62 protein-coding genes (2 of these 62 cut by a window edge) are annotated in these 57,362 nt (G+C 39.1%); 33 read left to right on the top strand and 29 right to left on the bottom strand.

Annotated elements, in window-relative coordinates; translation table 11 throughout:
* The 4 genes from uppS to ACFFIP_RS10490 all read right to left on the bottom strand — a co-directional run.
* A protein-coding gene (gene uppS, locus ACFFIP_RS10505) for an undecaprenyl pyrophosphate synthase (RefSeq protein ID WP_382387583.1) crosses the window boundary here: on the bottom strand, nt 1-168 show its beginning. Its footprint begins 576 nt before the window's first position; only the first 168 of its 744 coding nucleotides appear in the window; the start codon lies at nt 166-168; its stop codon lies beyond the left edge, outside the window.
* Nucleotides 169-248: 80 nt separating this feature from the next.
* Entirely contained in the window at nt 249-995 is a 747-nt protein-coding gene (gene porG, locus ACFFIP_RS10500; RefSeq protein WP_382387582.1) for a type IX secretion system protein PorG, read from the bottom strand.
* A gap of 201 nt (nt 996-1,196) precedes the next feature.
* Nucleotides 1,197-2,072: an NAD kinase gene (locus ACFFIP_RS10495; protein WP_382387580.1), complete on the bottom strand. Its 876-nt coding sequence runs from the start codon at nt 2,070-2,072 to the stop codon at nt 1,197-1,199.
* 10 nt (nt 2,073-2,082) lie between these two features.
* The gene (locus ACFFIP_RS10490; protein ID WP_382387579.1) at nt 2,083-2,748 is read right to left on the bottom strand and encodes a CBS domain-containing protein; all 666 of its coding nucleotides are present in this window, start codon (nt 2,746-2,748) and stop codon (nt 2,083-2,085) included.
* 149 nt (nt 2,749-2,897) lie between these two features.
* On the opposite strand from ACFFIP_RS10490, the gene dnaE reads away from it, so the two are divergent.
* Entirely contained in the window at nt 2,898-7,184 is a 4,287-nt protein-coding gene (dnaE, locus tag ACFFIP_RS10485; RefSeq protein WP_382387578.1) for a DNA polymerase III subunit alpha, read from the top strand.
* A 103-nt stretch (nt 7,185-7,287) separates the two neighbouring features.
* Complete coding sequence (gene trxA / locus ACFFIP_RS10480) at nt 7,288-7,608, top strand: thioredoxin (RefSeq protein WP_382387577.1); 321 nt, start codon at nt 7,288-7,290, stop codon at nt 7,606-7,608.
* A 101-nt stretch (nt 7,609-7,709) separates the two neighbouring features.
* On the opposite strand, the gene ACFFIP_RS10475 is transcribed toward trxA, so the two are convergent.
* From ACFFIP_RS10475 to ACFFIP_RS10440, 8 genes are all read right to left on the bottom strand, one after another.
* Entirely contained in the window at nt 7,710-8,333 is a 624-nt protein-coding gene (locus tag ACFFIP_RS10475) for a 3-keto-disaccharide hydrolase (protein WP_382387576.1), read from the bottom strand.
* A gap of 117 nt (nt 8,334-8,450) precedes the next feature.
* Nucleotides 8,451-9,014: a DUF502 domain-containing protein gene (locus ACFFIP_RS10470; RefSeq protein WP_382387575.1), complete on the bottom strand. Its 564-nt coding sequence runs from the start codon at nt 9,012-9,014 to the stop codon at nt 8,451-8,453.
* A gap of 230 nt (nt 9,015-9,244) precedes the next feature.
* The gene (locus ACFFIP_RS10465; RefSeq protein WP_382387574.1) at nt 9,245-10,021 is read right to left on the bottom strand and encodes a Rossmann-like and DUF2520 domain-containing protein; all 777 of its coding nucleotides are present in this window, start codon (nt 10,019-10,021) and stop codon (nt 9,245-9,247) included.
* A gap of 148 nt (nt 10,022-10,169) precedes the next feature.
* The gene (gene ccsA / locus ACFFIP_RS10460) at nt 10,170-12,701 is read right to left on the bottom strand and encodes a cytochrome c biogenesis protein CcsA (protein WP_382387573.1); all 2,532 of its coding nucleotides are present in this window, start codon (nt 12,699-12,701) and stop codon (nt 10,170-10,172) included.
* A 30-nt stretch (nt 12,702-12,731) separates the two neighbouring features.
* On the bottom strand, nt 12,732-13,148 hold the full coding sequence (locus ACFFIP_RS10455) for a cytochrome c maturation protein CcmE domain-containing protein (RefSeq protein ID WP_382387572.1): 417 nt from the start codon (nt 13,146-13,148) through the stop codon (nt 12,732-12,734).
* Nucleotides 13,149-13,205: 57 nt separating this feature from the next.
* Nucleotides 13,206-13,451 (bottom strand): CcmD family protein, encoded by a 246-nt coding sequence (locus ACFFIP_RS10450; RefSeq protein ID WP_382387571.1) that lies wholly within the window; start codon nt 13,449-13,451, stop codon nt 13,206-13,208.
* Between the two features lie 48 nt (nt 13,452-13,499).
* Nucleotides 13,500-14,180, bottom strand: a complete 681-nt coding sequence (ccsA, locus tag ACFFIP_RS10445; protein ID WP_382387570.1) for a cytochrome c biogenesis protein CcsA — start codon at nt 14,178-14,180, stop codon at nt 13,500-13,502.
* A gap of 317 nt (nt 14,181-14,497) precedes the next feature.
* On the bottom strand, nt 14,498-15,163 hold the full coding sequence (locus ACFFIP_RS10440) for a heme exporter protein CcmB (RefSeq protein ID WP_382387568.1): 666 nt from the start codon (nt 15,161-15,163) through the stop codon (nt 14,498-14,500).
* 387 nt (nt 15,164-15,550) lie between these two features.
* Between ACFFIP_RS10440 and ACFFIP_RS10435 the strand changes: the two genes are divergently transcribed.
* From ACFFIP_RS10435 to ACFFIP_RS10365, 15 genes are all read left to right on the top strand, one after another.
* Nucleotides 15,551-15,910, top strand: a complete 360-nt coding sequence (locus ACFFIP_RS10435; protein WP_382387567.1) for a DUF2200 domain-containing protein — start codon at nt 15,551-15,553, stop codon at nt 15,908-15,910.
* Between the two features lie 282 nt (nt 15,911-16,192).
* Nucleotides 16,193-18,076, top strand: a complete 1,884-nt coding sequence (htpG, locus tag ACFFIP_RS10430; RefSeq protein ID WP_382387566.1) for a molecular chaperone HtpG — start codon at nt 16,193-16,195, stop codon at nt 18,074-18,076.
* A gap of 335 nt (nt 18,077-18,411) precedes the next feature.
* Nucleotides 18,412-18,753 (top strand): BF3164 family lipoprotein, encoded by a 342-nt coding sequence (locus tag ACFFIP_RS10425; RefSeq protein WP_382387564.1) that lies wholly within the window; start codon nt 18,412-18,414, stop codon nt 18,751-18,753.
* A gap of 595 nt (nt 18,754-19,348) precedes the next feature.
* Nucleotides 19,349-20,497 carry a DUF4934 domain-containing protein gene (locus ACFFIP_RS10420; RefSeq protein WP_382387563.1) on the top strand — a complete coding sequence of 383 codons (1,149 nt, stop codon included), beginning with the start codon at nt 19,349-19,351 and terminating at the stop codon, nt 20,495-20,497.
* 537 nt (nt 20,498-21,034) lie between these two features.
* The gene (locus tag ACFFIP_RS10415; protein WP_382387562.1) at nt 21,035-21,292 is read left to right on the top strand and encodes a hypothetical protein; all 258 of its coding nucleotides are present in this window, start codon (nt 21,035-21,037) and stop codon (nt 21,290-21,292) included.
* Between the two features lie 53 nt (nt 21,293-21,345).
* Nucleotides 21,346-22,509 carry a DUF4934 domain-containing protein gene (locus ACFFIP_RS10410; protein ID WP_382387561.1) on the top strand — a complete coding sequence of 388 codons (1,164 nt, stop codon included), beginning with the start codon at nt 21,346-21,348 and terminating at the stop codon, nt 22,507-22,509.
* On the top strand, nt 22,499-23,257 hold the full coding sequence (locus tag ACFFIP_RS10405) for a formylglycine-generating enzyme family protein (RefSeq protein WP_382387559.1): 759 nt from the start codon (nt 22,499-22,501) through the stop codon (nt 23,255-23,257). The genes ACFFIP_RS10410 and ACFFIP_RS10405 overlap by 11 nt, the downstream gene beginning before the upstream one ends.
* Before the next feature lie 372 nt (nt 23,258-23,629).
* On the top strand, nt 23,630-23,842 hold the full coding sequence (locus tag ACFFIP_RS10400) for a hypothetical protein (RefSeq protein ID WP_382387558.1): 213 nt from the start codon (nt 23,630-23,632) through the stop codon (nt 23,840-23,842).
* Nucleotides 23,843-23,950: 108 nt separating this feature from the next.
* Nucleotides 23,951-25,132 (top strand): hypothetical protein, encoded by a 1,182-nt coding sequence (locus tag ACFFIP_RS10395; RefSeq protein ID WP_382387557.1) that lies wholly within the window; start codon nt 23,951-23,953, stop codon nt 25,130-25,132.
* Entirely contained in the window at nt 25,074-25,472 is a 399-nt protein-coding gene (locus ACFFIP_RS10390; protein ID WP_382387556.1) for a hypothetical protein, read from the top strand. The genes ACFFIP_RS10395 and ACFFIP_RS10390 overlap by 59 nt, the downstream gene beginning before the upstream one ends.
* 670 nt (nt 25,473-26,142) lie before the next feature.
* Nucleotides 26,143-26,382: a hypothetical protein gene (locus tag ACFFIP_RS10385; RefSeq protein ID WP_382387555.1), complete on the top strand. Its 240-nt coding sequence runs from the start codon at nt 26,143-26,145 to the stop codon at nt 26,380-26,382.
* 5 nt (nt 26,383-26,387) lie between these two features.
* Nucleotides 26,388-27,545, top strand: coding sequence for a hypothetical protein (locus tag ACFFIP_RS10380; RefSeq protein WP_382387554.1), 1,158 nt, complete (start codon nt 26,388-26,390; stop codon nt 27,543-27,545).
* Nucleotides 27,546-27,935: 390 nt separating this feature from the next.
* Entirely contained in the window at nt 27,936-28,892 is a 957-nt protein-coding gene (locus ACFFIP_RS10375) for a hypothetical protein (RefSeq protein WP_382387553.1), read from the top strand.
* A gap of 184 nt (nt 28,893-29,076) precedes the next feature.
* Nucleotides 29,077-29,802 carry a hypothetical protein gene (locus ACFFIP_RS10370; protein WP_382387552.1) on the top strand — a complete coding sequence of 242 codons (726 nt, stop codon included), beginning with the start codon at nt 29,077-29,079 and terminating at the stop codon, nt 29,800-29,802.
* 13 nt (nt 29,803-29,815) lie between these two features.
* Nucleotides 29,816-30,088 (top strand): hypothetical protein, encoded by a 273-nt coding sequence (locus ACFFIP_RS10365; RefSeq protein ID WP_382387551.1) that lies wholly within the window; start codon nt 29,816-29,818, stop codon nt 30,086-30,088.
* A gap of 153 nt (nt 30,089-30,241) precedes the next feature.
* On the opposite strand, the gene ACFFIP_RS10360 is transcribed toward ACFFIP_RS10365, so the two are convergent.
* Nucleotides 30,242-30,556 (bottom strand): hypothetical protein, encoded by a 315-nt coding sequence (locus ACFFIP_RS10360; RefSeq protein WP_382387550.1) that lies wholly within the window; start codon nt 30,554-30,556, stop codon nt 30,242-30,244.
* Nucleotides 30,557-30,588: 32 nt separating this feature from the next.
* On the opposite strand from ACFFIP_RS10360, the gene ACFFIP_RS10355 reads away from it, so the two are divergent.
* A complete protein-coding gene (locus ACFFIP_RS10355; RefSeq protein WP_382387549.1) occupies nt 30,589-31,251 on the top strand; it encodes a hypothetical protein in 663 nt (220 codons plus the stop codon).
* Here ACFFIP_RS10355 and ACFFIP_RS10350 read toward each other — a convergent pair whose 3' ends face one another.
* Entirely contained in the window at nt 31,252-33,042 is a 1,791-nt protein-coding gene (locus tag ACFFIP_RS10350) for an ABC transporter ATP-binding protein (protein ID WP_382387548.1), read from the bottom strand.
* 147 nt (nt 33,043-33,189) lie between these two features.
* On the opposite strand from ACFFIP_RS10350, the gene ACFFIP_RS10345 reads away from it, so the two are divergent.
* From ACFFIP_RS10345 to coaE, 7 genes are all read left to right on the top strand, one after another.
* Complete coding sequence (locus tag ACFFIP_RS10345; protein ID WP_382387547.1) at nt 33,190-34,290, top strand: Glu/Leu/Phe/Val family dehydrogenase; 1,101 nt, start codon at nt 33,190-33,192, stop codon at nt 34,288-34,290.
* Nucleotides 34,291-34,431: 141 nt separating this feature from the next.
* On the top strand, nt 34,432-35,616 hold the full coding sequence (gene nusB, locus ACFFIP_RS10340; protein ID WP_382387546.1) for a transcription antitermination factor NusB: 1,185 nt from the start codon (nt 34,432-34,434) through the stop codon (nt 35,614-35,616).
* Between the two features lie 11 nt (nt 35,617-35,627).
* Entirely contained in the window at nt 35,628-35,930 is a 303-nt protein-coding gene (locus ACFFIP_RS10335; RefSeq protein ID WP_382387545.1) for a YtxH domain-containing protein, read from the top strand.
* 16 nt (nt 35,931-35,946) lie between these two features.
* Entirely contained in the window at nt 35,947-36,483 is a 537-nt protein-coding gene (locus tag ACFFIP_RS10330) for a DUF1573 domain-containing protein (protein WP_382387544.1), read from the top strand.
* A 3-nt stretch (nt 36,484-36,486) separates the two neighbouring features.
* Entirely contained in the window at nt 36,487-36,798 is a 312-nt protein-coding gene (gene yajC, locus ACFFIP_RS10325) for a preprotein translocase subunit YajC (RefSeq protein WP_382387543.1), read from the top strand.
* A 7-nt stretch (nt 36,799-36,805) separates the two neighbouring features.
* Entirely contained in the window at nt 36,806-37,777 is a 972-nt protein-coding gene (locus tag ACFFIP_RS10320; RefSeq protein WP_382387542.1) for a YbbR-like domain-containing protein, read from the top strand.
* Nucleotides 37,764-38,372 carry a dephospho-CoA kinase gene (gene coaE / locus ACFFIP_RS10315; protein WP_382387541.1) on the top strand — a complete coding sequence of 203 codons (609 nt, stop codon included), beginning with the start codon at nt 37,764-37,766 and terminating at the stop codon, nt 38,370-38,372. Before ACFFIP_RS10320 ends, coaE begins: the two co-directional genes overlap by 14 nt.
* 41 nt (nt 38,373-38,413) lie before the next feature.
* Here the strand turns inward: coaE and ACFFIP_RS10310 are convergent, their stop codons facing one another.
* Nucleotides 38,414-38,656 (bottom strand): hypothetical protein, encoded by a 243-nt coding sequence (locus ACFFIP_RS10310; RefSeq protein ID WP_382387540.1) that lies wholly within the window; start codon nt 38,654-38,656, stop codon nt 38,414-38,416.
* Entirely contained in the window at nt 38,649-39,623 is a 975-nt protein-coding gene (locus ACFFIP_RS10305) for a tetratricopeptide repeat protein (RefSeq protein WP_382387539.1), read from the bottom strand. The genes ACFFIP_RS10310 and ACFFIP_RS10305 overlap by 8 nt, the downstream gene beginning before the upstream one ends.
* Before the next feature lie 78 nt (nt 39,624-39,701).
* Between ACFFIP_RS10305 and ACFFIP_RS10300 the strand changes: the two genes are divergently transcribed.
* Nucleotides 39,702-40,196, top strand: coding sequence for a C40 family peptidase (locus ACFFIP_RS10300; RefSeq protein ID WP_382387538.1), 495 nt, complete (start codon nt 39,702-39,704; stop codon nt 40,194-40,196).
* A gap of 114 nt (nt 40,197-40,310) precedes the next feature.
* On the opposite strand, the gene ACFFIP_RS10295 is transcribed toward ACFFIP_RS10300, so the two are convergent.
* Genes ACFFIP_RS10295 through ACFFIP_RS10270 form a run of 6 tightly spaced genes read right to left on the bottom strand, consistent with a single transcriptional unit; the run spans nt 40,311 to nt 47,056 of the window.
* Entirely contained in the window at nt 40,311-40,919 is a 609-nt protein-coding gene (locus tag ACFFIP_RS10295; protein WP_382387537.1) for an HmuY family protein, read from the bottom strand.
* Between the two features lie 10 nt (nt 40,920-40,929).
* The gene (locus ACFFIP_RS10290; RefSeq protein WP_382387536.1) at nt 40,930-43,233 is read right to left on the bottom strand and encodes a TonB-dependent receptor plug domain-containing protein; all 2,304 of its coding nucleotides are present in this window, start codon (nt 43,231-43,233) and stop codon (nt 40,930-40,932) included.
* A gap of 46 nt (nt 43,234-43,279) precedes the next feature.
* Nucleotides 43,280-44,326 (bottom strand): hemin-degrading factor, encoded by a 1,047-nt coding sequence (locus ACFFIP_RS10285; RefSeq protein ID WP_382387535.1) that lies wholly within the window; start codon nt 44,324-44,326, stop codon nt 43,280-43,282.
* 3 nt (nt 44,327-44,329) lie between these two features.
* A complete protein-coding gene (locus ACFFIP_RS10280; RefSeq protein ID WP_382387534.1) occupies nt 44,330-45,130 on the bottom strand; it encodes a heme ABC transporter ATP-binding protein in 801 nt (266 codons plus the stop codon).
* 1 nt (nt 45,131) lies between these two features.
* Entirely contained in the window at nt 45,132-46,190 is a 1,059-nt protein-coding gene (locus ACFFIP_RS10275; protein ID WP_382387533.1) for a FecCD family ABC transporter permease, read from the bottom strand.
* Complete coding sequence (locus ACFFIP_RS10270; RefSeq protein WP_382387532.1) at nt 46,187-47,056, bottom strand: heme/hemin ABC transporter substrate-binding protein; 870 nt, start codon at nt 47,054-47,056, stop codon at nt 46,187-46,189. The genes ACFFIP_RS10275 and ACFFIP_RS10270 overlap by 4 nt, the downstream gene beginning before the upstream one ends.
* 393 nt (nt 47,057-47,449) lie before the next feature.
* On the opposite strand from ACFFIP_RS10270, the gene atpD reads away from it, so the two are divergent.
* The gene (gene atpD / locus ACFFIP_RS10265) at nt 47,450-48,952 is read left to right on the top strand and encodes a F0F1 ATP synthase subunit beta (protein ID WP_382387531.1); all 1,503 of its coding nucleotides are present in this window, start codon (nt 47,450-47,452) and stop codon (nt 48,950-48,952) included.
* 41 nt (nt 48,953-48,993) lie between these two features.
* Nucleotides 48,994-49,239 carry a FoF1 ATP synthase subunit delta/epsilon gene (locus tag ACFFIP_RS10260; RefSeq protein ID WP_382387530.1) on the top strand — a complete coding sequence of 82 codons (246 nt, stop codon included), beginning with the start codon at nt 48,994-48,996 and terminating at the stop codon, nt 49,237-49,239.
* A gap of 147 nt (nt 49,240-49,386) precedes the next feature.
* On the opposite strand, the gene ACFFIP_RS10255 is transcribed toward ACFFIP_RS10260, so the two are convergent.
* On the bottom strand, nt 49,387-50,562 hold the full coding sequence (locus ACFFIP_RS10255) for a 6-bladed beta-propeller (RefSeq protein ID WP_382387529.1): 1,176 nt from the start codon (nt 50,560-50,562) through the stop codon (nt 49,387-49,389).
* 70 nt (nt 50,563-50,632) lie between these two features.
* On the bottom strand, nt 50,633-50,806 hold the full coding sequence (locus ACFFIP_RS10250; RefSeq protein ID WP_382387528.1) for a hypothetical protein: 174 nt from the start codon (nt 50,804-50,806) through the stop codon (nt 50,633-50,635).
* 268 nt (nt 50,807-51,074) lie between these two features.
* Here ACFFIP_RS10250 and ACFFIP_RS10245 point away from each other — a divergent pair, with 268 nt between their 5' ends.
* The gene (locus ACFFIP_RS10245) at nt 51,075-51,203 is read left to right on the top strand and encodes a hypothetical protein (RefSeq protein ID WP_382387527.1); all 129 of its coding nucleotides are present in this window, start codon (nt 51,075-51,077) and stop codon (nt 51,201-51,203) included.
* A gap of 59 nt (nt 51,204-51,262) precedes the next feature.
* On the opposite strand, the gene ACFFIP_RS10240 is transcribed toward ACFFIP_RS10245, so the two are convergent.
* From ACFFIP_RS10240 to ACFFIP_RS10225, 4 genes are all read right to left on the bottom strand, one after another.
* Nucleotides 51,263-52,405, bottom strand: coding sequence for a hypothetical protein (locus ACFFIP_RS10240; RefSeq protein WP_382387526.1), 1,143 nt, complete (start codon nt 52,403-52,405; stop codon nt 51,263-51,265).
* A 19-nt stretch (nt 52,406-52,424) separates the two neighbouring features.
* A complete protein-coding gene (locus ACFFIP_RS10235; RefSeq protein ID WP_382387525.1) occupies nt 52,425-52,628 on the bottom strand; it encodes a hypothetical protein in 204 nt (67 codons plus the stop codon).
* Nucleotides 52,629-53,158: 530 nt separating this feature from the next.
* Nucleotides 53,159-54,277, bottom strand: a complete 1,119-nt coding sequence (locus tag ACFFIP_RS10230) for a hypothetical protein (RefSeq protein WP_382387524.1) — start codon at nt 54,275-54,277, stop codon at nt 53,159-53,161.
* Between the two features lie 28 nt (nt 54,278-54,305).
* A complete protein-coding gene (locus tag ACFFIP_RS10225) occupies nt 54,306-54,500 on the bottom strand; it encodes a hypothetical protein (RefSeq protein WP_382387523.1) in 195 nt (64 codons plus the stop codon).
* Between the two features lie 368 nt (nt 54,501-54,868).
* Here ACFFIP_RS10225 and rpsU point away from each other — a divergent pair, with 368 nt between their 5' ends.
* The 4 genes from rpsU (at nt 54,869) to hpf (ending at nt 57,157) form a co-directional block, all read left to right on the top strand.
* A complete protein-coding gene (gene rpsU, locus ACFFIP_RS10220; protein ID WP_010611386.1) occupies nt 54,869-55,063 on the top strand; it encodes a 30S ribosomal protein S21 in 195 nt (64 codons plus the stop codon).
* A gap of 266 nt (nt 55,064-55,329) precedes the next feature.
* A complete protein-coding gene (locus ACFFIP_RS10215) occupies nt 55,330-55,848 on the top strand; it encodes a DUF6624 domain-containing protein (protein ID WP_382387522.1) in 519 nt (172 codons plus the stop codon).
* Nucleotides 55,849-55,937: 89 nt separating this feature from the next.
* The gene (locus ACFFIP_RS10210; protein WP_382387521.1) at nt 55,938-56,822 is read left to right on the top strand and encodes a tyrosine-type recombinase/integrase; all 885 of its coding nucleotides are present in this window, start codon (nt 55,938-55,940) and stop codon (nt 56,820-56,822) included.
* 29 nt (nt 56,823-56,851) lie between these two features.
* Nucleotides 56,852-57,157 carry a ribosome hibernation-promoting factor, HPF/YfiA family gene (gene hpf, locus ACFFIP_RS10205; protein WP_382387520.1) on the top strand — a complete coding sequence of 102 codons (306 nt, stop codon included), beginning with the start codon at nt 56,852-56,854 and terminating at the stop codon, nt 57,155-57,157.
* A gap of 75 nt (nt 57,158-57,232) precedes the next feature.
* Here hpf and ACFFIP_RS10200 read toward each other — a convergent pair whose 3' ends face one another.
* Nucleotides 57,233-57,362, bottom strand: partial view of a CynX/NimT family MFS transporter gene (locus ACFFIP_RS10200; protein WP_382387519.1) — the 3' portion only. Its footprint extends 1,049 nt past the window's final position; the window shows 130 of its 1,179 coding nt (coding positions 1,050-1,179); its start codon lies beyond the right edge, outside the window — the gene reads right to left on this strand; its stop codon occupies nt 57,233-57,235.

Genomic DNA, 57,362 nt, shown 5'->3' with positions numbered 1-57,362 from the left:
TTTCACCCCAAGTTCTGCACAGGCTTCAATGGATTGCCTTACGGCAGTCAGCGCATTCCTGTGACCAAAAATCCTCATGGCGCCTTTTTGTTGGGCCCAACGGCCGTTACCGTCCATGATTATCGCAATATGCTGGGGGATGTTATTCTTATCTAATAATTCCTTCATTCCGGGTCTAAAGAATCCAGTTCTTTTTTTGGAGGTACAAAAATGCTATTTCTTTTCCAATATTCTAACCTAATGCTCAATTAATTATAGGTATAGCATTTAATCGTGTTAAAGGAATAACTGATAGTCAGACCAAAAAAATAATACCAGTCTTTATCACTGTAATTGCCCCGGTTCACTCCATAAGGTGAATTTGGATTTGCAGGATCGGGAAATCTGTTGATTACCGGCTGACGATCATCGATTTTATCAAGAAAATCTGTGAAAGTCGCCCTGAAACCCAACTCAGCGGCCAGGGTCCATTTATCCGTCAACCTGTATTTTACCCCTATCCCAAATGGAATCACAGGCGTTCCTACTCCATAATTTTCTTCAGGATCAAACACATAAGCACTTCCGGAACCGCTATAATAGCTGTATCCCAATCCAAAGAAACCATATGGTGAATACCGGTAAACTGCCTGAGGGTGGGTGTAATCAAGAAAATGGTACTCCATCACGACCGAAGCCTCATAGATATTACCTTTGAAATAGGCGTCCCGAGCAATAGCTGCGGCATCAATTCCTGTAATGCTATCAGCTGCAGAAATCCTCCCAAAAGAAAGGGCTGCCCTCATGGACCATACATTGTCAAAATTTCGTCTGCCAAACAACGTCCCTTGAAGTCCAATTTTCCCCTGATCTAATCTCCTAACGATGTCGCCTGAATAGGCAGCCACTCCTAAACCTCCACCTAAATCATATTGGGCGAAAGAAATGCCCGGCATCAACATACCGGTACTCAGAAGCAAAGCAAGGATATAGATCCTGAAATTAATTTTATTCAAGACGATGCAATTTATGAAGTACTAAACGATATAAAAACCCTGTTTCGTATTTCCAGGGTTAATTTATGTTAAGACCTACTCAATTCAAACAAATATGAAAATATTACCCAGAATTAACAACTCCGATTTTCAAATGATCAGGAAAATCACACTGTTGCTTTTGCAAAAACAGAAATTAAGATTTCCTATAATGGCCGCTTGTCAATTCCGCATATCAAAACCCCAGTTCAACTTCTGTCTAAGGGTATCGAAATAACTATATCCTGAAAATTTCACCAAACGGGCAGAGAAGTCAGCCTTTCTCAATTTCAATTCTACCGTAGCATCTATGGCCGTAGACCTGGAATCCAGGGAAATGAGGAACTTCTCTGACCTCCCTTCAATTTTAAAACTGATAATGGATTCATCCGGAACAATAATAGGTCTCACGTTGAGGTTATGAGGACTTACAGGTGTGATGACAAAATTCCTGGCGCCGGGGGTAATCAAAGGCCCACCACAGCTGAGAGAATATCCTGTAGAGCCGGTAGGCGTAGCGACAATCAATCCATCTGCCCAATAACTGTTCAGGTATTGCCCATTGATGTAGGTATGGACGATAATCATAGAGGAAGTGTCCCTTTTATGAATGGTGAATTCATTTAAGGCAAAGTTCATTCCGCTAAATAATGGCCTAGAGGATTCCAAAGACACTAGTGCCCGGGACTCTATGGTAAAATTCCTGCTAAAAAGGTCATTCATAGCGTTCTGAATGTTTTCTTTGGCCACCGTAGCCAAAAACCCCATCCTGCCGGTATTGATCCCCAAAATAGGAATCTCAAGTTTGCCCACCTGAACGACCGTATCCAACAAAGTGCCATCTCCTCCAATAGAGAGGACAAAGTCCATTTGTTGCATATCTTTTTTGGCATCCAAAATCTCAAAATGACGGAAATTGCCCGGCAATTTTTTGATGGATTTGGCAAATGCCTCAGTAAAAAAAATCCGGCTATCCCGGCTTTTCAATATTTCGGTCAAATGTTCTATTAATGGTATAAACTCCTTTTGGAGGTTTATGCCATGAAGGACAATATTCATTTTGGTCTGCTTAAATATTTAGGAAGCGCATCAGGTTGTCTATCCTTTCACGCTCTTCAGTGATTCCATTTTCTTCCTGATATTGATCCAAAATCCGATATCCAAAGCGCTCAAGGGTAGCTTTGATATGCCTTAGCTCAGTCTTATCAAGCTTTAGTGTCAACTTGATTTTGCTGTCATCCAAGGGATCATTGGAAATAAAACTACTGAGAATTTTGGCGTTTTCAGATTCGATGATCCTAGCAATTTCAAAAAGGCTGTAATCAGTCATAAACATGGAAAGCACTAAAACAGCTCCCCTGGATTGGATTGACAGTGTATCGGCAAAAGCCCCAATGGCATCCTCCATGGTCACTACTCCCAAATATTTATTTTCCCTATCCACAACCGCTACCATATTGACATCAAATTCAGAAGATACCCGAATGACATCATAGATATGCTTATCCAAATACACAAAACAGGCGGGAGACTCCAACTCAAACTTGCTGATCTTCAACTCCGGATTGTTACGGGTATAGATCAGATCATCACTGACAAATCCCTTGAAAACACCTTTATCCACTACAGGCAAAACATTGGTTCTGATTTCTTCCATCCAAGACAAAGCCATCTTGGCCTTATCGTTGGGCTTTAAAGGAGGAATGAGATTATTGATAAATTCGTATGCCTGCATGGAATAAAGATATTAAATAGGATTTGAAATATAAAACGAGTGATGCAAGTATCTGGTTCAATCAAAAAAAAAGCGACAAATCCTGACACAGATGGGGAAGCTCCCGACGATATGTATTAATTTGGAATTCCTAAAATTGATGAATAAGCATGTACATTGTTTTTGATACAGAAACTACAGGATTACCAAGAAGTTATGATGCCCCAATGACAGATCTGGACAATTGGCCACGCCTCGTCCAGATAGCTTGGCAGCTACATGACGCCAATGGCAATCTGCTCTCCAATCATAATTACATCGTCAAACCGGAAGGTTTTACCATCCCCTATAACGCCGAAAAAGTCCATGGCATCTCTACTGCAAGAGCAACAAAAGAAGGCCATGAACTGGACAAAGTCCTGAAAATCTTCCATGACGATGTCGACAAAGCCAAATATCTTGTAGGCCACAATATTGGCTTTGACATCAATGTCATGGGGGCTGAGTTCCTGAGGAAGAAAATCCCCATGAAATTGCCTGAGATGCAGGAATTGGACACTAAGGACCTTTCTACAGATTTTTGCGCAATTCCTGGGGGAAAAGGAGGTAAATTCAAATGGCCTACCCTTACCGAACTCCACCACAAGTTATTCGGAAATGGATTTGCAGATGCCCACGATGCTGCCTACGACGTAGATGCTACTGCAAAATGCTTTTTTGGACTGATCACCCAGCTTGTCATCAAACCTGAAGAAGGTATTAAAGCTGAAGAGGTGGTTTATGAAGCCCCCAAGCTGGATGTGGCCAATTTTGCAGCAGCCAAAGATGACACCAAAGTAGCCGCAAAGGAAGTCCTGAAAGCAGCTGGAACAGCAGATATCTCAGACATGGTGGACATGCCTTTCACGCATCTCCATGTGCATACCCAATACTCCGTATTACAGGCGACATCTGAAATACCGGCCATGATTGCACTAGCCAAGCAGATGAATATGCCAGCCATCGCCATGACAGATCACGGCAATATGATGGGGGCATTCCATTTTGTTAGGGCAGCTTTGGCAGCAGAAATCAAACCAATTATCGGCTGTGAATTTAACCTCTCCAGAGACAGAAAAAATAAAAACACCAAGGATGATGGCTTTCAAACCGTACTCTTGGCAAAAAATAAAAGTGGCTACCACAACCTGGCCAAACTGGCTTCCTATGCCAATATTCAAGGTTACTATTATGTACCTAGAATAGACAAGGAGCTCTTGGTGCAATACAAGGGAGATCTGATCGCCACCACAGGTGGACTTTGGGGGGAAATACCCTACCTGATCCTGAATGTGGGCGATACCCAAGCAGAGGAAGCATTTGTGTGGTGGAAAGAACAGTTTGGAGAGGATTTCTACGTCGAACTCAACCGGCATGGCATCCCAGAGGAAGAAAAAGTCAATGAAGTCCTGCTGCATTTTGCAGAAAAATATAATGTCAAATACTTTGCCGCCAATAACACCTATTATAACCAAAAAGTTGATGCCAAAGCTCATGACATCCTGCTTTGCGTCAAGGATGGAGAATTGGTGGAAAAACCCAAAAAATACGTAGGTAAAAGAGGCAGAGAATACCGTTACGGCTTTCCGAATGATGAATTCTACCTAAAAAGCCCTGAAGAGATGAAGAAGCTCTTCGCGGACCTGCCGGAAGCCATCGCCTGCACCAATGAGATCGTTGAAAAAATAGAGACCTATAAATTACAGCGGGATGTACTACTTCCCAAATTTGACATTCCGGAAGAATTCAAACACCCTGAAGACGATGTGGATGGGGGCAAAAGAGGTGAAAATGCTTACCTGAGATACCTTACCTATGAGGGCGCAAAAAAACGATACCCTGTCATCACCGATGAAATTAAAGAACGGCTGGACTTTGAACTTCAGACGATCGAAAAAACCGGATATCCAGGTTACTTTTTGATTGTGCAGGATTTTACCGGAGCCGCACGGCAGATGGGGGTATCTGTAGGCCCGGGAAGGGGTTCCGCCGCGGGTTCTGCAGTGGCCTACTGTATCGGTATCACCAATGTGGACCCGATTGCTTATGACCTCCTATTTGAGAGATTCCTGAATCCGGACAGGGTTTCCCTGCCCGATATTGATATTGACTTTGATGATGAAGGACGCCAAAAGGTGATCGACTATGTGATCAACAAGTACGGGTCCAATCAGGTAGCCCAGATCATCACCTATGGTACCATGGCTGCCAAATCTGCTATACGTGATACGGCAAGGGTGCTGAACTTACCTTTGGCCGAAGCAGACAAATTGGCGAAACTGGTCCCTGACATCAAGCTAAAAGCACTTTTTGATCTTGCAAAAGACCGGGCAAAGCTTTCCGAAAAACTGAAAGGAAACGGGGAAGATATTTCCAAAGCAGATGAGCTGATCCGCATATCCAAAGGACAGGACGAATTATCCAAAACCATCAATCAGGCGAAAATCCTGGAAGGTTCGGTGAGAAACACAGGTATACATGCCTGTGGTGTCATCATAACCCCTGACGATATCACCAACTTTGTTCCGGTAGCCTTAGCGAAGGACTCGGACATGGTCTGCACGCAGTTTGACAACTCCGTGGTGGAAAGTGCCGGACTCCTGAAGATGGACTTCTTAGGGCTGAAAACCCTGACATTGATCAAGGATGCAGTCAAAATTGTGAAGGAAAGACATGGTATAGTGCTCGATCCTGACAATTTCCCGATCGATGATGTCAAGACTTACGAACTTTTCCAGAGGGGTGAAACTGTCGGTATCTTTCAGTACGAATCCCCTGGTATGCAGAAATACATGCGAGAACTCAAACCCACAGTTTTCGCTGACTTGATTGCCATGAACGCCCTATACCGTCCAGGCCCATTGGAATACATTCCTTCCTTTATCAGAAGGAAGCATGGGACTGAGCCTATTACCTATGACCTGGATGACATGAAAGAATACCTGGAAGAAACCTACGGTATTACAGTCTATCAGGAACAGGTAATGCTTCTTTCCCAAAAACTAGCCGGATTTACCAAAGGTGAGGCCGACGTACTCAGAAAAGCGATGGGTAAAAAGCAGAAGGACGTCTTGGACAAAATGAAACCAAAATTTGTCGAACAAGCATCTGCAAAAGGTCATGATTCCAAAAAACTGGAAAAAATCTGGAAAGACTGGGAAGCCTTTGCTTCCTATGCTTTCAACAAATCACACTCTACCTGTTATGCCTGGATAGCCTATCAGACGGCATATCTGAAAGCCCATTACCCGGCAGAATACATGGCTTCTGTATTGAGCAACAACATGAATGATATTACGCAGGTAACCTTCTTTATGGAAGAGTGTAAGCGTATGGGTATCTCTGTCTTGGGACCTGATGTGAATGAATCCAAAAGCGGCTTTACCGTAAACCAAGAAGGACAGATCCGCTTTGGCATGGCAGCCATCAAGGGCGTAGGTGGTGCAGCAGTGGATGCCATTGTGGAAGAAAGAGAAAAATCAGGCAAATACAGTAACATATTTGAATTCTGTAAGCGGGTCAATTCAAGGGCTTTGAATAAAAAATCCCTGGAATCATTGGCTATGGCAGGTAGCTTTGACTGCTTCCCTCAGCACCACAGAAGACAATATTTGGAAGCGCCGGAATCTGACGTGACATTACTTGAAAAAGCTGTAAAATATGCCCAAAAGGTTCAGCAGGAAGCGGACAGCTCCCAGGTAAGTCTATTCGGAGGAAGTTCCGGCATGGAAGTACCCCTTCCTTCGGTCCCAGCTATGGAGCCTTTCAGCCAGTTGCAGCAGCTGAACATTGAAAAAGATGTGGTAGGTCTCTATATTTCAGGACATCCTTTGGATCAGTTCAGGGTGGAAATGGAGTCCTTTACCAACACCCCATTGACCGAGTTTCCGGACATCGAAAACCTAAGGAAAAAAGGAGACATTAAAGCAGCAGGCATGGTCACCTCCTTTGCCCACAGGACTACCAAAACAGGAAAGCCATTTGGCACACTAACCATGGAAGATTATCATGGAGGGCATACTTTCTTCTTGTTTGGTGATGACTATGTCAAGTACAAAGAGTACTTTATGACAGGCTGGTTCTTATACATTACTGGATCCGTGCACCCAAACAAATGGAAAGAAAATGAGTTTGAGTTCAAGATCAACACCATGATGCTGCTCAGTGAGGTTCGTGGGAAGATGATCAAAGGACTCAGGGTCAATATTGACTTGGATGACCTGACTTATGACCTGATGGAAAAGCTGGAAGGCATCACCCAAAAGTATAAAGGAGAGGCAAAGCTGTACATCAATGTGATTGATAGCAGAGAAAACATCACCCTCGACCTGATGTCCAAGCGCTACACTGTAGATCCGTCCAATGAAATGATCAAAGATTTAGGTCAGATTCCAGAGGTGGTGTACCAGATCATTTAAAGATGGTTTTTCTTGTGTAATTTTAAGCACATGGAACTATTTATCAATTATTTTAATTTGCATATTATATTTGAAATCAAGATTCAACATAAATTACTATACAATGGGAAAAGCAATAGAAATTACTGACGCAAACTTTGAAGAAATATTAAAATCCGACAAGCCTGTATTGGTTGACTTTTGGGCAGAATGGTGCGGACCTTGTAAAATGATCGGACCAATCGTTGAAGAGTTGGCTGGGGATTATGAAGGAAAAGCGGTAATCGGTAAAGTGGATGTAGACTCCAACCCTGCTGTAGCTTCAGCTCTTGGCATAAGAAGTATTCCTACTTTGATGTTCTTTAAAGGTGGACAAATTGTAGACAAGCAAGTGGGCGCTGTGCCTAAAGCTGTTTTGGCAAATAAATTGGATGCTGTTCTTTAATTAGTAACCAAGAAATCAAAAATCCCGAAGGAAACACTTCGGGATTTTTTTTGCTATAGTCAAAAAGATTTAGGCGGCTTTTTGAGGTGTTCCAATAAAAATTAAAGGACTTTAACCTTTATGCTCCTGAAATATATAACACTTTCCGGGTCATGTGCCTGAATGGCAAATGTTCCGCGTTCAATTTTCTTCTCCCCTGCGTTATCAGGTCTATTAATATCTTTTGACTCTACATATTCCATGACAGTCTGACCATTGATTTTCACCACAACATGATCTCCTTTGACAATAATATGCGTCGTATACCATTCGCCATCCTCCACGTAGGTCTCCCTCACATCATTAAAGGAGTATAGACTTCCGGACTTTCTCCAATCACTGTGGCTCTGGTTTACCTGCACTTCATATCCCTTATTGGGCCAGCCAGACTCCTGATAGGTTGTATGAAAGAAAATACCGGAATTGGCTTTGGGCATTGTTTTCACCTCGACCAGTAACTCAAAATCTTTGAAATCAGCTTTGTTGACATCACCTGCATAAAATGCATGGGCTCTGGGTCCATCCACTTTGATAATGCCATCTTCTACTTTAAATGATGTAGGATTCTCAGAAATGCGCCAGCCATCTAGATTTCTGCCATTGAACAATGGAATCCAGCCATCTTCTTGGGCAAAACCTACAATTGAACAGAAAAATAAGAACAGAAATATGATGTTTTTTTTCATAGTGAATATTGGTTATAGGTTTATTAGGTTCTCCAACTCTTAAACATTTGTAATTGGTCATTGAAAATTAGTCATAATCAATTAATCATTAATCATCATCAAGTTCTCCTTCCCTGCTTATTCATAATTTGGCAGATGCGACACCCCTCCTGATACGATGAATTTCATCACATCTGTGCTTCTGACATTTTTAAGTATTCGGACATTCTCTCTGGGAACCAGAAAAAGGTTACCAGAAAAATTATAACTGTGGGGAAAATAAATCGCCACTAAGTTTTCTTCTTCCAGCACATTCAGGTTGTCCTGTGTGATAAATCCCAATCTCGACACATCCTTGGAAAGTTTGACAATGACAGGTGTATTGAATTTTTTCTTATCTCCCACAAAAGCAGACATAAGGTCTTTGATACTGGTATACAGAATATTGATAAATGGGATTTTAAAAACCCACCTTTCAAATAGATCAAACAAGGGCTTGGTGATGAAAATACTTGCCAAGAAACCTACGAAGGTCACAAATGCCAACATGATCAAAATACCCAATCCTGGAATGGGAATAGGCAATATTCCATCCAAAAACTGGATGACCAGAGTGATGACATAGATGGTCAGGGCAATCGGGACAACAAAAAGAAGCCCGCGAAAGAAATATGTAAGGACTCTTCTATAGGTAAAAGCCATAGCTTGAAGCAACTTGATGAAGATTAAATGTACAAAAGAAAAATATAGAGTTGGAATAAATTTATTTAAAAACAAAAAGTGGTAACCATTCTAACGATTACCACTTTTGAATCCGCAAAAAGATCAACCAAACACTAAAAAGCAAGATACTCTTCTCAAAAAATACTTTTTAACTTGTATAAAGGTACGGTTTTCACACGCCACAAAAAATACCCTGTACAGGGTATTTTTCAATAAGAATCAATGATATCCTGGGAGATAAGTTTATATATTTCAGCAACTTGCTCATTATAATTCAAAAATTGGTAATGTGCTTCCAAGGTATCGAAGTCCGATCGGATGGCAGGCCCAGTCTGGGCACGCTTGGCCCCGATTTCAAGACTTTTGCTGATCGTTTCAATAATCAAAGGTTTCAACATCTCATAATCCAATCCTTGTCTTGCCATGATCTCTTCAGACAACCTCAGCATGTGGTTGGTGAAATTACTGGCAAAGACTGCCGCCACGTGTAGGGCCTTTCTGTCTTTTGATTTGACCACGTAAGTTTGTGGGGATAAACTTTTGGCCAATTTCTTTAATTTCTGCAAAGTAGTCTGATCATCAGATTCCAGCAGAAATGGCACATCCACAAAATCCAGTGTCCTGTCTTTGCTAAAAGTCTGCAAGGGGTAAAAGATTCCGGTATAGCTCGCAGAACTATAACCCAACACATCTAGAGGTACCGATCCTGAGGTATGTACCAAAATACTGCCCTCCGGTAGAATTACTTCATCTGCCAATGTGGAGATGGCCTGGTCATTGACCGCTAGGATAAAAATCTCTGCCTCTGATTCGGAAAAATCCAGATCATCTTTTGGTTCTGCTGTGTAGAGTCTGCCTGTTATGCTGGCTGCCTTCTCCAAATCCCTTCCATATACCTCAGTCAGGGTATGACCAGCTTCCTCCAAAGCCGGTGCCAGATGCCAGGCAACATTTCCTGTTCCCAGTATAGCAATCTTAAACTTCATAATTGAAAGATAAAAGAATTTTGACAGTTTTTAAAAAGTAGGAAAGAAGACACTAGGCAATAAAAGAAAAAGGGGAAATGGAATAGCTGATCAATCCCATTTCCCCCACTTTTTTAATTGCAAAATTCCAGAAGACAACTTATTTGGCTCAGGCCTCTAATCCTTTATCCCTCATTTTAGAGAATTCGTCATATCTTCTGTAAATCGCCACACAGAAACCGATCAGCATGATGATGGTACCAGCCCAAAGAACATTAATCTGTGGCTTGACAATTGCCTTCAATACCACATAATCTTTTTGATAACGGTTAACCTTAAAGGAAAATTTGTTGCTTTCCGGGATGATATTATCCAATTCCACTTTCACACCCAACTCATTATCGATAGCCGGAATTCTACCCACCTGATTACCCCTAATGATAAATATGGGCTCCAGTACTTTTTCGATATCATAATCCAAAATGGTCAGTTTGGCCTTCACTGCCACATCCCCTTCCTGAAGGTCCACCCCATTGATTTGGGAAAGTACTTCACCACCTTCAAATTGGGTGACAAAGTCAGAAATATAGAAAGTCTCCCCTGGTCCAACCTCGTAGAATTCATCTTCTCTCCATTCCGGATCTTCAAAATCATTGATAGCAGAGACGAAGGTATACAAATCTCTATTGATAAACCTTCTGGAATCCGGTGAAGAAATCAGTCCCATGGAAGTATTGAACTGTGACATTGGGTTCAGGGTAAACTGATATTCATCATTTTGGAAGTACTCGATCTGGAAATAATCATTTTCCTCCAAAATCAAGGTCATGGTCTCCCCTTTTTGGTAATAGGTCTTGCCATTGACCACAATATCTTCCAGTGCAGTGGCTTCATTCACATTGTCAGTGGATTTCATAAGATTCACATTCACAAGCCCCGGCACCCCTTTGACCTTCTTCTGTCTTCCCCTGTACACAGCTGTATAATCCTTGATCTGTGTAGGTTTGTTGATCCAAAGCAAGACGTGCTCTTTGTTAAGTTCATCTTCCCAGCTATTGCTGTATGTCAGGCCTGACATATTGTAAGAGATCACTTCAGAGTAACCAGAAGAAAACATCACGCCGATCAAGATCATCCCCAAACCAATGTGTGCCAAGGAACCACCGGCCAGCTTAAAGGTGGATTTTTTCAATAACCTGATCAGGATAATGGAATTGGCGACTATGGTAAAAGTACTTGCCAATACTACTACGATGTAAGAAATGTCATATACTTTGCCGAGTACGATGATGATTGCTGACAGAATCACCGCAATCACATAAGGCATCACCAAAGCTTCTCTCAAAGCTTTGCCATCCATTTTGTTCCACCAGAAAAACTGACCTACCGCTGTTAAAAGGGCTATTGCTACGGCAAACCACAATTGGAATTTGGTATAGAAGCCTACTTGGTCAGCAGGCGGCGCCATATTGGAAATTCCTCCGAAACTTTCTATCAAGGCATTCCAAACCGGAATAGAGGTAGGCAGGATCACCTGAAAAGCCATCAAAGCCAAAGTAGTCGCACCAATAAATATCCAGAATTCCCTGGAATAAACAGAAGCTTCTTTATCTGAAGTCGGGATATGCTTCCAATGTCTTGCGGTCAAATAAATCGCCACAAAAAGGAAGAAAAGCATATAAATCAGCAATTGTCCGGAAAGACCTAAGTCGGTAAAGGAGTGTACAGAGGAATCACCTAAAACCCCACTTCTTACCAGGAAGGTAGCATAAAGCACCAAAATAAATGAGGCAATGATCAAGACCATGGAAGACTTCAAAGCAGTACTGCTCTTCTTGAAGGTAATCATGGTATGGATTCCTGCTACTAAAATCAACCAAGGAACATACACGGCATTTTCTACCGGATCCCAGTTCCAATACCCCCCGAAATTCAGGGTAACATAAGCCCAATAGGCGCCCATGATAATCCCCATACCCAAGACCATAGCGGAAAACTGTGCCCAAGGCAAAGCAGGTCTAACCCATTCAGTATATTTTCTTGTCGCCAATCCACCCATCAGGAAGGCAAATGGCACTAGAGTAGTGGCATAGCCCAAGAACAAGGTAGGCGGATGGATGACCATCCAGATATTTTGAAGCAAAGGATTCAATCCTGTTCCATCTTCAGGTACAAAATCCGGATTGAGCTGGAAAATCGGCGCTGTCACCGCATCTCTTAGCAGGATAAAAGGAGAACTGCCTAGTTTAAGGTCACCGATCACCACTCCCAGAATCATCGAAACGAGGAATGCCTGCACCAACGCAAAAACAATCATCACAGGTCCTTCCCAGAATTTATTGGTATGGATCAGCACCAATCCCAACACCACGTTCCATACAATCCAAAGGATAAAAGCTCCCTCCTGTCCTTCCCAGAAACTGGAAACCATGTAATGGACCGGAAGCGCTTTGGATGAGTGGGAATAGGCATAGAAATATTCAAACCTGTGGCTATAAATGATTTCAAACAGAGAAATCGCTATCGTCACACTCGCCACTGAATGAACATAAAAGGACAATCTACTGAAAAGCCTCCAATTGGCTTTATCCAATTCAGAGGCTATAGTATATTGGTAATAGGCATAGGCTGTCACCAGCGAACTCACAAAAGCCAGGATGACTGCAAAATGACCTAGATCACCTACGAAGGTATTAATCATATTTTTATTGAATCAAAGAGAAAGTCAAGATTACATGCCAGCAGTACTGACTTCATTTTCCTGATATTTGGAAGGGCATTTCATCAGGATTTTATCGGCAACAAAGAGTTCTTCGTTTTTGTAGGACCCGATCACTACCACTTGCTCTGCCCTTGCAAAATCCGGTGGCACTGGTTCATTGTAAAATACTTTCTGCTCAGTTCCGTCATTATCCACCATCATAAAATAGAAGGAGGTTTTGTCAGGATTGACCTCAATTCCTTCTACAGTTCCTGAAACATTCTTTTTAAGTTCTCCGACAACATGGATAGGCTTATCCTCTCCTTTTGTCATCATTGTTTTGGCTGTAGCAAAACTCTCATAGGTACTCGCATCTCCAATCATTGATACAATGATCAAAATCGCGACGGCAATGATTCCCAATCCTATAATATGTCCCTTTTTCATATGCTTAATCTTATATAACCACTTCCAACGGAAAAGGTCAGTTGAAGTTAATGATTCTTATTGGTCTTGAAGCAATTTTTCAAGTTTGGCGACTTTCCTGTCCGTACTGATTACATAAACCAATATTCCTGCGAAAACGATCCCGATGATCCCTACCAAAACATATATTTTTCCTTCGGAACGCATCACATCTGCCATTTCCACCCGGGAATTTTGGTAGTCTTCTGCTGTAATTTCAATTTTTTCCTGAGCTATCGCCTGTAAGCTGAACATCAGGAACATGATGATTAACCACTTTTTCATTTGCTTGTATATCATTGATCATAGGAGATTGAAGTGCTTTTGGGCATTTCAAGAAACCGCATTGATCAGTTTATCTTCAATTTTTCTTTCTGCTCTTCTAAGCCTTACACGTACAGAACTCAGCCAGGTTCCCAATAATGTCCAAGCAATAATCGCCGGATAGAAAACCATCCTCAATTTGCTGTCAAGGTCATAGGCATTGAAACCCGGATTCCCACCATTTCCAGGATGAAGGCTATCGGTTAATCTGGGTAAGACGAATATTAATGGAATAAAGGCTGCAAAGGCAAAAATATTGTACACCGCTCCAATTCTGGCTCTTTGGTGTACATCAGTCAGAGAATTTCGGAGGATCAGATAGGCAAAGTACATCAATAAGCCAATAGCAGAAGCATTCTGCTTAGGATCTCCTGACCAATAATCACCCCAGGTAAACTTCGCCCAAAGCATCCCTGTAACAATTCCCAACACGCCAAAAAGTATGGCCGCATTGGTGAATTCAATGGCCATATCGTCGTGCTTAAGATCGTTAGTTCTCAGAAACTTGATACTGTAAACCACCGCCACCACCAACATGATGATCATACCAAACCACATGGTCACATGGAAATGCAAGGCCCGTATCGTTTCATTCAATATAGGAAGCCTGGGTGCATCAAGAAGAAGTCCAGCTGTCAGGGTATAGGCTAGCAAGGCTACAGCTAAGATTTTCCACCAATTATTTCTCATGACAGGATTTTGCTAATTCAAGCGCAAAAATAAGGCATAAGTTCCTGATTCCTGTGCTTTTTATCAGATATGTTGCGGATGGCTCATAAAATGATTTTATACCAATAATGAAACCACGAAATCAAAGAAAGAAAAATAATGCAGAGACAAAAAAAGAAATATTAGAAGAACTGATAATGAGGCACAAAATTGTCTTCAAATCAATTACCGGTCAGAATACTAGCAAAGGCAATGACTTTGAAGTTTGCCCTTTGGAACTTGTATTTTGGTTCTTGGTAATTGGTAATTAAAAATTGGTAATTGATAATTGACAACCCTCAACTTCTCCACAGATATGGAAACAAAATATACGCCGTCACCGCCACGATGGCATTGATGGCCAGTAAAGTAAGCAACTTATCTACACTTACGGACCAATCCAGACCGTCGATGGCATTTTTGGAAACCCGGATCGCCATCAATAGGATCGGAATAATCACCGGAAAACTCAATATCGCCATCAAAGTCGCATTGTTACTGGCTTTGGAAGCAATACCTGATACCATCGTCAGACAGGCGGAAAAACCTACTGCTCCCAAAACCAGATTCAGCAAAAACATGCCCTGATCTGCCACAGGATTACCCAAAATGATGGAAAAAACGAGGTACCCCAAAAGCGCTAAAACCAATGTGAGCAAGGTATTGTAAATGATTTTGGAAATGATAATGGCCTCCGGGGAAGCGATCATATAATAATAGAGTTGTCTGCCCTGATGCTCCTGCACAAAGCTCTTGGCAACCGCATTGACAGCAGAAAAAAGAATGATGATCCAGTAAAGGGCATTCCAGGTAGGCACGGCAATATTGCCCTGCTTGGCCCCTACACTCAGATACGTGATAAAAACCGCTGACACCACATAGAGCAAAATCCCGTTTAGGGCATACTTCTGCCTCCACTCCAAGGTGAGTTCTTTGATGATTAAAGTCCGGATCTGTTGAAGCATGTGGATCGATTGAAGCTCAAAGTTAAGGTTTGAAAAATTGAAATTTATAGAAATATGGTAGAAATAAGATTGAAATAGGATTTGAGCTTGTTAGTTCACGCAGCGAGCGCTACGAATTGCGCAACGAGCGCAGCGAATTCTTTGCGTATGTCTTTGAGTCCTTTGCGTTCTTAGCGTGAAATAAGGAACCTAGAACTTCTTTTCTCCTGGAACCTTTTCCCTGACTAGAACATATTTCAACCACATTTCACGAAGTATATTTCCACTTTATTTCACCACAGGTATATTTCTATCATATTTCACGAACCTGCCTGCTTTTTGCAGGGTATATTTCGATCTTATTTCTAAGAATCTTAAATTTAAACTTCACCAAAAGAAGTAAAGTCTATGATCCCTACCCCAGAACACAATGAAAGAATGGCCAAAATGACATTTGGATCGGTGTATCCACACTATGTCACCAAGGTTGAAAGAAAAGGAAGGACCAAAGCCGAACTCCATCAGGTTATCACTTGGCTGACCGGCTTTGATGATCAAAAAATCCAGTCACTCATTGATGAAAAAGTTACTTTTGAGACTTTTTTTGCTCAGGCAAGGCTCCATCCCAATGCTGAATTGATCACCGGAACCATCTGTGGCTACAAAATCCAAGAGATCGATAATCCGCTCACCAAGCAAGTGAGGTACCTGGACAAGTTGGTGGATGAATTGGCCAAAGGGAAGAAGATGGAAAAGATTCTAAGGTGATAAGGATGGATATTGAGATAACAATCTAATAGGCTGGAAATAATGTTGAAATAAAGTAGAAATATGATAGAGATAGGGTAGAAATATATTTCTACAGTAAATATCCACAAATATCCCTTGATGGCTATTTCAAATATTTCGCCGAAGGCAAATTTCTACCTTATTTCACCCAAGGTATATTTCTTTTAAACTGCCAAAATGACATTTTTTACCCTTTGGAACGGGCATTGATATGGCTGTATTGTCAAAAATGTTTATCAGTAACTTAAATTCAATATAGCTATGCAGGAAAAAGGTACCATCTCGATACATACCGAGAATATCTTCCCTATCATCAAGAAGTTTTTATACTCTGACCATGAGATTTTTCTCCGTGAATTGGTCTCCAACGCAGTGGATGCTACCCAAAAAATCAAAAGATTGGCCCAATTGGGTCAGTATAACGGTGATTTGGGTGACATTAATGTCGAAGTGTCTTTTGACAAAGACAAAAAGACCATCACCATCTCCGATAAAGGTCTGGGTATGACATCTGAAGAAGTCAAAAAATACATCAATCAGATTGCCTTCTCCGGTGCTACAGAATTCATGGAGAAGTTCAAAGACTCCAAAGATGCCAACGAAATCATCGGTAAATTCGGTCTAGGCTTCTACTCTGCCTTTATGGTCGCCCATAAAGTAGAAATCAACACCCTTTCGTATCAGGAAGGCGCTGCAGCAGCCAGATGGACCTGCGATGGCAGCACCGAATTTGAAATCAGTGCCGGCGACAGAAAAGAGCGCGGCACAGACATCATCTTGTACATCAATGAAGATTCAGAAGAATTCCTGGACAAATGGAAACTTCAGGGTATCCTTGACAAATACTGCAAATTCCTTCCTGTTCCGATCAAGTTTGGCACCAAAACGGAAAGTGTGGAAGATGGTGTGGACGACAAAGGAGAGAAGAAGTGGAAGTCTGTAGAAGTGGACAACATCATCAACACCACCTCCCCTATCTGGACCAAATCCCCTAATGACCTGAGTGACGAAGACTATCTTACCTTCTACAAGGAACTGTATCCAATGAGTGAAGATCCACTTTTCTGGATCCACCTCAATGTCGACTATCCTTTCAACCTGACCGGGGTATTGTATTTCCCTAAGGTGAAAAATGATTTTGAATTCCAGAAAAACAAAATCAAACTCTTCAGCCGTCAGGTATTCATCACCGATGAAGTGAAAGATATTGTCCCTGAGTTCTTGATGCTCTTGCATGGAGTGATTGATTCACCTGACATTCCTCTGAACGTGTCAAGAAGCTTCCTGCAGGCAGACAGCAATGTGAAGAAGATCAATAATTACATCACCAAAAAGGTGGCAGACAAGCTGGCCGAACTCTTCAAAAAAGACAGAAAAGCCTATGAACAGAAGTGGAACGATATCGGTCTATTTGTGAAATATGGCATGATCAGCGAGGAAAAGTTTGCCGAAAAAGGCAAGGACTTCACCTTGCTTAAGAACACCAAAGGCGAACTTTTCACCTTGACAGAGTACAAGGAGAAAGTAAAGGCCATCCAAACCGACAAAAACGAACAAGTGGTCTACCTCTATGCCACTGATGCCGAAAAGCAGGATGCCTTTATCCAATCTGCCAACAAGAAAGATTATAATGTCCTGGTGATGGATTCTCCTATCGACAGTCACTTTATCCAGCACCTGGAGATGAAAGAGGAGAAGACTTCCCTGAAGCGTGTGGATGCTGATGTAGTAGACAAACTGATCCAAAAAGACGACACCTATGCCAACTTATTGACAGAAGAGCAGTCAAAACTGGTCAAAGAAGTCTTTGAAAAAGCCATCAACAACAAAAACTACACTGTAGAAGTGGAAGGTTTAAGTCCTGAGGAAATGCCGGTAACGGTGACCATGGAGGAATTCATGCGCAGGATGAAAGAAATGGCACAAATGGGAGGCGGTATGAGTTTCTATGGCGCCATGCCGGACCAGTATAAGGTAGCCATCAACGGCAATCATCCTTTGATCGACAAAATCTTAAAGGCAGATGCCGAAGAAGATCAGGCCAAATTGGCCAAGCAAGCCTTTGATCTGGCACTATTGTCACAGGGCTTACTGACAGGCAAGGACCTGACTGCTTTTGTCAAGAGAAGTGTTGAATTGATTTAAATCAATTCAAAATAACCCTCTAATGGGCCAAAACCCTTGAAGGGTTGAATTACCCTATCCCCGGCCATGGTCGGGGATTTTTTGTTGTTCACCTACAAAAACTGGAAAGTCACACCCTATAAATACGCAATTTTAATAGATTGAATATCAATATGTTAAAATTTTATTAACTAAAAAGTTAAAAACTAAAATTCTATTTTTGGTCATCCTTGGACTTTCCACATTCCCATTTTTGACATCAGCTCAAACTCAAACTCCGTGCGTGGATTGCTCCAGACCAAATGATGAAATAGAATGTGTAAGAATTCTAGTTCCGGGAGGTGTAGATATATATTATGCCGAACCTAAGCCTTGTGATTCTTAAAACTGTATTCATTTTTAGAAAGCTGGAATATTTTCTGGCTTTCTTATTAAAATTTCGAAAAAATGAGAATAATCATGGGTTTCTGAGTATTTCAGTAAATGAAAAATATATTTACGCTCTTCATTCAGGTGAAAAATATTCACAAAGTATTGATGGATCGAATAAGATTTATGTGTTTGATTGGGATGGCAATCCTATAAAAGAGTTAAATCTGGACAGGACTGTTTCAATTATTTCTGTTTCACCGGACAATAGTAAGGTTATTGCGTATTTTGACGATGGGAAAGCTAATCTTATCTCATATAAACTATGACATTATATTTGAGGGGTGTTAAATTCATTTACTGAGGTAGTCATTTAATTTCAATCAAAATCAGTACTTCACCCACACGAAGAAACAGTTTCTTGATCTTTTTCAGAAAATCACCTTAAGATTATAAGTACTTGGTATTCAATTTATTAAAAAATTTTATGGATTTCAAAAGTAAAATTATTCTCCCTGATATTCAGCGGGTTAACAGCAAATTAGAAACATTTTATAGAGTAAAACTTGACAACTAAGTCGTTTTTTTTACTTACACAAGAATTAGTTTTTACCGGTAAACTTTTAATTCTAATATAGAAAATAATCTTTAAACTAAATTTGAGAATTATGACACTTAGATTCTTGTTATTATTCATTTGTTTATCAATTGGAACCTTTGGAGTTTCAATAGGACAAGAATCACTAGAACCATCAGATGAATATCACAAACAACAAGAACCTTTTCAATGTGAATCAGGAAGATGGATTTGGGATTGTGTTGATTATGACCATAGGGGCTGTTCTCAACCTGTAAAATGCTGATTTTAGAAGTTGAAGAGTTGGATTTAAAATTAAATCCAACTCTTCATTAATCTGTACATTAATGAAAACAATTTCCTTATTAAGCTTACTTCTGGTTTTTTCTTGTATAGACAAAAAAGAACAAATATTTGACAATGAAAAGATTTCAGTAGACCTTGATATCACTGGAAATATAAATTTAAGTGAACTTGCTACAGACATCGAATACATATGGTTCAAAACAGGGGAACAACAAATTTTAGCCAGACCTAACAAAATGTTTTTCACGGACAATTTAATATTTATTGAGGAAAACTTCAGTGAAAAAGTGTTCGTGTTCGACCTTTCAGGAAACTTTTTAAATACCATAGGTGAGGAAGGCGAAGGGCCATTTCAGAATATGACGCTAGATGATTTTTCAGTTCACAATGATACTGTTTGGATAAAAGATTCAAAACTTAAAAAATTAATAGGATTTGATTTTGAAGGAAAACCTTTGCAAGAAAAAAACCTCACACTGACTCGTGGACCTTTCATACGTGGTGACAACTTTTCGTTGTTTTCCACTAATAACAACTCTGATATTGGATACAGAATTATTCGATTAGATGATTCTGGACAGATCCAAGGTTTCTTTGATATTGCACCTTGGCTGGAACACAAACTCTTTAAAGGAATCAACAGATTTATATTTGATAAAAGATTAAATACCTTTTATTTTTTATTGCCCTATAGCAATGAATTGGTTCTATTTGATGGAAATGGGAATTTTAAAAACCTAATCAAGTTAGACTTTGGAAAATATAACTTCAAACCTGATGACTGGGCAAGATTTGATAATATTCAAGATCAAATAAATTATGCAATAGAAAATAACCTGGTTTTCAGTATTAACAACTATTTTATCACCAAAGATAGAATCTGGATTTATGTCCAACCTGAAAACAAAGAAGGAAATTATCTGATATTTGACCATCAACTTAATCTTGTGGATCAATTCAATTCGATTAATAATGATCTTGACGGCTTTAATTTTAATTCGATTCCATGGTCAGCATCAGAAGATGCTATTTACTACAGATTCAGAAGTCAACAATTAATGGAACAGTTTGAAAACCTAAATGAGGCAGCCAAATATCAAGAATCAAAAATATCAGGATTCGTGAGGAAGAATCCAGAAGTGTTTGACGATCCAGATAATTTAATTTTGATTAAAATTAGTCTGAAATAAACCCAGGAAAATATTCTCGAAACAGCGAACTCTTGAGTGCATGCGGCATACTCAAGGGTTCACTGATTTTACAGACATTGGCATTCCGGAAAAGTTTTTCAAAAAGACTTACATCGGACAGTGATAAAATTCTATTATCTTTCTTTTGTTCCCTTTTGCAACTTTTAAGACCACAAAATCAACAAGACAACAAGGTGAATCATTTTCACATACTGTTTGACGCTTCCGATACACCTTTTGACAATATCCGGCGATTCAACCATCATATTAATCCGTTCATAGATGTTTTCAGTACTTTGACTTATAATCACAACCACCTGATATTCAATTTATTAAAGAATTTTATGGTTTTAATAAGTAAATTAATTCTCGCTGAAAATCAATATGTTAATAACTAAATAAAAAGGTTCCATAGTTTAAAACTTGACAGCTAAGTCTCTTTTTTTTTTACTTAGCAGAGAATTAGTTTTTACCGGTAATATTTAATTCAACTCACCAAAGGTTGGTGGGTATTGTTTTAACAAAACCTATTTTTATATGAAAAAATTAACCGCAATTTTAACTATTGCATTATGTATGATTGCCTCAATACCCTATTCAGGAATGGCACAGGAAAAGTTAGAAGATCCTGATGGTGGAAATGGACCAAAACAAGTATTTTGTGTTAAGTCTCCCAAGCTTAAATTTGGGTATAGTTCCAGTGGACCTTCGGTAAGTGTTGAGGTAGGCTTTGGAGAAAAAACTGCATGCAAAGCAGCTTTCGAAGCAGCATGCAACAAAACCAAATGTAACTAAATGATCGGATGCATCGCTTTAATTAGCGGTGCATCTTTTTTTGAATAAATGAAATGAAGAAGTATATAATATTATCTTGGATCCTTGTCCTACAGCTATCCTGTAGCTCTCAAAACGATCAAAATGAGGGCGAAATCATTGAAGTCAGGAATTTTGGCAAGTTCATAGAAACAGATCAATTTGACATTTTGCCTTTTTTTGATAAATCAACTTATATCCTTTTAGATGTGCCGGAGGAACTGGAACTTTATCAAGCAGATAAAATTTTAGCAGGAGATGGGTTGTATTTTATAATGGATGCTGAACTTGGGAATGGCATTTTTATTTTTGAGGAGACAGGAAATTTTGTCGCTGAAATACCCATTGGGGGAAATGGGCCCGGTGAAATACCAGACCTTGAAGACCTAACTTATAATTTTGATACCAAGACCTTGTTGGTTCTCGGGGCCTATGGCAGAAAATTATTTGAGTTTAGCACTATCGGTGAATTTATAAGGGATATTTCCCTTCCTGAAAACAGGTTTTTCAATTATATCGCCTATGCAGGTAATGACCTCATCTATCTCCATACCCTGCCCTCTCCCTCCTATGCACAAATGAAGGATGAGCGTATGGTCACGGCCCTCCAATTGTCTTCTATGGAAATTATTGCCGAGCACCTACCTGTCCCAGTGGGATTGAAATACAACATTACAGGAGAAAAACCACTTACTTTCCAAACAGGCAAGGTGGTTTTTGCCCGTGCTTTTGGTAATAGGATCCATATATTCCAAAAAAAAGGAAATTTGGAGAAAGAGATTCTTCTACAGGCTTTGGCTCCAACCAATAACCTCTATGAAAAAGAAACATTGAATCAGTTTATGGATCTATTGGCAGATAAAAATGAATTGGCTTTTGCAGATAATTACCTGGAGACTGAAAACCTCGATTTCTTGCTATTGGTCAAATCAGGATCACTAACAAGATGGGGCGTTTGGGATAAAAAAAACGGAAAGTTTAACCTCGCCAATACCTTATTTGACAGCAATATCAATATGCCATTATTGCCTCATCTGGAAATTGATGACAGGAAGGTCATGAAATTATTCAATGATGAGTTTTTTGAAATTTATCTGAATGAGGTCGGGCATGAAGATTATCTAAGAAAAATAGAAGAAATGGTTCCAGGTTTCAGGGATAAAACACGAAAATTTATCTTATGCATCTATGAAAACTAATCTTTTTATCCTTTTCCAATTCGCTTTGCTCTTCCCTTTAGCCATGAGTAGTCAGCAGAGCGTTGATATTCCCAAAGGCATGGTATTGATACCTGGAAATGACAAAATCAAATCATTTTACATGGACAAATATGAAGTCACCATTGCCGAGTTTCATGAATTTGTCAAAGCAACAGGTTACGTTACCGTAGCTGAAAAGATAGGTGGGACAATGAGGACTGTACCTGGCAATCAGTGGGCACTGACAGAACATGAAACTTGGAGAACACATGCATACTATGCCAAAAAAAATATTGGACTGGATATGGCCTTGGAGGAATCACTTCAAAACACGCCTGTACTGGCTATGGCACCGGAGGATGTCCTTGCTTATGCCAAATGGGCAGGCAAACGTATTCCTACTTACAATGAATGGGTACATGCCGCTACTGCAGGCAAATCTGATTATCCTTTTCAGTATCCTGGGAGTAATAAAATAAGAGATGTGGCTTGGTATGAGGCAAATACGGATAATTATTTCCCGGAAACGGTAGGCACAAAAAAACCGAATGAATTGGGAATTTATGACCTTGCCGGCAATGCCAGTGAATTGGTGTATTCCAGTTTGAAACCCGGCGAGTTCAGAATAGTGGGCGGTTCTTTCGTCGATTCAAAAAGTTCATGCGAAATCGGAAAGGTAGCCAATATACCAGTTGCGATAGATAGGCCACTCTGTTGTTTGGGTATCAGGCTGGTAAAAGACTTGTAGATTTGTCTTCTTTTCACTTTTATCACTTTCCCCGACTTTCGGGACAGGTTGTGGTTCATAAAATAATCGAACTGTTTTTTGACAAAAAAGTATCCTTTTTCTACTTTAATAACTGTTCGTTTACTATATTTCAAATAGCATCACTAAATCGTAAACAATTGGCAATCACCACTTGAAACATTATTTAATTTAATTTTATTTTTTTCTCCCTGTAAATCAGCAGGTTAATAATTGAATGGAAATATTTTTTAGTTTAAAACTTGACAACTAAGCCATTTTTTTTTGATTAGTGAAGAATTAGTTTTTACCGGTAAGAATTTTTTTACTGCTTGAAAATCAGGCTGTAATTTGAAAACTTAAATTAAATCAAAGATGAAAAAATTGTTAATTTCTTTATTTCTCCTAACGCTGACCATTTATGGTGGGCATTTATTAGCGAATGACGAATCACTTCCGGGTGATGGTGATCCTACACTATACCGGGCAGTCGAAGAAGATATTGTAAATGAGGCTGGAAAAAAAATTGGCACAAGATGTATTTCATGTGATCCAACGGGTTCGTGTTTTGTTTTAACATGCATATAAGATATTTTATAAAATAAAAGGGTTTACTTAGACATAAGTAAACCCTTACTATGTCCCAACTTCCGAATATCAAAAAATTAACTTACTTATTTCAAGGTTTTGTTTAAAATGAAAGTCAGTCGTTTAACATTTTTTCTTCTAATAATTTTCGTAACAAGCTGCTCAAAAGAAGGAGTAGATTATGAGGAATTTGATTTTTCATTAATCGGCACAATTCGTTTGGAAAACGAAATATTTTCAATTCATAATATAGAATTTAAAAACTTTAATGATTCTTTGATCTACGGCTATGATATTCTAAAAGCAGTTGTTTTTAAATTTGACAGTCAGGGAAATCTACTCAAATCCAATCGGTTTCAAAATGGAGAAAATGAAATAGACCTTAGTTATATAGGTCATTTACTCCCAGTCAATGAAGATTCAATATTCGTATTAGAATCAGGGTTTGGAAACCTTCTATTATTAGATAAAGATTTAGAAATCAGAAACTCTTGGAATATTTTGAAATTAACAGGAGGAAATGTCTCCATAGCTGGCTCTAGAAACCAAATCATTAATTTTCAAATCTTAGATTCTGATCCATACATAACTTTAACAGCCAGTAATAAAAATTACTTCTCCAGCCAAAAAGACTATTTCGAAAACACCTTTCTTGCCGCAAAAATCAACTTAAATTCGGGCGAATATAAGCCACTTTTTAAATACCCCAATGAAAGCCCCTACAGAGAAAATCTATTCTGGGGAAATGAAGTACCATATTTTCTATTGCATAAAAATGAGTTTTTTGTAACTTTTCCTCTAGACCCTAATATTTATATCTTTTCTGAAGAGTCTGAAGATTATAGAGTTATTCCATATTCTGGAAAACTAAATAAAGAGGCAGTAGGAGTGAAATTTGGAATGTATCAAGATGAATTTTTGTCAAACCACTATTTAGAAGTGTTTCATAATAAGAATGATTTTTACTTGGCATCAAAAAACATGTTTCTTACGGAAGATCAGACATTTTTTATAAGGGTAGGAAGGAAAGCTTTAAACTCAGGTAATTTCAATTACAAGGATTTAAATACCTTTAATAATTCCGGTCCAAAGCATGAGTATATCATTCAATTTGTTGATCTAAATCAACAAATTGAATATAAATGGAAGGAATTTATACTGCCTGAAGAATATATTAACTTCATTCATATAGATCAAAACGGTAACCTTTACTTTAATAGAGAAAACCAAGATGAAGAATATTCAATTGACGTGCTTACTTGGAGCTTTAATGATCTTTCAAAGCTGTAAGCATTCTGATTTTCAAACCTATTCATCACAATTAGACATTGATGATCAATCTTATAACCTAATAGTCACTTCCAATCTTGATTGCAATAATTGCATTGATCAAATTATTTATGGAAAGAGAAACCCAAATGAATACTATGGCCTTATATTTTCTCATACGAAAAAGGCTTCACTGTTAGATTTTAGTTATGTAGATGAAACCAAAGATTGGATTTCATGGCAAATCACTTATGATGAAAACTTGTTTTTAGAATTAATTGAGTTTTCAGAAAATAGAAAGACACCTTTATATTTTGAAGTAGAGAACAAGAAATTAAAATCTGTTAAATCATTGAAATAGTAAATTTAATAATCAGACTCTTAACCTCAAAAATCGATACATCAAATTAAAAGAGCTATAGGTTTAAATACAGATAATAAACTCCTACAAAATGAAATCATTTTGATCAAAGTCCATGCATCATATCCAGACCCAAAAAAACCTGATAAAGGTCTAGTGGATCTGCTAAAGCAATCCTCAGAATTCACTATTTTATCCAACAAGCCCTTTGGAAGAGAATACCTGCCTCAGATTTATGATTGGTGCTTAAACAACCCATAAAATACTTATTTTCTTTTGTTCCCTTTTGCAACTTTTAAGACTATAAAATCAAGAAGACACAAAGAAGAATCAGTTTCCCAAAACTATTTGAAGCTTCCAAAACGTCTTTTGTCAAAATCCGGCATTTCATCCCATAAATGAAACCGTTCATTTGTGTTTTGCAAGATTTGATTTAAAATCACAACTGTCTGACATCCAATATATTAAAAAATTTTATGGATTCCAAAAGTAAAATTATTCTCCATGATATTCAGCGGGTTAACAGCAAATTAGAAACATTTTATAGAGTAAAACTTGGCAACTAAGTCGTTTTTTTTCTTCTTGTTGAAGAATTAGTTTTTACCGGTAAACTTTTAATTCAACTCATCTAAGGTTGGTGAGGTTTGTGAAACTAAAATTTAAAGGTATTATGAAAAAGAAACTGTTTTCAATTGTATTATCATTTGTTTTTATATCAGGAATAGCCTGTAATGGAGATATTTACTTGGCAGCAAGCCAAGAAGATTTTGACAGCATTGTGACCGATTTTGAAAATAATTGCTGTAAAAATTCTTCGATAGTCGTTATGAATGTAAATACAGGTGCAACTGTAACTCTAACGTCACATCAGAATGGACCAAATTCAAGTTGCAGTATCGGTATTGCATAGTAAAAATGAAAATAATACAACTACTATATTTATTAATTTTAATGAGTTTAGCGGGATGTTCGGGCCATACATCTATGCCCGAACATTTCGAAAATATTTCTGTCTCAAAGCGAAAATCTATTTCTTTTGCACCATATAATTTAAGCGCATACAATACATTTCCTTCAGCTGGCCTTTATCAGAATGCAGATAGTATCCTGGTTTACAATGTTTTTAATCACTCATTGCTACTAATGCGGTTTACTCAAGATACTTCTATTGTAGAAAATGAATTTTTATTAGAAGATCATGGACCAGAAGAAATAAAAATCCCACAATCAATATTAATATCAAATGAACATATAATTCTTCCTCAGATTTATACTGTTTCTGTTTTGGATGAAATGGGCGTATTTTTAAAAAGTATAAGTTTATTGAAAAGTCCTGCTTTTAAAGATTTTTCAAGTCCAATTTTTAACTTTAGCCATAGTTTTGAAATGGGGAATTTTATTACTCAATATGATCCTGATAAGTATACCTATTATTTTTTCGGAAAAGATGTAGTCTCAAATAATTTTGGGCTTTTCAGTTTAAACATCTTAAATGACACAATTATCAAATTGGAAGATTTCTATGATAAAGAGCTTTTGGAAAAGCATGAAATCAAATACTCAAGTGAAAAAATAACAATGACAAAAGATGATTTCCCTTTCATCCTTTATCATGATAATAAATTAATAGTCAGTTATTTTAGCTCATCTAAGATAGATTATTTTGACTTAAATTCTAACAATAAATTTAGTCTAGACATAAAGACTTATCGTTTCAATAGTGAAAAAAATAAACCGAAACCAATACCTCAAGGAAAAAAATTATCCGAAGCCTTAATAATAAATGAAGATTGGGATAATGAGGTGGCTTTTGGTAAATTGAACATCTTGCCCCAAAATAAAGGATATTACCGCCTTGTAAAAGGGCCCACCATAAACGGACCAAAAGATTTTGATATTTTTCTTGAAATTTTTGATCTTAATCTTACCAAAAAATCAGAATCGAATCTAAGCCATTTAAATTCCGATTTAGGATTGCTCAACTTTCCAGTTCCTTCTGGTATAGTGGTGAAAGCAAAAAATCAAGTTTCTGATGATGATTTTTATTACTATAAACTATCTTTCAAGAAATAATTTAATATTAAAACTTTTTATCTCTTTACGAATTTGAATCTTTATTACTTAAATAATTGAACCTATCTGCATTTTTTAAAGGCCAGAAATTTTATGAAATAGGGTGTTTCATACACATAGAGAAGCTGTTCATTGATGTTTATTAGAACACCGCTATAAACTTTTAAGTATCTGACATTCAACTCATTAAAACTTTTTATACTTGCCAAAAGCAAAATTATTCCCCTTGATATTCAGCGGGTTAACAGCAAATTAGAAACATTTTATAGAGTAAAACTTGGCAACTAAGTCGTTTTTTTTTTTTTACTTACAGAAGAATTAGTTTTTACCGGTAAACTTTTAATTCACGCTACCAAAGGTTGGTAGATGTTTTAATCTAAATTATTTATCATGAAAAAGAAACTATTAATAATTTTAACAATTTTATTTTGTAGTTCATGCGTTAATGATTCTGCTGATTTAAACAAAATAAGTAAAGTTGATAAAGAATATTTTTCTAAAGAGCAGATTTCCATCTTTATTAAATCCACAAGAGCTATTTTAGAAAATGCTAACAGGAAAATTAATTCAAAAAACCTGAGCTTCAATCAACAAAGTACTGATGAGTACTTAGAAGAAATTGCTTGGGCAATATCTAATCCTGATTTTAACTTCCAATTTATTGACAATTCAATTTTTCACAGCTTTGAACACGACTTAGCACTTGGATTGACAGAAGAATTAGAATTTTCAATGACGGATCTCAGCCATAAAACAAACACCTACCTTCTATCTTTTCAGAATCAAATACAAGAGATAATGCTTTCATATGAGAATGGATTTATTTCAGAAACTCAGATGAAAAATCAAGTAAAAACACTTAGTCAACAACAAAGGAATTCAGTTCTTTTAGATAATCAATTGAGTGAAAATAAAAAAATAGCAATTTCTGAAACATTTCAAACTATTGACGAATTAACATTTGAAATAAGTGAATTGACAAAACAAGGAATTTATGAAAACGATATGTCAAATGCATTTTTTCGAGGAAGATTTGCACGGGCACTAGCGAGAGTTGTTATTGGCATGGTAGTAACTGCGGTTGTTGTTGCTGTTCCTGTTGCAGCTGTAGCAATTTCAAAAGCAGCATTATCAGGAATGACAATAAGCTCAATTAAAATTGGAGCCATAAAAGGTGTCGGTTCTATTATTAAATCAGCAGTTTGGACTGGTAAAATTGGATCAGTTTCGTTAGCTGCCCCTTTACTTACTGGAATGGGCGCTTCCATAAAGCATGCTGCAAAAAGTTATGATAAAGATTGGCAAGGATGGGAAGAGTTGTCTTGGGGTATTAAGGTAAAGCTTTAAAAAATTAATCCATAGGCTTAATAAAAAACATTCAATTGGGGCATAGTATTAAACACTAGGCCCCAATTCAAAACATCAATATCCCTAGTTAATTAAGTCATTCGTCCGTATTATTTCTATAATTGCCAATAAAACAATTAAATAGCAATACATTAGAAATGCTTTTATACTAAATTATTATTTTATGTACAAAAAGATAAAATTGTTCTTAATCCTATTCATGATTACCTGCTCCGCATCCATTGGGCAAATAGACGGGATTAACCAAAACAGGGATTTTGGACAGGGATTTTCAATTTACTTTATTGCACCGGCTTTTGTTTCGGGAAGCGAAAGTAACCTCAATCCAATTTTAAGAGAAAACGGATATCCTACACTTCCACAAGGGAGTCTCAATTGGGGCATTGGCTTTAATTATAGGTATAACAGGTGGCTGGCCTCTTTGGATGGATTGGTAGCGAATCAGACACGCAGCAATCCAATAACCAATTCAAGACTTGCCCGAACCGCATTTACAGGAAACCTTACACTGGCACACTACATAGTCCAAAGAAAATTCGGCGCTTCCAGTTATTCCCTATACCCCTTTGCAGGAATTTCAGCCACTGAAACAAATCTGAAACTTTCCAAACAAAGCGAAGGTGGAGATATTAATGACCTCTTGGCCAATCCCAACAACTCCTTTTCCATGAATCATCTATTTGGAGGTGTTTTGCTTGGCGTAGGAATTGATATCCACAATTTAAAAATTGAAGACAGTCCATATTTATCTTTTAGAATTGGTAAGCGGATTGCGACAGAGACAGCCCCTGCATGGGAATCAAGATTTACCAATATAAGTAATTCTCCAACAGATAGCTTCCAATATTGGTTTATCCAATTGAATATCGGAGGCATGTGGAATTGGTAAAATGCTAACTCGAATGATCAGGATGATAACCCTATCAGTAATAAGCATTGTGGAGATGGTAATAGCCATCTCCGCATCTATTTGGATATATTTTGGATTCAGCACCCTTTTTCAAAAAGTCGACAACATGCCTGTTGCTTTTCAAATACTAACATTTCAGAAAATAACAGGCGCGGAAAATTACATATTGAATTCACTCTTTTTCTTTTCTATGGCCATCCTATTCCTCATTTTATTTGCGGCTACCGGCTTTCTAAAAAATGCCATTGATAAGGAGCTGGCATGAAACTTTCCATGCAGAATTGGAACATATCAGCACTGAAAATCGCAATTGGGCTTGACCCAACCATTATAAGCGCTAGAACAACTACAACCACCCTCCGAACCAGCTGCCAATCATCCCAAAATTCACAAAAAATCTATTTCCGCACATATTCGCCTACTTCCCCAACAACTTCCTCAGCCCCTCCAAAATCTCCTTGAACCCTTCTTTGAAATGTTCCGCCGAGGCGGAAAGATTGGGTTCCATTTCCTCCTTCTTCTCGTTATAGAGTTTTTCGACCTTTTCCTTCCCTTTTTGGAATTCAGCTTCCAAAGTGGTCCGCTTTTCTTTCAGGTCTTTTACTTTTTTTTCAATCTCTTCCTTGGCCTCACCCCCTACTTCCTTACCTTTTTCGATTAATTCTTCTATTTTAGTACCGATGTCCTGAAGCAAAGCTTCTACCTCATCAAATCCGGTTTTTTTCGCACCCATAACATGAAATGTTTTAGTAAATTACCTCAACTATGATCAACAAGATACTCAATAAGCTGCAGACTACCACCAAACTCAAACACAATTTGTTCGGTCAGACGGAGGCCCTTTTCAAACAATTGGAACAAATCTGTCACAACATTTCCAAAGAAATCCATGAAGCTGATAAAGGAGAAACACCCGTTCCGGTCAAGGTAGAACGCATCAATGACTTTGAATTCATCTTCCGGATAGGCGGAGATGTGCTGATTTTTATCCTACAAAGCAATATCGTCCGCCTTCCCGATGACACCTACCTCAGCAAATCCAAATACCTTAAAGAAAATTTATCCCTGAGGTATTTTGGACAGATCCTGATCTACAATTTTATTGCAGACACCCTTACCTATGGCCGTCTGGATGATCCGGGTTACCTAATCGGAAGGATTCTGCTAAACAAGGAAAATAAGTTTTTTCTGGAAGGAGACCGCAAGATCGTCTATAGCTTCCCCGAACTTCGGGACAACCCTGTCACTGAGGATAAAATGAGAAGCCTGATCGAAAAATTACTGGAATCTGCTCTGGAGAATGACCTTTTGGCCCCAGCTTTCCAGGACATCATGCTGATCTCTTATCATCAAAAACTCGAACACACCTCCAGTATGGGCAATCCCAAAAAAATAGGGTTTGACCTTTTCGCCAAACCCCGTGAATGATTATTCCTCTATGGTTTCAGGAGACTGTGTCTGTTTTTCATACAGATCAGCATACACACCCTTCAAATCCATCAGGTAGTCATGGGTACCTTGTTCTACAATCTTCCCATCATCCAGGACGATGACTTTGTCCGCCAACTTAGCAGACGACACCCGGTGGGAAATAATGATTGAAGTACGCTTGGCCATTATATCTTTCAAAGCAGTTAAGATAGCATTTTCGGTCTTGGTATCCACTGCGGAAAGGCAGTCGTCGAGCAACAGAATACTCGGTTCTTTGGCGATCGCCCTAGCGATGGAAACCCTTTGCTTTTGCCCTCCGGAAAGGGTAATTCCCCTTTCACCCAACTTGGTCTCAAAGCCTTTCGGAAAATCGATGATATTCTGGTAGACATCTGCATCTTTGGCAGCTTTCTCCACTACTCCTTCAGGGATAGCATCAAGACCAAATCCGATATTATTACCAATGGTATCGCTGAAAAGGAATACATCCTGAGGCACATAGCCGATCTGCTTCCTCAGGGAAGCAATATCGTAGGACTTGATGTCCCTTTGGTCTATCAGAACCGTGCCACTGTCCACATCATACATGCGCATTAAAATATTCGCAATAGTAGATTTTCCTGATCCTGTGGTCCCAATGACTGCCAAAGACTGACCCGAATTGATCTTAAAACTGATATTGTCCAGCGCTTTGATACCGGAATCAGGATAGATAAAAGTAACATTATTTACTTCTATGTCCCCACGGATAGGTACTTCCAGGTTTTCGGTACTGACGATGTCATTTTGCTGATCCAAAAACTCATTGATTCTGGTCTGCGATGCGGCAGCCCTTTGAATGATACTCGTCACCCAACCCAAAGAAGTAACCGGCCAGGTCAGCATGTTCACATAGAGGATAAACTCTGCGATCACCCCATAACCAATGGTGCCGTTCATCACCTGCACCCCGCCGATATATACAGTCAGGATCACACTCAATCCGATCAAGGCCATGATCAATGGAAAGAAAAGCGATTGCACCAAAGTCAGTCGGATGGATTTGTCTTTATAATCTTCACTCGCTTTGGTAAAATCATTGGTACTGTCTTCTTCCCTCACAAAAGCCTTCAGCACCCTGATACCTGAAAACGCTTCCTGAACAAAGGTGCTCAGACCTGAAAGACTCTTCTGAATCTTTTCCGAGCGCTCATTGATCATATTGTTGACAAAGTAGATACTTAATGACAATATGGGCAAAGGAAGCAGGGAATATAAAGTCAGTTCCACATTGACAGACAACATGTAGCCGATCACCATGGGAAACAAAATCAAAAGGTTGATGCCATACATGATGGCAGGTCCCAGGTACATCCTCACCCTACTCACATCTTCTGTGATCCTGGCCATCAGGTCGCCTGTACTATTTCTTCTGTAAAAACTCAGCGGGAGATTTTGGTAATGGTTGAAAATTTCATTCTTCATGTCATACTCTATCAGTCTAGACATGATGATGATCGTCTGTCGAATGAGAAACAGGAAAAAACCCCTCAACAGGGCCATGACCAAAATCAAAACCCCGAAAATCAGGATGTATTTCAGAAACTGTGCCCTTGCATCTTCAGCCAATTCTGCGGTAGAAAACACCTGATAAAAAGAAAAACTCTCTACCACATAATCTATGGCAATTCTGACGAGTTGGGCAGGAATTATTACAAAAAAATTGGAAATAATAGTAAATAAAATTCCCAACAAGAGATATCCCTTGTATTTGTATAGATATTTATTGAGGCGCCAAAGAGGTTTCACGAAATAAAAACTTTTAAATCACTTGATTAGTTTTATAATACTCTATTAATTGCATTAGTAAAGCCCGTACAAAATATATAATTTTGCACTGCGTTTTTTACAAGACAAGAATCCCAAATATAACGCATTTAAAATTTCCAAGTTCAAATGGTAGAGACTAAAACCAAGGAAAATGTGAGAGAAGGCTCCATATATGGACAGATTACTTCTCTGGGCCACGAGCAGCTGGTGATTTGTTATGACGAACCAACAGGCCTGAAAGCGATTATTGGCATACACAACACCGTGTTGGGTCCGGCCCTAGGTGGAACACGTATGTGGAATTATGCTTCTGAAGCGGAGGCGATTACGGATGTATTGAGGCTTTCAAGAGGCATGACCTTCAAGGCTGCCATTTCCGGATTGAACTTGGGCGGTGGCAAGGCCGTCATCATCGGTGATCCAAAATTGAAAAATGAAGCCTTCATGCGAAGGTTTGGTAGATTTGTAGAAAGCCTTAACGGCAGATACATCACGGCAGAAGACGTGAACACCAAGACCAGCGACATGGAGTACATTGCCATGGAGACCAAACACGTTACCGGTCTTCCTGAATACAAAGGCGGAGGTGGTGATCCATCTCCTGTAACTGCTTATGGTACCTATTTGGGTATGAAAGCAGCAGCCAAAAAAGCTTACGGAACAGATTCCCTTAGCGGCAAGAAAATAGCCGTACAAGGTATCGGACAAGTAGGTAAATACCTGGTCAACCATCTTGTAAAAGAAGGTGCTGAAGTTTTCATCACAGATATTTTCAAAGACAGACTGAAAGCTGTAGCAAGTGAAACCGGAGCAACAGTTGTTGACCCTAACAGCATTTATGACCTCGATATGGACATTTATGCACCATGTGCCCTAGGTGCTACAGTCAATGATGACACGATCGAAAGACTGAAATGCCAGGTCATCGCGGGTGGTGCCAACAACCAGTTATTGGATGAACAAAAGCACGGAAGGATGTTGCTGGACAAAGGCATCATCTATGCCCCTGACTTCCTGATCAATGCCGGTGGTCTGATCAATGTATACACAGAATTCCTGGGCAACTACAAGAGAGAAGTGGCTTATAGCCATGCTGAAAAAATCTATGATACTTGCTTGACGATTTTGAACAAATCAGAAAACGAAAATATTCCTAGCCAACAAGCAGCGATTGAATTGGCATGGAGCAGAATCGAAGCTATAGGTAAAGTAAAATTACCTTATTAATAATCCAATAATGCAAATACCACCTGTCCGGGAACTTTTCCACTAGGGCGGGTGGTTTTTTGTATATTATTTCGGGAAAAGGGATTGTACATTCAAGTTCCACTCTCAAATTACATATATTTACGTTCTTTAATTTCAGGTATGTTAAACAGAAGAATACTAAGGGTCAAAGCATTTCAAAACCTCTATGCTTACGAACAGTGTAGAGCATCGAATTTTAATTTGGCCAAAGATCAGATCAGAGAAGCCTTTCAGCCGGACCTCAACAGCATGGAAGTTCAGGATAAAGTGCTGCTCAAGCAGGAAGCAGCTAAGGCAATCGAACTTTTTTCCAACAACCTGAACACCGATAAACTCTCCACTAAAGAACCTGTCAGTGACAGGGTCATCAAGGAAGTCAAACATGCTATAAACTCTTACCATAATGCGAACAAAAAGGATTTTGACTTTTTGATCAAAAACATGGTGACCTCTGCAGAGCGACTGCCCCAGCTTTATTTGGTGGCCATCCAAATTCTCCTGGCATTTGGAGACCATGTCCGGAATGAAGGGGAGAAAAAGAAGAAATTCACTCAGGAAAAAATCACCATCACCCAGGGCGATCTTAACCTTGCCGAAAATAAGATTTTAGAAAAAATCAGAAATTCAGCTGAATTTAAATCCGCGAGTATCCGCCTCATGGCCGATATTGATGACCTGGAGCTGGAAATCAAGGAGTGGTTCAGGGATTATGTCAAACCATTGGAAAGCTACCAAAGCTACATCCGCATACCAAACCCTAGCTTGGAAGATGATTTTGAAATAGCCGATGATATCCTCAAAAAAGTAATCTTCAAATCGGAGGCTATCCTCAATGTGTTTTCTGAAAAAGACATGAACTGGACAGAAAACAAGTCTATCGTCAGAAGTCTTGCATCCAAAGTCCTTAAAAATGTGAAGGATAATTTTGAAGTTGAAGAGGAAGTTCTCCCTGAGATTGCGCTCAACTGGGAAGAAGATAAGGAATTCTTCCAAAATATATTTAACTTGACCGTTCAAAATGATGATGATAACAAAGAGCTAATCGCCAATAGAACTCAAAATTGGGATATTGAAAGGATCGCTCAGACAGATAAGATCATTTTGTCGATGGCCATTACAGAAATGAAAAATTTCCCGAGTATTCCGGTAAAAGTGTCCATCAACGAGTATATTGACATTTCAAAGACCTACTCCACTCCGAAGAGCAAGCAGTTTGTCAATGGCCTTTTGGACGTGTTGTCCAAGGAGTTAACTGATAGCGGTCAAATCCGTAAAAGTGGTAGAGGTCTATTAGATAACAAATAAAAAAACAAGAGATGAGCAAGAGTTCAAACGCATGGATGGCATTTATTGCAGGCGCTGGTATTGGTGCGGTCTTAGGGATATTATTTGCTCCTGACACAGGAGAAAACACCAGAGACAAATTGTCCTACCAGCTATCCAAATACAAAGAAGAATTGGAAAAACTGATCAATGACCTGAGGGAGGGCAAAAACATGCCTTACAATGAGGCCAAATCAGAAGGCAACAGGGTCATCTCTGATGCCAAAAATAAAGCAGAAAACCTGCTTTCTGATGTCAACAAACTGATTGACCAGATCAATAGAGAAGCTAACTAACCCAATAATTACGTATATGAAATATTTCAGATTATCAGCCTTGGTGCTTGGCGTTGCCCTTTTGGCAGCCAGCTGTGAATCCAAAAATGACGGTCAGGCAGAAAAAATTGCTGAATTGGAACAAAAATTGGCCAGATTGGAATCTGCCCAGCCGGTCCCATCCAATGTAAGCTCTGTGACAGCTGCTGACCCTTCTACTTTAGGTAAATTCAGTTTCCAGGAAATGGAATACGACTTCGGAACAATTGACGAAGGCAAAGTGGTAGAGCACGTATTCAAATTCACCAATGATGGTGAGGCACCTTTGGTTATTTCCAACATTACCGCTTCATGTGGCTGTACAAGCCCTGATTGGTCCAAAGCACCGATCAAACCAGGTGATGAGGGCTATGTGAAAGTAGTGTTCAACTCCACTGCTAAACCAGGAACCCAAGCTCCAACTGTCACCATTCAGGCGAATACCAGTCCTAACGTGACCAGATTGAGAATGAAAGGAAATGTAACACCAAGAGGAGCAGGAGCTACTAGCCAATTGGGCCCTGTTAAGAGATAATATATGACTAGCTGGATTTTATTACAAGCAGATACCAGTGGAATAATGGGACAGGTTTTCCTATTCGGTTCCATTATCCTGATCATGTACTTTTTCATGATCAGACCACAACAGAAAAAACAAAAAGAAACCAAAACCTTCCTGGAATCCATTAAAAAGGGAGACAACGTCGTGACCATAGGTGGCATTCATGCCAAAATCTACTCAGTAGAAGGTGACACAGTAACTTTGGAGCTGGACAAAGGAATTAAAATTAAAGTGGAAAAATCAGCAATATCTGCTGACTACACCAAAAAAGCGACAGGAACCAAATAAAATTATCTTGGCTACACTTAAAAAACGCTTTGCAAATTTAAATCCACAAAAGATTGCAAACCTAAAAGTGGCGGCACTTTGCTTTTTGGCAGCCGCCACTTTTTGGGTTTTAAATGCACTCAACAAAGACAATTACACAACAGTGGTGGATTATCCTATCGAAATCATTTTCGATACGGAAGAGTTCATGCCTGTGGAGAAACTCCCCAACCGCATCAAAATTGAAATCAACGGCAATGGTTGGGATTTATTGAGGAAAAACCTCAAGTTCAATGAGACGCCTTTTTTGATCGAAATCAACAACCCCTCTACCAAAACTTACATCCTCAGTACCGAATTGAGGAGAAGTCTTTCGGAAACTTTAAGCCCAACAGGGTTGGTCTCTATTCTAAGCGATACGATCAATTTCAAAATTGATAAAATCGTCACCCGGAAAGTCAAAATACAGGTGGACACCACTGCAACAAGCTTAGCCAAAAATTACAGGTTGGCCAGTGCCATTGAAATAGATCCTCCCTTGGTTAATGTCAAAGGTCCTACCTCTGTTTTACAAGAACTCGACGGCACCTTATCCGTGGATCTGAGAGAGGAAAAGATCAATAAAAATTACAATAAAATTCTCCCTTTAGAAGTACCCGGCGCCTATGCAGGATTCCTAAGCCTGGAAGAGGAAAGCGTACATATCAAATTTGATGTGACCCAAATGCTGGAAGGAAACAAAAGGCTCAAGATCAAAACGATCAACTTCCCCAAAAATGTGGAATTGGATCAGGCACCAAGCAATATCATCATGTCTTACCTTATTGATGAAAGAAAGTTGGCCGATCTCAATAATTTCGAATTCGAAGCAGTCATCAATTATCAGAACCGGAATAGAGAAGACAGTACTGTCACTGTGCAGGTCAACCCCAAACCTTCATTTTTGGAAAACATCAAATTCGATCCTGAAAAGCTAAAACTCAAATATGAGAAACCATAAGCCTTTATTGGTAGGGATTACCGGCGGTATTGGGTCGGGAAAAAGTACTGCCGCAAAGATTTTTTCTATACTGGGAATACCCGTCTACTATGCAGATGACCGTGCCAAGTGGCTAATGGCACATGACCCCGAACTTAAAAAACAAATCATCGCTGCTTTTGGAGAAGAAAGTTATACCGCAGATGGTACCTTGAACAGAACGTATCTGGCTGCCAATGTTTTTGGAGATGAAGAAAAAGTAAAAACCATCAATGGACTCGTTCATCCGGCAGTAAAATCAGACTTCGAATCTTGGTCCCAATACCAGGACAGCCCCTATGTATTAAAAGAAGCTGCTTTACTTTTCGAAGCAGGTTCTTACAAAGAACTTGACAAAGTCATCAATGTCAGTGCACCACTTAAGATCAGAATCACTAGAATCATGCTTAGGGACCCACACCGCTCTGAGGAACAGATCAACCACATCATTGACCAACAGCTTCCAGATGAGGAGAAAAACAGCAAGGCGGATTTTGTGATCAAAAATTCAGACAACAAACTTATCATCCCACAGGTGCTGAAAATACACGAGGAACTTTTGAAGCTCGGTAAATAAAATTCACTGAGATAGGAAGATTACAGCTTTCACTGAATGGATCAAATCGATAGCTGTATCTGATCGAGATAAAATTTCATCCGGGTATGCCCGGTATTCAAAAAGTCAATGTTATCGATTTTGTCCAGCTTGTGGTTGTAGAATACTTCAATATATTCTTCCCCAAGCAAATAGAGGTTAACCTTATGGGAATAATACCTGATTCCCACGATGAATGTTCCTTCTGTATATAAGGTTTGGATTTTTTTATGTAAAGGCAATTGTCTGAAATCTTCCCTACTCATCTATCAAATTCGCTAGTTCCATTTCTGAAGCAATATAGCCAAAAGCCGACCAATATCCAGTCTTCAAAACATTTTCAAATATAAATCTGGCCTGTGAGGTATCTCCCTTTGCTAAATAATAATTGCCCAGTCCATAACCTTGGGTAACATATTGTAATTTTTGATCATCAGCATTCGATTCTACAGAAAGCAAGGATTCCGGATTCAGCTCTCCTTTATACATCAGAATTCTTTTGAAGTAGGCATCATTCTCGATGATCTCCATTTTTGTATTGACTGTTCTGATTGCTTGTAAAGCCTCTTCTTTTTTACCCATTTTGACCAAGGTCATATAATACCAATCCAAGGTAGCCGCCTTCAGGTCATCATTGTCAGAAACTTCCAGGCATTGTACATAAGCGTCCAGAGCTGCCTGCCAGTCCTGTTTTAGATAATGGGCCAGACCTAGATGATACCAAACATTAAACTGCACATTGGAAAGCGGGATATTTAATTTGTTCGGCATACCATCCTGCTCTATTTGAATGGGTTTTCCTTCCATAAGCTTGACTGCTTTCTGAAAGTCGGCGATAGCCTGATCAAATTTCCTGATGGAAACATAACGGTGTCCTCTATGTCTTAAGGCCTCGTATGACTCTGGGAATTCTCGAATAGCTTTCGTAAAAGTTCGGATTGCCAAATCATGCCTACCTAAGTAGGCCTCTCTTCGGCCAATCCAGATCAGATTATCTAGACTTGGATCCTCTGCATATGCCAGTTCAGCCTCTTCCAATTTAAGAATTTGATCTTTTTGTGCCGCAGAGTCCACCGTGGTATTCAGACTATCCCCTAGGAGACTAAAACCTTGAAAAACAGATTCATTTTCAACAATAAACCCGTTTTTATTGACCTCTCTTTGAACTGAACTACCATCACAAGAAAACATCAAAAATACAATAAGCGTAAAAAAGCCTAGGCTGATTTTCATAATTTTAAGATATTAAGACGTTGAAACAAAAAAGGCCAATCCTTTTCGCTATTGAATTTAATTAAATTTTAAGTATTTATGAGTCCCTTTTTCAAGGAAAATTACGCAAAAACTTTCATTTTATTCATTTTTCTCATTTTGTTCACGGGTTTTTTAAGCTCTTGTTCATCCAGTAAAAAGGCCAGAAATAAGGATATCGAAAAAGTAATCAGCACAGCCCGTTCCTACAGAGGTACTCCCTATCGATATGGAGGCACCACAAGGGCGGGGATAGATTGTTCAGCGCTGATCTTCCATGCTTATGGCAGTGTGGGCATCAATATGCCCAGAACCTCCGAGTCTCAAAGTAAAGTAGGAAAAAGTGTATCCGGAGGAAAACTTCAAAAAGGTGACCTGGTATTTTTCGCGACAGGCAGAAGAAAAAAGCAAGTAACCCACTCCGGCATAGTGACAGAAGTTTCCAACAAAGGCGTGTTTTTCATACATTCCTCTACCTCATTAGGGGTCACGGAAGATAATTTGGGCAATAGTTACTGGAAAAAAGCATTTCTTTTTGGCAAAAGGGTACTATGAAGTTGTTATTGAAACATCACTTGATCACTTGCAAACCCATTTAACACCTGAAAAAAATGAAAAAGAGCACCGAAGTCGGAATGCTCTTTTCCTGTTTAATCTAGGTCTACAAATTCAGAATCTAGTACTTCCATTTGATTGTAAGATGTACCGGAATGTGTAATGGGCACTTGGAGTGGTCATAGGGTTAATTTGTTCCACAGGAGGATTTCCTTTGTAATAACTTAAAATTTCCAATTTGACATAGTTCCCTTCAGTGGTCTTTACCAAAATCACCCTTCCTGGAATCGGAGTAACTGTAAAGGTGGCAGGGTTATAGTTGTACCAACCGTTTCCGCCGCCAGTAGGAATAGCAAAGCTAGATTCGGTATCTGTTGCAAATGAAGCAGATGCAGGCACCTCATTTATTTCCTCGAAAATCCCTGAGACGATTGCCGCACTGACATTTTTTGTGCTATTTACACGGATTGTAGTGCCTTTAAATGCCATATCCCAATCTTCATTTTCTGTGACGGGTGCATTTTGTTCAAGACTAAAAAATTGAAATGGTCTTTGTTCGGTTACCTGACCGGTAGTACGGTCAATCACATCATTAGGCGCAGCCAGGTCCTCTACCAAGGTTACCTCAAGCGGGGCTATTGGAGTTAGGTCTCCACTATTGTCACAGGAAAACAAGAATGAAAGTATTCCTGCAGTACAGATTAATTTTTGAATAGTTTTCATGTTAAATTAATTATTGGTTTATCAGATTTAGTAATGGCACTTTTAGCCCCAAGAAGAGCACCCTTCCTGGGTTGTTTGGTTGCGCTGGAGTGGCTGTATTGAGGAGATTGGTGCCACCCATTTCGAAGAATAATCCATTATTAAGCGTCTTGGAAGCTGTAAGATTGAGACTGAACCAACCTTCTGCATATTCATTTTCACTGTCAAGGATGAGATTGCCATTCAGGTCAGAGAATCCAAACTTTCCCCTGTATATGGTCCTGAATGACAGATCTATTCCAGTAAAATTTTCATGATAATTGATTTTGAAGTTCCCGCTATGGCGACTACGGTTAAAGAGCCCTCCATAATCTGCGCGGGTAACACGTCGGGTTTGGTTTTGGGCATTTCGTTTAAATACTTCCCCATTGTCAATTCGGTCAAGAACCTCCAAATCTCTTGTATCCAAAAAAGCATAGCCAGCGCTCAAACTGAGATTAGGAAGTAGGTTAATCTGTGCATCCACTTCTACACCTTGAGTGATAACGCTACGGATATTAAAATAAGAAAAGGCATTCTGTCCCGTAACCAATTGGGCTATTGGAGCAGTTTCGATTAAATTATCGATATGGTTGCGGAATCCATTTACCTGTATCAGGCTTTTGGCACTTGGCTTCCACCTAAAACCTGTATTAATTGCCCAAGAAGTTTCCGCGTTCAGATCTCCCAATGTTTCAGGCTCGATCAGAACACGGGCAACCAAACCTTGCTGCTGCAATCTTGAAATGCCCTCCTCAGCCAAATTGGCTCCAAAGACATAATAACCGGAGGCAGCGTTGTTAAAATTCAAAAGAAGTTGTCTGAAATCAGGGGTCTTGAACCCAGCACCGAAAGAGGCCTGCCAACTTAATTTATCAGAAATTTGATATTGCCCTGATACTTTCGGACTGATTCTATTCCCGAATTGACTGTGAAAATCTGCCCGCAGACCAGTGACCACATTGAACTTTGGCATGGGGTCCCAAAGATGCTGGAAGAAAAAGTAGCCTGCTTCAAAACGGTTTTTGTCCTCATAACGAGAAGCTTCCACAGTTTCTATCAACTGCCCCAATCCCAATGTAATCAGATTTTGGGCGTTTAGCTGAAAGTCCGTTTGCAGTTCAGTCCTGTGATAGAATTGATTGAAATCCTGAAAATCAAAATTTTCCCCGCTGTCTCTGAATCGTGTGTCCGAAAGGGTAGAAAACCAAGAGCTCATTCCCCTCAGGGTAAAAGTCCAATCCGAATTGGGTTTGAATCTCAAGGTAGGGTTCAAATTAAAATCCCTTCTTTCATTGCCCAAATCAAGTGTTTCAGCACCTGAAGTCCCTTTCGTTTGAAGGACTCCTTCCGATATCTCTTTGTAACCTCTGCTAAAAACACTAAGGTTAATTTTTTCTGAAAATTCTCCTGAAACCTTTACCTGAGCTGTAGAGGCCCGATAAGGATTTTGCGTCTGCCCAAGAGTCTCAGGCGTTAAATCGAATCCATCTGTACTGAAATGATCAAAAAACACCTGAGTATTCCATTTTTCTTTTCCCATTCCAAATTGGAAAAAGGGATTCCAGGAATTGAAGGATCGGTGCCTAACACCAATATCCAGATCAGTTTTATCTACATTTGATTTGGTAATGATATTCACTACACCGCCCATGGCCTCACTACCATAAATGGCACTGGAAGGACCTCGGAGAATTTCTATCCTTTCTATATTCGAAACAGAAATTCTGTCCAAGTCAAAGGTCCCGGCAGTACGCCCAATCAGTGGCTCCCCGTCCAGTAAAATAAGTATGTAATCGGAATCCAAGCCTTGCATTTGCAAACCGGAACCGTGATTCGAAGCAATCTGCAAACCGGTCTGTTCACGCAAAATCTCAGATAACCTAATGCCGCCTGTTTCTTGGATACTTTCGGAGTCGAGCACAGTTACAGGCATTGGCAATTGCTCCACACTGCGTTCTGTACGGGTAGCAGAAACTACTACCGTTTGAAGATTTCCAGCTTTTTCTTTTAAAATAATATCTTCCTCCCGAATCCATTCCTCCCAGGTCATTTGACGGGTCACATAGCCCATGGCAAAAATTATAATAGTTTCAGAGGGCCTTTGAATCTCCACTTTCCCCAATTCATCCACCTCAAGGACCTTTTCATCATCAAGTTTAATCAATGCATGAGGGATAGGTTTACCTGAAGGATCCAAGATTTGCTTCCCCATATCTAGTTCAAATGCAAAAGCCTTGGGAACAATGAGCAGAAAAAAGAGGATAAATATTTTATTTAGATTAAATCTAATCATAAGGTTAAATTTTTTTGGCCGGGAGATTTCCCCGGCCTTTTATGCATTAGAGACTATCTATCAGTTTTTTCCAGGCCTCCAACTGAGGAATTCCAGGTTTTCTCAAGCCAAAGAACTGGGCGATCATCTCTCCTTTCTGGTCAAAAAGTTCCAAAGAGGACACCAGACCATCCTCGGTCTGCTTATGTACCACGAAAGCCGAATCGATCAAGTCTTCGTTGAGGTGCATATTGAAATCCGGATCCAGGACATTCAACCAAGAGCCCATTTGACGGATCGTGCGCACTTTTCCCTGATGGATCTGAATATTGCCCTTATTGCCTGCAAAAATCATGATGGGCATCTTTTCAGCAGAGGCTACCTCCAAAATTTTCCTTGCAGAAAGTCTGTCTACTTCATAGGCCCATTTGTCATTGATCCATTTTACGGCATCTAAGCGATGTACCTTATATTTTCTAAGCATACCAAAAAACTCATGGGTATCCTTCATTTTTTCCCAATCCTGGGTAAAGGCTTCGATATCAATTTCCTTGGCATAATCAGGAGTCGCAAAGCCTTCGGTATAAAGTTCCTCGTTTTGGTCAGCAGCTTTGTATTGATTTACCAGTTCATCAAAAACTTCCACGTTGCTTTTTTCCTGCAGGTAAATCTTCATGATCGCTTCACCTGATTTGTCAAAAAATTGAAAACTTCGCATGGTACCTCTTGCTGTCTCATTGATCACTGCAAAGCCATACTTCCATGCACTGAAAAAGACCCGCTGTTCGATAGGGCCTATTACCGTACCTACATGGTAAGGGGTTTCTCCCTGAATCTCGATTTTCTGGAAATTGCCTTTATGCTCTAATACACAACCGTCATTTCTTGTCAAAGACATCACCTTACCGAGCTTTTTACAGGCGACTAGGAACTCGGCCCAGTTTCCTTCAAGCCGGATAGTGGAGTCTCCGATGGAAGTAGCCAAAAGCTCCATTTCAGAGACACCCAGTTTGGCGGCTGCATCTCTAATCCTCAATTGAGGCTGCTCGTTTTTAAGGGCATCCCATGCCTGCTTCAATGTTTCAGTGGTGAATTTTTGTAATGTAGTTTCCATAGTTTATGCGATTTTGAATGAATGGGTTTGATGATGAACAGGTAGAGGCTGGATCAAATGGGGCATCCCTTCAAATCCATCTCTTACCATAATCGGATGTTCAAATACGTACTCTAGATGCTTGGAAGCCATAACTTCGGCTACGCTCCCTTGCTGGTAAACTTTTCCTTCTTTCAGAAGAATGACCTGATCTGCGTAGGCCGCAGCCATATTGAGATCATGCAGGACAGCCAAAACAGCAATCCCCTTGTTTTTAAGTTTTGACGCAATATGAAGTACCTGATGCTGATGGGCGATATCCATACTGGAGGTAGGCTCATCCAACAAAAGGTATTTAGGTTGATCAGATTCTGCCCAAATCTGCACCAGGACTCTTGCCAACTGTACCCTTTGCTTTTCACCTCCGGATAGCGCTCCATAAAGCCTGTCCTTGAATCCCCAAGTCTGGGTTTCCATCATGACTTCTCTGACCAATTGTTCGCCCTGCTTCAGTCCTAGGGATAATAGCCCCAATTCCACGACTTCTTTGACTTTAAAAGGAAAAGTAAGTTGACTGTGTTGGGGCATCACCGCCCTGACTTGAGCCAGATCCTTTGGTCGGTAATTTTGTATGACCCTGTCATTGTATTTTATTACTCCTGAATGCAGCTTATAATCTCCGGCCAATAATTTTAAAAGGCTGGACTTCCCTGCCCCATTGGGTCCAATGACAGCTGTAAGCTGGCCTGGATTTAACTGCAGGGACACTTTATTGACAATAGCTCTGCCCTGAACGAGGTATTGAATGTTATTTGCTTCCAGCATACTACGTTCTGATTTGTTTTACATTGATCAATAACCATATAAAGAACGGCGCCCCCAATATGGCTGTAATGATTCCTATGGGCATCTCAGCCGGTGCCACCATAGTTCTGGCCAATAAATCTGCCAAGGTCAAGAGGATAGCGCCTGTCAAAAAGGATCCTGGAATGACCAGGCGATGATCTGCTCCAAATAATATTCTTAATAAATGAGGGACTACGAGCCCAACAAAGCCAATGGTGCCAGTCAAGGCCACAGCGGTACCCACCACTAAAGCACTGCCAATCAAAATGAAAAGTTTGGTGCGCTGCACATCTACGCCCACATGAAAGGCCTCATTTTCTCCGATGGCGAGTGCATTTAATGCACGGTGCTGACCGATAATCAGCCCTACGGGTAAAAATGAAAATCCCAGCATGAGCATTACCTTTTCCCAATTGGCGCCTCCCACATCTCCCAAGCTCCAGAAGGTGAAGTTTCTTAGGGCAGCATCGTCCGCATAAAAAATAGATAAGCCTATCAATGCCCCTGCCAAAGCATTCAATGCCACTCCAGCAAGAATCAGCAAAGAAATATCCGTCTTACCTGCTTTACTGGACAAGCGATAGACTAAAAAAGTATTCAGCAAGCCACCGATAAAGGCAAAGCCTACCAAACCAAATTTGCCTAAAGAAGTCAAAAAAGTTAAGGAAGATCCAAACACGATATAGATAACAGCAAATAATGCACTGCCACTGCTGACGCCGATCAGGCCAGGTTCAACCAGAGGATTTCTGAATAGCCCCTGAAGAGCAGCTCCAGCAATGCCCAATGCTCCACCTACCAGCATGGCCATTAGTAATCGTGGCAAACGAATCTGAAGCAGCACGTTTTTTTCCTGCAAACTGACACTTTCTCCCCCTATCCAGTCTCCAAAAAACACCTGCATTACTTTGGACAAAGAAATAGGGAATGCGCCAAAACTCATTGAAATCACACCGAGTGCCAAGAGCATTAATGTCATGGTCCCAAGTACCAGTCTTTGATGAGCCACTTTGTTCGATATGGTCAGCTGAGATATCATTTATTTCTTATGGCTTTTGCCAAATCCAAGGCTGCTGTGGCTACTCTTGGTCCAAAAGCGGAAAGGTAATGTCCATCAAATGCCAAAACTTGTTGTTTTTGGAAAGCTGTGGTCTGATCGATACCTCTGATTTGTGCTACACCGTCATTTCCACCGATGGTAGCAAGACCTGATTCAAAAAAGATGAGGTAATCAGGATTGATGGAAACTATCGCTTCAGGCGTCAATGGGATGAAATCTTTAAAACCCTTTCCCGCAAAATCTCCTCCAGCCATTTCTATCACAGACGCTGCAAAAGTTTCTTCCCCTGCCAGAAAAACCGTCTCCAAACCTCTGGCCATGACAAAAGCCACTTTGGGCTTTTCCTCAAGTTCATATTCTTCAAGATAGGCCTTCAATGCTGTCTCATCTGCTTGAAGGCCGGCAGTTATTTCAGATGCTCTTTCTTCAACCTCCAGAAATTTGCCGAGCTCAGTAATCAGTTGATAAGTTTCAGAAATCTGTTGAGGTTTTTTAAAAAAATGCAGCATGACACCCGTGGATTCCAACTGCTGCACCACATCTGGAGTAAGATAACCTTCCTCAGCCAAAACCAAATCTGGACCAAGAGCCAGGATACCTTCTGCTTTGATTTGGTTTCGGTAACCGATAGATGGAAGCTTTTGAAGTTCGGCAGGATAGGTGGAAGTAATATCCGTAGCGATAATCTGTTCTTGGAAACCCAGGGCTGCCACAATCTCTGAAACAGTACCTCCGGCAGTGATGATCTTAGTCATATCTTGGACAGTTTCTGATTCAGATTCATTTTTACCACATGAAAAAGCCAGTAATGCGGTGATGATGATGTAGGAAATAATTCTTATCATTAATTAGACTAATTTTAAATAACCTGACAAATATCATTGTATTTAGATTAAATCCAAATAAATTATGATTGAAAATTTCTATCGTTTACACCTATCCATCAAACTCTTATAAGGCGGGACCTATTGATAGAGATTGTCTATAAAGGCCAAAGCCATCTTACTCATGCAAAAAATCATCCCATTCCAGATGATAGAAATGTTTACAAAAGCGTAACTAGGTCATTCTATAAAAGGGAATATTTTATTAAAAATTAAGGCAGGTAGGTTAGAGATATAAAAATCAACAGATTATTAGGATTAAATTTCCAAACATCCTTTGGTATTCAGCTTTAATAATTAATTTTGCGTCCGATATCTAAAAAGTGTTAATCCTTTTTACAATACTAAATACAAATGGCAAATATTGGTAAGATAACCCAGGTAATTGGTCCGGTGGTGGACGTCTCCTTCGAGGGAGGAAAATTGCCTAACATATTGGATGCTTTGACAGTCACCAAAGAAGACGGTCAGAAAGTAGTCCTTGAAGTACAGCAGCACCTAGGTGAGGATAGAGTAAGGACCATTGCGATGGATGCTACTGAAGGTTTGGTAAGAGGTCAGGAAGCTATAGACAATGGCGCTCCTATTTCTGTACCTACCGGTGAAGCTATCAAGGGTAGACTTTTCAACGTGGTTGGTCAGGCCATCGATGGTTTGCCTGAAGTGGTATCATCCAAGAGATTGCCTATCCACAGATCAGCTCCTAAGTTTGAAGATCTTTCTACTTCTACTGAAGTGCTTTTCACAGGTATCAAAGTAATCGACTTGATCGAGCCTTATGCAAAAGGTGGTAAAATCGGTCTTTTCGGTGGTGCCGGTGTGGGTAAGACGGTATTGATCCAGGAATTGATCAACAACATTGCAAAAGCATATTCAGGTCTTTCTGTATTTGCCGGTGTAGGTGAGAGAACCCGTGAAGGTAATGACCTTTTGAGGGAGATGATCGAATCAGGCATCGTAACTTATGGTGAAGACTTCTTACATAGCTTGGAAACTGAAGGTGGTTGGGATTTATCCAAAGTGGATCTTAAGAAACTGGAAGAGTCCAAAGCTACTTTCGTGTTTGGTCAGATGAACGAGCCTCCGGGTGCCCGTGCTAGGGTAGCCTTGACAGGTTTGACTTTGGCGGAATACTACAGGGATGGTGAAGGAGATGGCGCTGGTAAAGATATCCTATTCTTTATCGATAACATCTTCCGATTCACACAGGCAGGTTCCGAAGTATCGGCACTTTTGGGCAGGATGCCATCAGCGGTAGGTTACCAGCCTACATTGGCTACTGAGATGGGTTCCATGCAGGAAAGGATTACTTCTACGAAGAATGGTTCCATTACTTCCGTACAGGCTGTTTACGTACCTGCGGATGACTTGACTGACCCTGCTCCTGCGACGACTTTCGCCCACTTGGATGCGACTACCGTGCTTTCCAGAAAGATTGCTGAATTGGGTATCTATCCAGCGGTGGATCCATTGGATTCCACTTCCAGGATCTTGACTCCAGACATCTTGGGTGCAGAACATTATGACTGTGCACAAAGGGTAAAAGAAATCCTTCAGCGTTACAAAGAACTTCAGGACATCATCGCCATCTTGGGTATGGAAGAACTTTCTGAAGAAGATAAGATGGTGGTTCACAGAGCTAGAAGGGTACAGAGATTCCTTTCCCAGCCATTCCACGTAGCGGAGCAGTTTACAGGCCTTAAAGGTGTATTGGTAGACATCAAAGACACCATCAAGGGCTTCAACATGATCATGGACGGTGAATTGGATCACTTGCCTGAGGCGGCATTCAACTTGGTAGGTAGCATCGAAGACGCTATTGCCAAAGGTGAAAAAATGCTTGCTGAGGTAAAATAATCTGATTCAGGTAATCCTGATTGACCAAAAATCTGAACCTTATGATGCAATTGACCATAATTACTCCAGACCTCAAGGTTTTCGAAGGAGAAGTGTCCGAGGCAACTTTCCCGGGAGCCAAAGGATCCTTTCAGGTCTTGAAAAACCACGCGGCTATCGTTTCTGCATTGGAAAAAGGAACTGTTTCCTACACCTCAGCAGAAGGAAAGAAAAGCCATGTAATTGAAGGTGGAGTTGTAGAAGTAAAAGACAACAATATTGTTCTACTTGCTGAAAAAGTACTTTAAAAACAAGTAGATTGCAATGACCAAAAAGCCCGGCTATCGTCGGGCTTTTTTGGTTATATTATTCTTTAGACTTTAAAATTGCTTTTTTACCTGCTCATTACATTGACACTTTTATTCTCCAACAAAACATATTGTACATCTGCCCATCTATTTCATATTTAGACTTACCATCACATACTGATCTTCTTTCAACCTACCCATATTCTTTTGGAAGAAGTCATGAACGCTTCCCTTAACTTGCTTAACACTTTTACCTCCAAAACTCTCTATGTAGGCATTATAGAATTGATTGGAATTGATCATAAGAATGATTGAATTCTCATGATAGCTCCAAGGCACTCCATCCAAGCGCATCCCGTCCATGTCATTTTCTAAATCATAACCTTGGTACATCATTTCAAAATCCTTATTGAAAACAATAAAGTGGTTAATTGCTCTATTTGGACTCTCCTGTCTCAAATGAACAAAAAAATGATTCCACATCGGAAAAAAAGTATCGGTATGAGTGACAAGTTTCCCTTCCTTGGCCATTTGTCTTAAATTCCTCTCCAAGACCCATAGATTTCGTTGCTCTTTCGTAATGCCGCCATTTTTAATATCCAATTCAATTACCATATCGACTACACCCTTTTCATCGAACCTGATTATTTCATAGCTGTATGGAATAGCAAAAAAAACTGAGGAATCAGAGACATCTTGCATAAAACCATTTTTAGACCCGATATTTATATGGGAGAACTCATTGGGAAACGAATATTGAAAGAGCAATTCTTCATTTAACTTGTCTTTTCGAAGAAAAAGTTTCGAATCTGGGCCATTGGAATGTCCCATGTATGCCAATTTCCAATCCTTGGTTTCGTAAAAATAATAGTATAATTCCTCTCCTTCTCGAATTTCATCTAGCAAATTCCCTTTAAAATCATAAGTAAATGACTTATTTTGAGGATAATCTCTAACCTTAATCCAGTCAGCTCCTAGCTGAAAGTCTTCTGACTGTAAAAACTCCCCTGGTCCTGGATTTAGATGGGCTCTGATAACCGAGTATAAACTTCCATCCATTTTAAAAATCATAATATTTGAAAGCCGTGAATCCCTTACAAAAATCAGACTGTCTTTTATCCTCAAATTCGCAGGCATTGCTAAAACTTCATTATCTCCAGCGTCTAATAATGTATATTCAATGGAATTAAAGATATCTGATAATTTTCCTTCATGCCCATTTTTCAGATCAATAGTCAGAATTTTATTGTTTTTTTCGGTTTCTTCTTCTGAACAAGAAAAAAATATTGTCGCCAAAATTACAAGGTAAATATATTTATACATTTGCTTAATTATTAAAATAAAGCCAGAAAACCATTTTCAGGTTTTCTGGCATGGTTAAGGTATTAAAGAATTATTCATCGCAAAGAGTCTGCTCACTTACCCAACAAATATCAGAAGGAGAATAACGACATGCATTATAAGACCCACCTCCTGGACAGTCATCCTCCTGCATTTTATAACCTGGAATCGCAAAACTGGCAGAACTAAGGGAAATTATCCCTAAGATTAAAACGAACTTTTTCATTTTTCTAAAATTTTAAGTTAAAAGATATATTAAATAATCGATTAAAAAAATGGCCATTTAAATAATCAATGTTAAGTAAATAAATAAATAACAAGTTTTTAGTTGAAAATTATCCCCATATCTCCTAGGAACTTCGCTTACAATTCATTTAATAAAGAAAAAAATAAAGCATTGCTACATCTGAAAAGCAGTATTCAAAGGAGAGGTTTCAGAAGCCAATTTTCCAGGACTTGATGGTAGCTTTCAGGCTTTATTAAACTCTCTACTCTTGTTTCTACTTTATGAAAGGTTTATGTCTCCTACTCCACCAAAGAAGAAAAAAAGCCATGTAATTGAAGGTGGAGTTGTAGAAGTAAAAGACAACAATATTGTTCTACTTGCTGAAAAAGTACTTTAAGAACAAGTAGATTGCAATAACCAAAAAAGCCCGGCTATCGTCGGGCTTTTTTGGTTATATTATCCTTTAGATTTCAATACTGCCCTTTTCATCCACTTCTGATCTCTATTGATCAAGCTCGCTTCAACAAAGTAGAGCGTATCCTGCTTTATCCCTGCCAGATCTCCTAATTCCAAAAAATTGAACGCTTCGTCACTTTCTTCCCAGGTTTCCAGGGATTTATTATACCGAAAGATATGGGTAAGCATAACAAATTGGCCAAGTTTTGTATTATCCCTCATCTTGGATTGCAGATAAACGAATCCTCTTTCTTCATGGACAGGTTTCAAATAATGTGTTGAAGGGCTTAGATCAGTGTTCATTCCGTTATGCTCATTCTCTATGAACTGGAGTTTATAATCAAAAAAACGGCTTTCCGGCAACTTGAAAACCTCAAACTGCCTTGAGGAATTCCAATCCCTTCCCATCAATACCAGTTCTCTTTCACTTCCAAAAGTAAAGTAAGCCCCCGACTCTCCTGATCCAAATCCATACCCCAGATAGGGTACAATATACCCCTGTAGATCTTGCAAAGACTTAGGGAAAGATAGGATGTTTTCGATATGGTTCCCATCGAGGTCAAAAACACCGATCACTTCGCCTGAATCCCTGAAATAATTGATTTTTGAGGGCAGGGTTTTGGTAGTTCGGATACTGACGTAGTACTTACCGTCAAATTCCTCGAAAAAAGTCATGAATGTGGCTACTTTAAAATCATCCGGGGCTTTTAAGGTTACGCTACTGAGTAAATCAACACCGTCCTTAGCCCTTTCTTGACTATCAGATCCGATGTCTTGGTTTATCCTAAAAACATGTATCTTCTGGGTGCTACCATCCACAACTTTAACTTCAGGATAAGCATCCCAGATCACCCCTGAAGGCATAAAGCTTGTACCCATTACCTTACCGGACAAAATGGAAGAGATTTCCTCACCAGTTTCCAAATCAAAGAACCATATACCCTTGCTTTTGAAACTGGTAGCAGCAAGAATTGAATCCGAAACTATACCCACCAAATGAGGCTGGCTAAGAAACCCATTCTTTTCCTGCAATTGCAATGAATCAATAAGTACGAATTCCAGTCCAGAAATTGGCTTGACTTTTTGTTGGCAGCCCACAATATGGGCCGCCAACAGAAACAAATAAATACAACGCTGTATCATAAGACATCATTGAAAATAATCATGTATCACATAACTCAGTAGCTCCTGCTGGTCCGCAAGCTACAATTACACAGCCATTTGGACAGTCATAAAGGTCACAGCCAAATTCATCCCTCAGTATATGCGGACAATGAACGGTTTGCGCTGAAACAGATTGGTAAAACATAAAATTTCCTAAGAATAATACCAAAAATCCTAAGACAAATATTACTTTCTTTTTCATTTTTCTAAAATTTTAAGTTAAAAGATTTATTAAATAATCGATTAAAAAAATGGCCATTTAAATAATCAATGGTAAGTAAATAAATAAATAATTGAATAACAAGTTTTTAGTTGAAAATTATCCCCATATCTCTTAGGAACTTCGCTTACAATTCATTTAATAAAGATAAAAATAAAACATTGGTACATCTGAAAAGCAGTATTCAAAGGAGAGGTTTCAGAAGCCACTTTTCCAGGACTTGATGGTACCTTTCAGGCTTTACTAAAATTACCTATTCTTGTTTCTGCTTTATGAAAGGTTTATGTCTCCTACTCCACCAAAGAAGAAAAAAAGCCATATAATTGAAGGTGTAGTAGTGGAAGTAAATGATAACAAGATTGTACTCTTGGCTGAAAAAGTAATTTCATAAGTAAATTATAACTTCAATAAATCAAAAAGCCCGGCTGATGCCGGGCTTTGTGTTTTATTTATTTCTCAGTTTACTGCAATAGTAAATTGGATCAATCTTACTTTCAACAGACTACCTCATATCAGTCCTGAATTTGTCTTAAAACTGCCCTTTTGATATATTTCTCATCTTGATTAACCAAGTTTCCTTCATAAAAATATAATGTATCCTTTACCATACCTGCCAAATTTCCGATAGAAAAATACTCTCTAGGATTGCGGGTTTCACCCCAGCTTTTCATCTTTTTGTTGTAAATAAACAAGTTGGAATAAAATTCCCTGCTTCTTTTATCTCCATCTTTATTCATCCAAGTCTGAATTATTATTAGTTCCTCATCTTCGAAAATTGAAATAAAATAGTGATTTCTTGGAACAGTTACCTGACCACTCATTCTATCCTCCATAGTAACAATCCGATCGGCCTCATTTATTGAATAATTAAAATACCTGCTTTTTGGGAGTCCAATTATTTCAAGAATTTTCCCCGGAGATTTCATATCAAACCGTTTTAACTCCTTATCATGGGCAAATGACAATAATATGGTTTGTTCAAATTCACTGGAAACGAGGTAGTTATTTGGTAATATCGAACCCTTGGTATTTTCAAATTCTCTTGGATAGTTTAAAAAAGAATTTAAAACATTTAAATCTTTATCAAACAGATAAATCAAATCTCCTGAATTCTTATAATATTTTGGGTCTGAGGCACTATATAAATTTGAATGGAGCTCAACTAAATATCCCTCTGGTATAACCATGAATTTTGACATAGCCATTTTGGGAGCCTTCCCTTCAGGTAAATTAAGCTTAATAGTTTCAACATACGATTTAGATTGAACATCAAATTTTAATATTGAACCCCGTCTATGTTCCAAAATATATAAAGAAGGGAATTCTGAGATATCAAATGAAGACGGAGAAAATGGAGCCTCAGGAAAATCTTTAGCTGCAATGTAACCGTACTCAGTTCCATCCATTCCATAAAAGGCAATTGCCATAGATTTAAATGAAGAGACAGCTATCAGGCTATCACCAACAAGCTTAACTTCCATTTGACCATTTAAGAAAAAATCTTTTTCGATGATCAAAGTAGAATCGACAACAATCAATTCAAATAAATCAGGAATGGCATTATTCTCAATAGGCTTATTGCAAGCCAAAAATGAGAATAATGCCAAAATCCAAATACAGCGCTGTATCATTCTTTAATTAGTTTTAATTGCTGCTATTTTACTCATCACATACATACATTGTTCCTCCTCCACAGTTCCACAAAAAGCACACACCGCAATCGGCATAATCACAACCAACACTACCAACCCATTGGTCACAAATACCCCCACTTGCATTTGCAGGCTGAACAGTCATCAATGAACCCAGAGCCATACCTAGTATGGCAATTGATAAGAATATTACTTTTTTCATTTTTCAAAAATTTTAAGTTTAAATATTTATTAATTAACAGATTAGAAAAATGGCCATTTAAATAATCAACGTTAATTAAATAAATAAATAAATAACAAGTTTTTAGTTGAAAAATATCCTTATATCTCCTTGAAACTTCGCTTACAATTCATTTAATAATCAAAAAATTAAGTCTTGGCACACCTTAAAAGCAGTATTCGAAGGATAAGTTTCAGAAGCCACTGTTCCAGGACTTGATGGTACCTTTCAGGCTTTACTAAAATTTCCTATTCATGTTTCTATTGTATGAAAGGAGTTCACTTTAGACAAAATTTGGTTAGTGATTTTTTATTCCTTATCTTTGCAACCCTGAAAGGAGGTGTATACATATGATCATAGTCAACGTAAAAGAAAACGAATCTATCGAAAAAGCGCTAAAGCGTTTCAAAAAGAAGTTTGATAAGACTGGAGCTGTAAGAGAGCTTAGAGCAAGACAGCACTTTGTAAAACCTTCTGTTAAGAACAGAGACCAAAAAATCAAAGCAGCTTACAAGCAGAGATTGCAAACAGAAGCCATGAAGTAATTGTTTGTTATCTTTTTGAGATACATCACATCTAGAAGCGTACCTACCGAAAGTGGGTGCGCTTTTTTTGCCTTTAACATTTTTTATGCAAGACATTTCGCAATTCAGTAAGCAAAACAATAGCTTAGTGGCAGGCTTAAAAAATCGCAATGAAAAACTCTATTTTTATATTCATTTTAATTGCTATCATTTCTTGCTCCCCAAAATCAAGCAGCAACATAAAAGAATTGGATTATGGGTCATTCAGTTCTTCATTAGATTCCATAATGGAGCTAGACCAAAAAATCAGAAAACAAATCAGTGAAGCAATGCAATCCAACACACCTCTTCCAAGCAGTATTTTTCAGAAAATGGAAGAAGTATACTCCTCCAATCAGGCATGGCTCAAAATGAAGCTTGATATATATGGCTGGCCAGAAGAAAGCAAAATAGGAGAAAAAGCTGCGCGTGCTGTGTTTTTGGTAATCCAACATGCCGACCTTCCAGATATTGAAAAATACTATCCACAATTACATTCTTTGGCTGAAAGTGGAGAAGCGAGTAAAGTCCACGCAGCTATGATGTTAGACAGAATGTTGATGTATCAAGGAAAAAAACAGGTTTACGGCACTCAAGCCAGCAGTCTATTAAGGCCTGACGGCTCCTTTGTCATATGGCCTGTAGAAAATCCTGAAAGAATTAATGAAAGAAGAAAAACTGTTGGTTTTCCAGATACGGTTGAGGAAACCGCTGCATCTATGGATGCCGTCTATAATCCTTATGAACAGCTCCCAAGTATAAATTGATACAAGGCTAGATGATTAAAGATTTTCATCACATTTCAATATGAGTTTCATCCTTAAATTCTTATATTCAGAATCATTAACCCCAAACCATGCTAGAATCCTTCATCAACTATCTGGAATATGAAAAAAGAGCCAGTGGACATACCGTTCTGGCCTACCGGAAGGATTTGGAGCAGTTTGCGGAATTTTGCCTGACAGCTTTCGAAAAACAGGATATCAGTCAGGCAGAACATCCGGAAATCCGGGCATGGGTCATTGACCTGGTGGAAGAGGGCTTGAGCAGCAACTCCATCAACAGGAAGATAGCCACCCTGCGGTCTTTCTACAAATTCCTGCTCCGATCCGGCGAAATCACCAAAGACCCAACCTATAAGATCAAAGCCTTAAAAACCCCAAAAAGGCTACCTGAATTTGTACAGGAAGAAGCCATCGAGAAGATCCTGGATGAAATGGTCTATGAACCGACCTTTGATGGACAACGGGATAAAATGGTCATGGAATTCCTCTACCTGACAGGGGTACGTCTATCGGAATTACTGACCTTGAAATGGAAAGACATTGACCTCCACTCAGAGGTTGTGAAGGTATTAGGGAAAAGAAAAAAACAAAGAATTATACCGTTGACAAAAGGACTAAAAGAGAATATAATTTCGTATAAAAAAGTATTTCAAGAAACATTTTCAAATGTAAACGAGAGTGACTATTTTATCGTTAATAATACAAAAGAGCAGGCCTATCCTATGAAGATTTATCGTATTGTTAGACATTATTTAGATCTTTTTGCTCAGACCACAAAGCGAAGCCCACACCTGTTGAGACATACCTTTGCTACTCACCTTCTCAACAAAGGAGCTGATCTAAATGCGGTAAAGGATTTATTGGGCCATGCCAATCTTGCTGCTACACAAGTGTACACGCATAACTCTATGGAGAAACTGAAGGCTGTGTTTGAACAAGCACATCCAAAAGCTTAATATACGTTTAACTTTAAACCTTGACAGTTATGAAACTTCAAATGCATTCCATCCATTTCGATGCCGATCGAAAGCTTACCGACTTCATCCAAAAGAAGGCCGATAAACTGGACACCTACTTTGATCGTATTATCGACGGTGAAGTTTTTATGAGATTAGATAAAAATGAAAAGAATGAAAATAAAATTGTGGAGATTAAAATGAATGTTCCCGGAAAGACATTGTTTGCCAAGCACCAAAGTGATTCATTCGAAGCTGCTACCGATGAAGCTATAGAAGCCCTGAGAAGACAAATCAAAAAATTCAAAGAGAAAGTAGTTCTCGCCAAACAATAAAAACAAAAGCCCTGTCGACCGACAGGGCTTTTGTTGTATTTCTAACCTCTCTTTTAACCCAAGCATTTTATTTTTTCACATCTGTACAGCTCTCCCCGACTTACTCCCAAAGTAGATAAACAAGAAAGAACAGATCAACATCAGGTAGATCAGAAAATCCCAATTATGAAAAATATCAAAAGCCACTCCAAAGAGTAAAGGCCCC

The organism is Fontibacter flavus, from assembly GCF_042432905.1.
Lineage (GTDB): Bacteria > Bacteroidota > Bacteroidia > Cytophagales > Cyclobacteriaceae > Fontibacter > Fontibacter flavus.
This window is presented reverse-complemented; position numbering and strand designations above follow the sequence as displayed.

Bases quoted from the DNA above. Each gene is read 5' to 3' on its own strand.
- trxA (WP_382387577.1), top strand. From the start codon at position 7,288: ATGGGAAAAGCAATAGAAATTACTGACGCAAACTTTGAAGAAATATTA.
- ACFFIP_RS10270 (WP_382387532.1), bottom strand. From the start codon at position 47,056: ATGATAAGAATTATTTCCTACATCATCATCACCGCATTACTGGCTTTT.
- ACFFIP_RS10420 (WP_382387563.1), top strand. From the start codon at position 19,349: ATGAAAACAATTTCCTTATTAAGCTTACTTCTGGTTTTTTCTTGTATA.
- ACFFIP_RS10425 (WP_382387564.1), top strand. From the start codon at position 18,412: ATGCCGAACCTAAGCCTTGTGATTCTTAAAACTGTATTCATTTTTAGA.
- ACFFIP_RS10415 (WP_382387562.1), top strand. From the start codon at position 21,035: ATGAAAAAATTAACCGCAATTTTAACTATTGCATTATGTATGATTGCC.
- ACFFIP_RS10450 (WP_382387571.1), bottom strand. From the start codon at position 13,451: ATGAAAAAGTGGTTAATCATCATGTTCCTGATGTTCAGCTTACAGGCG.
- ACFFIP_RS10395 (WP_382387557.1), top strand. From the start codon at position 23,951: ATGAAAGTCAGTCGTTTAACATTTTTTCTTCTAATAATTTTCGTAACA.
- ACFFIP_RS10305 (WP_382387539.1), bottom strand. From the start codon at position 39,623: ATGAAAATCAGCCTAGGCTTTTTTACGCTTATTGTATTTTTGATGTTT.
- ACFFIP_RS10475 (WP_382387576.1), bottom strand. From the start codon at position 8,333: ATGAAAAAAAACATCATATTTCTGTTCTTATTTTTCTGTTCAATTGTA.
- ccsA (WP_382387570.1), bottom strand. From the start codon at position 14,180: ATGAGAAATAATTGGTGGAAAATCTTAGCTGTAGCCTTGCTAGCCTAT.
- ACFFIP_RS10250 (WP_382387528.1), bottom strand. From the start codon at position 50,806: ATGAAAAAGTTCGTTTTAATCTTAGGGATAATTTCCCTTAGTTCTGCC.
- ACFFIP_RS10470 (WP_382387575.1), bottom strand. From the start codon at position 9,014: ATGGCTTTTACCTATAGAAGAGTCCTTACATATTTCTTTCGCGGGCTT.
- ACFFIP_RS10300 (WP_382387538.1), top strand. From the start codon at position 39,702: ATGAGTCCCTTTTTCAAGGAAAATTACGCAAAAACTTTCATTTTATTC.
- ACFFIP_RS10295 (WP_382387537.1), bottom strand. From the start codon at position 40,919: ATGAAAACTATTCAAAAATTAATCTGTACTGCAGGAATACTTTCATTC.
- ACFFIP_RS10375 (WP_382387553.1), top strand. From the start codon at position 27,936: ATGAAAAAGAAACTATTAATAATTTTAACAATTTTATTTTGTAGTTCA.
- ACFFIP_RS10310 (WP_382387540.1), bottom strand. From the start codon at position 38,656: ATGAGTAGGGAAGATTTCAGACAATTGCCTTTACATAAAAAAATCCAA.
- ACFFIP_RS10365 (WP_382387551.1), top strand. From the start codon at position 29,816: ATGATCAGGATGATAACCCTATCAGTAATAAGCATTGTGGAGATGGTA.
- ACFFIP_RS10240 (WP_382387526.1), bottom strand. From the start codon at position 52,405: ATGATACAGCGTTGTATTTATTTGTTTCTGTTGGCGGCCCATATTGTG.
- ACFFIP_RS10285 (WP_382387535.1), bottom strand. From the start codon at position 44,326: ATGGAAACTACATTACAAAAATTCACCACTGAAACATTGAAGCAGGCA.
- ACFFIP_RS10225 (WP_382387523.1), bottom strand. From the start codon at position 54,500: ATGAAAAAAGTAATATTCTTATCAATTGCCATACTAGGTATGGCTCTG.
- htpG (WP_382387566.1), top strand. From the start codon at position 16,193: ATGCAGGAAAAAGGTACCATCTCGATACATACCGAGAATATCTTCCCT.
- ACFFIP_RS10400 (WP_382387558.1), top strand. From the start codon at position 23,630: ATGAAAAAATTGTTAATTTCTTTATTTCTCCTAACGCTGACCATTTAT.
- rpsU (WP_010611386.1), top strand. From the start codon at position 54,869: ATGATCATAGTCAACGTAAAAGAAAACGAATCTATCGAAAAAGCGCTA.
- ACFFIP_RS10495 (WP_382387580.1), bottom strand. From the start codon at position 2,072: ATGAATATTGTCCTTCATGGCATAAACCTCCAAAAGGAGTTTATACCA.
- ACFFIP_RS10390 (WP_382387556.1), top strand. From the start codon at position 25,074: ATGAAGAATATTCAATTGACGTGCTTACTTGGAGCTTTAATGATCTTT.
- ACFFIP_RS10380 (WP_382387554.1), top strand. From the start codon at position 26,388: ATGAAAATAATACAACTACTATATTTATTAATTTTAATGAGTTTAGCG.
- ACFFIP_RS10385 (WP_382387555.1), top strand. From the start codon at position 26,143: ATGAAAAAGAAACTGTTTTCAATTGTATTATCATTTGTTTTTATATCA.
- ACFFIP_RS10230 (WP_382387524.1), bottom strand. From the start codon at position 54,277: ATGATACAGCGCTGTATTTGGATTTTGGCATTATTCTCATTTTTGGCT.
- dnaE (WP_382387578.1), top strand. From the start codon at position 2,898: ATGTACATTGTTTTTGATACAGAAACTACAGGATTACCAAGAAGTTAT.
- ACFFIP_RS10410 (WP_382387561.1), top strand. From the start codon at position 21,346: ATGAAGAAGTATATAATATTATCTTGGATCCTTGTCCTACAGCTATCC.
- ACFFIP_RS10455 (WP_382387572.1), bottom strand. From the start codon at position 13,148: ATGAAAAAGGGACATATTATAGGATTGGGAATCATTGCCGTCGCGATT.
- yajC (WP_382387543.1), top strand. From the start codon at position 36,487: ATGACTAGCTGGATTTTATTACAAGCAGATACCAGTGGAATAATGGGA.
- ACFFIP_RS10290 (WP_382387536.1), bottom strand. From the start codon at position 43,233: ATGATTAGATTTAATCTAAATAAAATATTTATCCTCTTTTTTCTGCTC.
- ACFFIP_RS10345 (WP_382387547.1), top strand. From the start codon at position 33,190: ATGGTAGAGACTAAAACCAAGGAAAATGTGAGAGAAGGCTCCATATAT.
- ACFFIP_RS10280 (WP_382387534.1), bottom strand. From the start codon at position 45,130: ATGCTGGAAGCAAATAACATTCAATACCTCGTTCAGGGCAGAGCTATT.
- ACFFIP_RS10335 (WP_382387545.1), top strand. From the start codon at position 35,628: ATGAGCAAGAGTTCAAACGCATGGATGGCATTTATTGCAGGCGCTGGT.
- ACFFIP_RS10355 (WP_382387549.1), top strand. From the start codon at position 30,589: ATGATCAACAAGATACTCAATAAGCTGCAGACTACCACCAAACTCAAA.
- ACFFIP_RS10465 (WP_382387574.1), bottom strand. From the start codon at position 10,021: ATGAAGTTTAAGATTGCTATACTGGGAACAGGAAATGTTGCCTGGCAT.
- ACFFIP_RS10435 (WP_382387567.1), top strand. From the start codon at position 15,551: ATGATCCCTACCCCAGAACACAATGAAAGAATGGCCAAAATGACATTT.
- ACFFIP_RS10275 (WP_382387533.1), bottom strand. From the start codon at position 46,190: ATGATATCTCAGCTGACCATATCGAACAAAGTGGCTCATCAAAGACTG.
- ACFFIP_RS10260 (WP_382387530.1), top strand. From the start codon at position 48,994: ATGATGCAATTGACCATAATTACTCCAGACCTCAAGGTTTTCGAAGGA.
- coaE (WP_382387541.1), top strand. From the start codon at position 37,764: ATGAGAAACCATAAGCCTTTATTGGTAGGGATTACCGGCGGTATTGGG.
- ACFFIP_RS10255 (WP_382387529.1), bottom strand. From the start codon at position 50,562: ATGTATAAATATATTTACCTTGTAATTTTGGCGACAATATTTTTTTCT.
- ACFFIP_RS10330 (WP_382387544.1), top strand. From the start codon at position 35,947: ATGAAATATTTCAGATTATCAGCCTTGGTGCTTGGCGTTGCCCTTTTG.
- atpD (WP_382387531.1), top strand. From the start codon at position 47,450: ATGGCAAATATTGGTAAGATAACCCAGGTAATTGGTCCGGTGGTGGAC.
- nusB (WP_382387546.1), top strand. From the start codon at position 34,432: ATGTTAAACAGAAGAATACTAAGGGTCAAAGCATTTCAAAACCTCTAT.
- ACFFIP_RS10215 (WP_382387522.1), top strand. From the start codon at position 55,330: ATGGAGCTAGACCAAAAAATCAGAAAACAAATCAGTGAAGCAATGCAA.
- ACFFIP_RS10405 (WP_382387559.1), top strand. From the start codon at position 22,499: ATGAAAACTAATCTTTTTATCCTTTTCCAATTCGCTTTGCTCTTCCCT.
- ACFFIP_RS10210 (WP_382387521.1), top strand. From the start codon at position 55,938: ATGCTAGAATCCTTCATCAACTATCTGGAATATGAAAAAAGAGCCAGT.
- ACFFIP_RS10360 (WP_382387550.1), bottom strand. From the start codon at position 30,556: ATGGGTGCGAAAAAAACCGGATTTGATGAGGTAGAAGCTTTGCTTCAG.
- ACFFIP_RS10440 (WP_382387568.1), bottom strand. From the start codon at position 15,163: ATGCTTCAACAGATCCGGACTTTAATCATCAAAGAACTCACCTTGGAG.
- hpf (WP_382387520.1), top strand. From the start codon at position 56,852: ATGAAACTTCAAATGCATTCCATCCATTTCGATGCCGATCGAAAGCTT.
- ccsA (WP_382387573.1), bottom strand. From the start codon at position 12,701: ATGATTAATACCTTCGTAGGTGATCTAGGTCATTTTGCAGTCATCCTG.
- ACFFIP_RS10370 (WP_382387552.1), top strand. From the start codon at position 29,077: ATGTACAAAAAGATAAAATTGTTCTTAATCCTATTCATGATTACCTGC.
- ACFFIP_RS10490 (WP_382387579.1), bottom strand. From the start codon at position 2,748: ATGCAGGCATACGAATTTATCAATAATCTCATTCCTCCTTTAAAGCCC.
- ACFFIP_RS10235 (WP_382387525.1), bottom strand. From the start codon at position 52,628: ATGAAAAAGAAAGTAATATTTGTCTTAGGATTTTTGGTATTATTCTTA.